General features: G+C 32.2%; 41 protein-coding genes and 1 pseudogene. 14 read left to right on the top strand and 28 right to left on the bottom strand.

Annotation, left to right across the window (positions count from 1 at the left end):
• Positions 1-35 precede the first annotated feature (35 nt).
• The 3 genes from B8T70_RS09320 to B8T70_RS09310 all read right to left on the bottom strand — a co-directional run bounded on the left by B8T70_RS09320 (position 36) and on the right by B8T70_RS09310 (position 1,763).
• Positions 36-419, bottom strand: coding sequence for an ankyrin repeat domain-containing protein (locus B8T70_RS09320; protein WP_035627414.1), 384 nt, complete (start codon positions 417-419; stop codon positions 36-38).
• A 357-nt stretch (positions 420-776) separates the two neighbouring features.
• Positions 777-1,154, bottom strand: coding sequence for an ankyrin repeat domain-containing protein (locus tag B8T70_RS09315; protein WP_086894682.1), 378 nt, complete (start codon positions 1,152-1,154; stop codon positions 777-779).
• A gap of 210 nt (positions 1,155-1,364) precedes the next feature.
• The gene (locus B8T70_RS09310; RefSeq protein WP_086894681.1) at positions 1,365-1,763 is read right to left on the bottom strand and encodes an ankyrin repeat domain-containing protein; all 399 of its coding nucleotides are present in this window, start codon (positions 1,761-1,763) and stop codon (positions 1,365-1,367) included.
• 297 nt (positions 1,764-2,060) lie between these two features.
• On the opposite strand from B8T70_RS09310, the gene B8T70_RS09305 reads away from it, so the two are divergent.
• Positions 2,061-2,528, top strand: coding sequence for a DUF1801 domain-containing protein (locus B8T70_RS09305; protein ID WP_086894680.1), 468 nt, complete (start codon positions 2,061-2,063; stop codon positions 2,526-2,528).
• A 25-nt stretch (positions 2,529-2,553) separates the two neighbouring features.
• The gene (locus B8T70_RS09300) at positions 2,554-3,099 is read left to right on the top strand and encodes an SRPBCC family protein (protein ID WP_086894684.1); all 546 of its coding nucleotides are present in this window, start codon (positions 2,554-2,556) and stop codon (positions 3,097-3,099) included.
• A gap of 64 nt (positions 3,100-3,163) precedes the next feature.
• On the opposite strand, the gene B8T70_RS09295 is transcribed toward B8T70_RS09300, so the two are convergent.
• The 4 genes from B8T70_RS09295 to B8T70_RS09280 form a co-directional block, all read right to left on the bottom strand.
• A complete protein-coding gene (locus B8T70_RS09295; RefSeq protein WP_086894679.1) occupies positions 3,164-4,114 on the bottom strand; it encodes a phosphoribosylaminoimidazolesuccinocarboxamide synthase in 951 nt (316 codons plus the stop codon).
• Positions 4,115-4,265: 151 nt separating this feature from the next.
• Positions 4,266-6,617 (bottom strand): prolyl oligopeptidase family serine peptidase, encoded by a 2,352-nt coding sequence (locus tag B8T70_RS09290; protein WP_086894678.1) that lies wholly within the window; start codon positions 6,615-6,617, stop codon positions 4,266-4,268.
• Between the two features lie 382 nt (positions 6,618-6,999).
• The gene (locus B8T70_RS09285) at positions 7,000-7,833 is read right to left on the bottom strand and encodes a Cof-type HAD-IIB family hydrolase (RefSeq protein ID WP_086894677.1); all 834 of its coding nucleotides are present in this window, start codon (positions 7,831-7,833) and stop codon (positions 7,000-7,002) included.
• Positions 7,834-8,079: 246 nt separating this feature from the next.
• Positions 8,080-9,030 (bottom strand): PhoH family protein, encoded by a 951-nt coding sequence (locus tag B8T70_RS09280; RefSeq protein ID WP_035627373.1) that lies wholly within the window; start codon positions 9,028-9,030, stop codon positions 8,080-8,082.
• A 315-nt stretch (positions 9,031-9,345) separates the two neighbouring features.
• Between B8T70_RS09280 and B8T70_RS09275 the strand changes: the two genes are divergently transcribed.
• The 5 genes from B8T70_RS09275 to dnaN all read left to right on the top strand — a co-directional run bounded on the left by B8T70_RS09275 (position 9,346) and on the right by dnaN (position 14,502).
• Positions 9,346-10,176 carry an S-adenosyl-l-methionine hydroxide adenosyltransferase family protein gene (locus B8T70_RS09275; protein ID WP_039114921.1) on the top strand — a complete coding sequence of 277 codons (831 nt, stop codon included), beginning with the start codon at positions 9,346-9,348 and terminating at the stop codon, positions 10,174-10,176.
• Positions 10,177-10,320: 144 nt separating this feature from the next.
• Positions 10,321-10,617: a putative quinol monooxygenase gene (locus B8T70_RS09270; protein WP_039114923.1), complete on the top strand. Its 297-nt coding sequence runs from the start codon at positions 10,321-10,323 to the stop codon at positions 10,615-10,617.
• 247 nt (positions 10,618-10,864) lie between these two features.
• On the top strand, positions 10,865-11,590 hold the full coding sequence (gldF, locus tag B8T70_RS09265; protein ID WP_039114924.1) for a gliding motility-associated ABC transporter permease subunit GldF: 726 nt from the start codon (positions 10,865-10,867) through the stop codon (positions 11,588-11,590).
• The gene (gldG, locus tag B8T70_RS09260) at positions 11,590-13,275 is read left to right on the top strand and encodes a gliding motility-associated ABC transporter substrate-binding protein GldG (protein WP_086894676.1); all 1,686 of its coding nucleotides are present in this window, start codon (positions 11,590-11,592) and stop codon (positions 13,273-13,275) included. The genes gldF and gldG overlap by 1 nt, the downstream gene beginning before the upstream one ends.
• 108 nt (positions 13,276-13,383) lie before the next feature.
• Entirely contained in the window at positions 13,384-14,502 is a 1,119-nt protein-coding gene (gene dnaN, locus B8T70_RS09255; RefSeq protein WP_039114927.1) for a DNA polymerase III subunit beta, read from the top strand.
• 407 nt (positions 14,503-14,909) lie between these two features.
• On the opposite strand, the gene B8T70_RS09250 is transcribed toward dnaN, so the two are convergent.
• Positions 14,910-16,682, bottom strand: a complete 1,773-nt coding sequence (locus tag B8T70_RS09250) for a DNA mismatch repair protein (protein WP_086894675.1) — start codon at positions 16,680-16,682, stop codon at positions 14,910-14,912.
• Positions 16,683-16,892: 210 nt separating this feature from the next.
• A complete protein-coding gene (locus tag B8T70_RS09245) occupies positions 16,893-17,726 on the bottom strand; it encodes a universal stress protein (RefSeq protein WP_086894674.1) in 834 nt (277 codons plus the stop codon).
• A gap of 307 nt (positions 17,727-18,033) precedes the next feature.
• Between B8T70_RS09245 and mnmE the strand changes: the two genes are divergently transcribed.
• From mnmE to B8T70_RS09230, 3 genes are all read left to right on the top strand, one after another.
• Entirely contained in the window at positions 18,034-19,434 is a 1,401-nt protein-coding gene (mnmE, locus tag B8T70_RS09240) for a tRNA uridine-5-carboxymethylaminomethyl(34) synthesis GTPase MnmE (RefSeq protein WP_086894673.1), read from the top strand.
• A 243-nt stretch (positions 19,435-19,677) separates the two neighbouring features.
• Entirely contained in the window at positions 19,678-20,238 is a 561-nt protein-coding gene (locus tag B8T70_RS09235) for a helix-turn-helix domain-containing protein (RefSeq protein ID WP_240474754.1), read from the top strand.
• Positions 20,225-21,367, top strand: a complete 1,143-nt coding sequence (locus B8T70_RS09230; RefSeq protein WP_039115157.1) for a site-specific integrase — start codon at positions 20,225-20,227, stop codon at positions 21,365-21,367. Before B8T70_RS09235 ends, B8T70_RS09230 begins: the two co-directional genes overlap by 14 nt.
• A gap of 68 nt (positions 21,368-21,435) precedes the next feature.
• Here the strand turns inward: B8T70_RS09230 and B8T70_RS09225 are convergent, their stop codons facing one another.
• The 16 genes from B8T70_RS09225 to B8T70_RS09150 all read right to left on the bottom strand — a co-directional run bounded on the left by B8T70_RS09225 (position 21,436) and on the right by B8T70_RS09150 (position 34,250).
• A complete protein-coding gene (locus B8T70_RS09225) occupies positions 21,436-21,777 on the bottom strand; it encodes a helix-turn-helix domain-containing protein (protein ID WP_039114935.1) in 342 nt (113 codons plus the stop codon).
• A gap of 20 nt (positions 21,778-21,797) precedes the next feature.
• Positions 21,798-22,103 carry a hypothetical protein gene (locus B8T70_RS09220; RefSeq protein WP_039114937.1) on the bottom strand — a complete coding sequence of 102 codons (306 nt, stop codon included), beginning with the start codon at positions 22,101-22,103 and terminating at the stop codon, positions 21,798-21,800.
• Positions 22,104-22,117: 14 nt separating this feature from the next.
• On the bottom strand, positions 22,118-23,173 hold the full coding sequence (locus B8T70_RS09215; RefSeq protein WP_039114938.1) for a hypothetical protein: 1,056 nt from the start codon (positions 23,171-23,173) through the stop codon (positions 22,118-22,120).
• A 2-nt stretch (positions 23,174-23,175) separates the two neighbouring features.
• Positions 23,176-23,976, bottom strand: a complete 801-nt coding sequence (locus B8T70_RS09210) for a hypothetical protein (protein WP_039114940.1) — start codon at positions 23,974-23,976, stop codon at positions 23,176-23,178.
• Positions 23,977-24,002: 26 nt separating this feature from the next.
• Positions 24,003-24,848: a conjugative transposon protein TraN gene (gene traN, locus B8T70_RS09205; RefSeq protein WP_039115161.1), complete on the bottom strand. Its 846-nt coding sequence runs from the start codon at positions 24,846-24,848 to the stop codon at positions 24,003-24,005.
• 17 nt (positions 24,849-24,865) lie between these two features.
• Complete coding sequence (traM, locus tag B8T70_RS09200) at positions 24,866-26,143, bottom strand: conjugative transposon protein TraM (RefSeq protein WP_039114942.1); 1,278 nt, start codon at positions 26,141-26,143, stop codon at positions 24,866-24,868.
• A 10-nt stretch (positions 26,144-26,153) separates the two neighbouring features.
• Complete coding sequence (locus B8T70_RS09195) at positions 26,154-26,609, bottom strand: hypothetical protein (protein WP_039114944.1); 456 nt, start codon at positions 26,607-26,609, stop codon at positions 26,154-26,156.
• 13 nt (positions 26,610-26,622) lie between these two features.
• Positions 26,623-27,231, bottom strand: a complete 609-nt coding sequence (gene traK, locus B8T70_RS09190) for a conjugative transposon protein TraK (RefSeq protein ID WP_240474755.1) — start codon at positions 27,229-27,231, stop codon at positions 26,623-26,625.
• Positions 27,232-27,261: 30 nt separating this feature from the next.
• Positions 27,262-28,458, bottom strand: a complete 1,197-nt coding sequence (traJ, locus tag B8T70_RS09185; RefSeq protein WP_086894672.1) for a conjugative transposon protein TraJ — start codon at positions 28,456-28,458, stop codon at positions 27,262-27,264.
• Positions 28,459-28,474: 16 nt separating this feature from the next.
• Complete coding sequence (locus B8T70_RS09180; protein ID WP_086894671.1) at positions 28,475-29,104, bottom strand: hypothetical protein; 630 nt, start codon at positions 29,102-29,104, stop codon at positions 28,475-28,477.
• Positions 29,101-29,730, bottom strand: coding sequence for a hypothetical protein (locus B8T70_RS09175; RefSeq protein WP_086894670.1), 630 nt, complete (start codon positions 29,728-29,730; stop codon positions 29,101-29,103). Before B8T70_RS09175 ends, B8T70_RS09180 begins: the two co-directional genes overlap by 4 nt.
• Positions 29,731-29,744: 14 nt before the next feature.
• Positions 29,745-30,434 (bottom strand): conjugal transfer protein TraI, encoded by a 690-nt coding sequence (locus B8T70_RS09170; protein WP_039114953.1) that lies wholly within the window; start codon positions 30,432-30,434, stop codon positions 29,745-29,747.
• Positions 30,435-30,446: 12 nt separating this feature from the next.
• Positions 30,447-32,915 (bottom strand): TraG family conjugative transposon ATPase, encoded by a 2,469-nt coding sequence (locus B8T70_RS09165; protein ID WP_086894669.1) that lies wholly within the window; start codon positions 32,913-32,915, stop codon positions 30,447-30,449.
• 43 nt (positions 32,916-32,958) lie between these two features.
• Positions 32,959-33,276, bottom strand: a complete 318-nt coding sequence (locus B8T70_RS09160) for a DUF4133 domain-containing protein (RefSeq protein WP_086894668.1) — start codon at positions 33,274-33,276, stop codon at positions 32,959-32,961.
• Positions 33,277-33,288: 12 nt separating this feature from the next.
• A complete protein-coding gene (locus B8T70_RS09155) occupies positions 33,289-33,633 on the bottom strand; it encodes a DUF4134 domain-containing protein (RefSeq protein WP_086894667.1) in 345 nt (114 codons plus the stop codon).
• 137 nt (positions 33,634-33,770) lie between these two features.
• Positions 33,771-34,250 (bottom strand): hypothetical protein, encoded by a 480-nt coding sequence (locus B8T70_RS09150; RefSeq protein WP_039114961.1) that lies wholly within the window; start codon positions 34,248-34,250, stop codon positions 33,771-33,773.
• Positions 34,251-34,673: 423 nt separating this feature from the next.
• Here B8T70_RS09150 and B8T70_RS09140 point away from each other — a divergent pair, with 423 nt between their 5' ends.
• Complete coding sequence (locus B8T70_RS09140) at positions 34,674-35,846, top strand: hypothetical protein (protein WP_165763200.1); 1,173 nt, start codon at positions 34,674-34,676, stop codon at positions 35,844-35,846.
• Between the two features lie 91 nt (positions 35,847-35,937).
• Here B8T70_RS09140 and B8T70_RS09135 read toward each other — a convergent pair whose 3' ends face one another.
• The 3 genes from B8T70_RS09135 to B8T70_RS09125 all read right to left on the bottom strand — a co-directional run bounded on the left by B8T70_RS09135 (position 35,938) and on the right by B8T70_RS09125 (position 38,425).
• Entirely contained in the window at positions 35,938-36,618 is a 681-nt protein-coding gene (locus B8T70_RS09135) for a hypothetical protein (RefSeq protein WP_039114965.1), read from the bottom strand.
• Between the two features lie 104 nt (positions 36,619-36,722).
• On the bottom strand, positions 36,723-37,592 hold the full coding sequence (locus tag B8T70_RS09130) for an AraC family transcriptional regulator (protein WP_086894665.1): 870 nt from the start codon (positions 37,590-37,592) through the stop codon (positions 36,723-36,725).
• 119 nt (positions 37,593-37,711) lie between these two features.
• On the bottom strand, positions 37,712-38,425 hold the full coding sequence (locus B8T70_RS09125) for a hypothetical protein (RefSeq protein ID WP_039114968.1): 714 nt from the start codon (positions 38,423-38,425) through the stop codon (positions 37,712-37,714).
• 344 nt (positions 38,426-38,769) lie between these two features.
• Between B8T70_RS09125 and B8T70_RS09120 the strand changes: the two genes are divergently transcribed.
• The 3 genes and pseudogenes from B8T70_RS09120 to B8T70_RS09095 all read left to right on the top strand — a co-directional run.
• Positions 38,770-40,449 (top strand): AraC family transcriptional regulator, encoded by a 1,680-nt coding sequence (locus B8T70_RS09120; RefSeq protein ID WP_039115162.1) that lies wholly within the window; start codon positions 38,770-38,772, stop codon positions 40,447-40,449.
• Between the two features lie 71 nt (positions 40,450-40,520).
• Positions 40,521-40,697, top strand: coding sequence for a histone H1 (locus tag B8T70_RS09115; RefSeq protein ID WP_039114970.1), 177 nt, complete (start codon positions 40,521-40,523; stop codon positions 40,695-40,697).
• Between the two features lie 2,218 nt (positions 40,698-42,915).
• Positions 42,916-43,919 (top strand): annotated as a pseudogene (locus tag B8T70_RS09095) (hypothetical protein); the annotation flags it as partial.

Genomic DNA, 43,919 nt, shown 5'->3' with positions numbered 1-43,919 from the left:
ATTAATAAAACTAAACAACAGTTAATGTTATTATGTTATGCGTGTTTTAAAATTGCTACAGCATCTTTAGCATTAGATAGTTCTGCATATTTTAAAGCTGTATACCCTTTTTCATCTTTAGCATCAACATTAGCTCCTTTTTCGATTAAAATTTTTAAAATTTCAACTTTATTGTAACGGGCTGCTGTCATTAACGGAGACATTCCATCTGCCGTTTCATTTACATTTGCACCGTATTCTATAAACTTTTTAACAGTTTCAATGTCACCTTTGCTTATAGCAACATTTAATGGTGTAGAATCGTAAGTTGAAACGATAATTTTGTCATTAGCAAATGAATGCTGAACTGAATTTGAAGCTAAAGAAACATTAACAAAAGCTACTAAAGCTACTCCTAAATAAACGATTGACTTTTTCATGATGATTGATTTTTTGATTGATTGTGATTGATAATTAATTTTGATTGATGATTTTAAATGCTTTGTAATTCTTATACAAATATATATTTATTTTTGGTATTATGCTTTGCAAGGTACTTTGTTTTAACTAACAATTAACATTCTCTTAAAATTAGAACCTCAACTTTAAATTATTGTTTTTAAAAAGAACCTACTTATTATAAAGACGCATAAACAAACTAAATGTTACACAATTATTTAAAAAAAATAAATATCTAAATATCAATACCTTAAAACAAACAAATTAAAAAGAAGAATTTAAAGAAACCTGCTACCTAAACTCGGGCTTAAAGGTTTTACTTACTAAAACGTATAAGGCTAATATTGCTTTAAAAAGGCTACTGCATCTACTGCTTTAGAGACTTCTGCAAATCTTAAAGCATTATATCCATTTTCGGCAGTGGTATAAGGATTAGCTCCTTTTTCAAGTAAAAGTTTAATAATTTCAACTTTATTATAACGAGCTGCTGTCATTAGCGGAGTTAATCCTCCCGATACTTTATTTACATTAGCTCCGTATTCTATAAGTCTTTTAACGGTTTCAATATCTCCCTTACAAATTGCAATATTTAAAGGACTAACATCATAATTGATATGTGTAGCACTTGTAAATATTTTGTAGTTAGAGCTTGAAGCTTGTACACCATTGGTTAAAGCTATTAAAGCTACTCCTAAATAAACGATTGATTTTTTCATGATGATTGATTTGATTGATGATTTTAGAATTCTTCCAAATTCTAAGATAAATACTAATTATTAAGACATCCAAAAAATCTAAATGTTACAGAACTAAATAGTTTTTTTGTATTTATTTTTTTAATGAATTAATAAAAATCTAAATCCTTTCTAAACAAAAAAGACCGCAAATTTAAATTTGGGTCTTTTATAGTAGGCTTCCAATAACAGTTATTTTTTTATGATAGTTTTTAAAAAAGCAGCAGCATCTTTTGCTTTAGAAACTTCTGCATATTTTAAAGCTGTGTAGCCATTCTCATTTTCCGTATCAAGTTCAGCTCCTTTAGATACAAGAAATTTCATAATTTCAACTCGATTATAACGAGCTGCGGCCATTAATGGAGACATTTTGTCTATTACTTTATTTACATCAGCACCATATTCAATGAATTTCTTCACAGTATCGATATCACCCTTGCTAATAGCAACATTAAGAGGGCTTCTATCATATCCCTGAACGATATGTTTCTCATTACTGAATACTTTGATAGTTGAACTGGTGCTTGATGCTGACGCTAAATTTGCAAAAGCGACTAAAGCAACTCCTAAATAAACGATTGACTTTTTCATGATTGATTGATTGATTGATTGATTGATTGATTGATTGATTGATTGATTGATTGATTGATTGATTGATTATTATTCTCTTCAGTAAAATATACAGTTAATAAATGATACACAAATAAGCAAAATGTTACACTACTTAGATAAATTGCATAAAAACTTATCTCATATATTAGTAAGACGACAAAAAGAGTCAAAAGGTTGCATTATATTTAAAAACAAATAAAACTTACTGATTTTATTTTATAACCAATTAAAATTCAGAATACTAAAATTTATTTAACTTTACATTAAAAACTTAAAATGCAATCATCAGCAACAACAATAGAAGAATATTTAACATCACTTCCTGAAGAAAGAAAAGCTACTTTTCTTAAACTTCGAGAAACTATACTTAATAATCTTCCTAAAGGTTTTACTGAAGAATTGAGCTACGGAATGTTAGGCTATCTTGTACCACATTCTATTTATCCTGCAGGTTATCATTGCAATCCAAAATTGCCTTTGCCATTTATAAACATTGCATCTCAAAAAAACTTTGTGGCATTATACCATATGGGAATTTATGCAAAACCAGAATTACTAGAATGGTTTGTTTCAGAATATCCTAAATATAGCAAACAAAAATTGGACATGGGAAAAAGCTGCATTCGGTTTAAAAAAATGGATGATATCCCATTTGAACTAATAGCGCAACTAGTACAAAAAATGTCTGTAGAAGATTGGATTAATTGTTATGAATCAGAGTTTAAGTATAAACAATCAAAATAATTATAAACCACTTAATTTTAAATTTATGAAAGTTATAAAAAAAATTCTTCTCGCAATTTTAAGTATTGTAATACTAGCATTAATAGTCGCTCTATTTTTACCAAATGAATATCATGTAGAAAGAGAAGTCACTATAAATAAACCAAAAGAAAGTATCTTTAATTATGTGAAATATTTAAAAAATCAAGATAATTTTAGTGTTTGGGCCAAGTTAGATCCTGCAATGAAGAAGACATTTACCGGAACCGATGGTACCGTTGGCGCAATAGCTGGTTGGGAAAGCAAGGATAAAAACGTAGGTAAAGGAGAACAAGAAATAAAAAAAATTATTCCAGGTGAACGATTGGAATTTGAACTTCGTTTTAAAATTCCATTTGAATCTACCGATATGGCTTATATGACAACTGAAGCCATTTCTCCAACACAAACTAAAGTGAAATGGGGATTTGATGGTAGATCACCATATCCTATGAATTTAATGTTAGCATTTATGAATATGGATCAAATGCTTGGAGAACAACTCGAAACTGGCCTTCAAAATTTAAAAGTAATTCAAGAAGGCAAACAGTAGCGCAAAAAATAACCCCGCAACTTTAAATTGCGGGGTTTCTTTTAATCTATTTTAAAGTAAAATATTATTTACTCAAATAAGCTATTACGTTTTTCTCAATACGTTCGTCAATATTATTAATATCGGCTTTAACGAATTTTTCTCCAAGAATGTTTTCATATAATTCGATATAACGCTCAGATACAGATTCGATATAAGCATCAGTCATATCAGGAATTTGTTGTCCTTCTTGTCCTTGAAACCCATTTTCGATTAACCAACGACGAACAAACTCTTTAGATAATTGTTTTTGTTCTTCGTCTTTATCTTGTCTTTCCTGATATCCTTCTGCATAAAAATAACGAGAAGAATCTGGAGTATGAATTTCGTCTATTAAAACAATTACACCATCTTTAGTTTTTCCAAACTCATATTTAGTATCCACTAAGATTAATCCGCGACTTGCAGCAATCTCAGTTCCTCTCTGGAATAAGGCTTTTGTATATTTTTCTAAAACCAAATAATCTTCTTCAGAAACAATTCCTTTAGCCAAAATATCTTCGCGAGAAATATCTTCGTCATGCGATCCATTATCAGCTTTTGTAGTTGGTGTAATAATAGGCTCCGGAAATTTATCATTTTCCTTTAAACCTTCCGCCATTGTTACCCCACATATTTGTCTTTTCCCCGCAGCATATTCACGAGCAGCATGACCAGAAACATAACCACGAATAACCATTTCTACTTTAAATGGGTCACATAAATGACCTACAGCTACGTTTGGATCTGGTGTTGCAATTAACCAATTAGGAACAATATCTTGAGTAAGTTCCATAAATTTAGTCGCAATCTGGTTTAAGATTTGTCCCTTATAAGGAATCCCTTTTGGCAAAACTACATCAAAAGCCGAAAGCCTGTCTGTAGCAACCATAACCAAAAGTTCATCGTTGATATTATAAACTTCTCTAACTTTTCCGCGATAAACCGATTTCTGATTTGGAAAATTAAAATTAGTAGTTGTAATTGTATTGCTCATTATTATTTGTTGTGTTGTGTTGTTTCGTGTTTTATGAATGCAAATTTAAAACTATTTAAAAGAGCAAGCAAGAAAGTATTCAGTTTTCAGTCACAGTTTACATACTGCAACTGAATACTGGAACTGCGACTGAATAACTAGAACTCTAAACTTATTTTTTTAAAAGTGTTGTATTAAATAAATTCAAGATTCTATCGTATTCATCAATCCAGGAATAGGTTTCTTTAAATCCATGTGCTTCTACAGGAAATGACGAAAGACTCCAATTCTTTTTACCTAATTCCATAAAACGTTGAGACATACGTACAATATCTTTATATTCTACATTATCATCAACCATACCATGAAGCATCAATAAATTTCCTTTTAAGTTATCTGCAAAATAAATCGGTGAGCTTTTTTTGTAAGCATCAGGATCAGTTTCAGGAAAATTAAGGATATTACCTGTATAACCATGATTGTAATGAGCCCAATCGGTAACAGATCGCAATGCAGCTCCCGAAGCAAATTCTCCCGGAGTTGTAAGCATTCCCATCAAAGTGATAAAACCTCCATAAGAACCACCATATATTCCAACTCTATTCGCATCGATTCCGTAATTATCAACTAGATATTTCTTTCCATCTATTTGATCAGATAAATCTTTTCCACCCATAAAACGGTATATCCCAGTTCTTACATCACGACCATAACCATCACTACCTCTATAATCAATATCCAAAACAGTATAACCCAAATCCGTCAGCATATTATGAAACATATATTCTCTGTGGTAGTTGCTCCAATAGTTGTGTGCATTTTGCAAATACCCCGCTCCATGAACAAATAACACAGCTGCTTTATTAGACTTCTCTGCTTTTGGAGTATATATTCTCGCATAAACAGTGGTACCATCTTGCGCCTTAAACGTAATTACCTCAGGTTCTCTCCAAGGGTATTTTTTAAACTCCTCAGTAGTCGAAGACGTTATTTGTTGTAATGTTGTATTCCTCTTATTCTCGGCAATGTATAAATCCCAAGGCTTATTTTTATAAGAATAACGTACTAATAATGTTTTTTCATCTGGAGATAAACTTACTTCATGAGCACCATCTTTAGTTAAAATCGGTTCAAGCACACCATTGGCAGCAGCCAGTTTATAGAAGTTTCTATTACCTGGATGAGTTGTGTTTGTCGTTAAATAAAAAGTCTTTTTATCTTTTGATAAACTCACATCTCTTACTTCCCAATTACCATTAGTAAGTTGTGTTTTCTTTTTAGTTTTTAAATTATAAGTATATAAATGAGAATATCCTGTAACTTCTGATTGAAAGTAAATAGTTTCATTATCCGAAAGGAATCCCAAAGTTCCCGAATCGAAAGCATAAGAAGGAATTCCAGGTCCACCAATCCAAGCTTCGTCATGCTGGTGCTCTATTTCCTGAAAAGTTCCTTTGTCTAAATCAAGACTAATTAGCCATCTGTCTTTATTATCCTGACTTCTTATTTCCGCTATAGCCAATGAACCACTGGCATTATAAACTGGAGCCTGAACAGTAATTAGCTTATCTGATTTTTCTTTGTTCTTAAGCTTTTCATACGAATCATAATATTTAGGAACATCCTGAATATGACTTAAAGTAGAAAAATTGACAAAATAAACCGAATCTTTAGCAACTGAATAAATTCCGAATTTGGTCTTTACAAAATTATCTACCGAAACTTTTTCTTTCGTTTCTGGCGATTGATTATAACCATCGGCTGTTATAAAAACTTCCATTGTTTCTTTTTTAACATCCAATTTTTCAATTAAACTAAATGTTGCAAAATTTCCATTTGGATTTACTTTAAGACTTTGTAATTCGTCTTTTTTTCCATAATAATATCCTTTAGGGAAATCAGATTTAACGCTATTCTTTTTAGCTTTATTCCATTCTTTCTTAGCTTCTTTGTCTCTAATAAATTGGAATAATTCTTTTTGTTGTGTTTTCAGAAAAGAATCTTTATTTGATTCCTTCTCAGCTTTGTCACCGCTATTAAAATTTGAGATTTGCACAATCGTACCTTCCTTGGTATTGTATTTAAACAAATTATCATTTTGCTGAAAAAACAAAATTCCAGCTTCAAAGCCTACTTCTAAATTAGAAATCGGATTCGATTGCTGGAATATTTTTTTTGAAATTCTATTATTTATAGAGTAAGAATATAAACCGCCATTATCGATGTAATAAACTATATCGGATGTTCCATTTCTTTTAAAATCCAATTGCGAAAAAGCTGCTTCTTTTGACTGAGCCAATGCAGGTTTGGTCATTCCTTTTTCCCAATAGTAAGTACTTAAACCTAAATCATTATTCGGATTCCAATCAAAGTAAATCTTTTTTCCATCCAAGCTCCAATGCTGATTAGTCGGTTGGACACCTGTAAAAGAATCCCCTTTCATGATTTCTTCAAGCTTCAGGCTTTGACTTTTCCCAGATATTGAAAAAGCTAAGAAAGCAAGTACAAAGATATTTTTAGTCATTTTTATGTTATTTGATTAACACAAAAATACACTTTGAAAGCAATTAAAAAAATCTTTCTAATTTGTAATAAAAAAATTAACCGCAAAGTTCGCAAAGAGTTACGCAAAGGTTAGAAATCCTTTTAATCTTTATAATCTGTGGCTAAAAAATAACCGCAGAGATCGCAAAGAGTTACGCAGAGGTCGCAATGATTAAAAATCCGTCCCGACGCTTCGGGATCGTGTTTTCGCTTTAGCAAATCCGTCTCATCCACGTTCCATTATAGACAATCTTAACGAGCTACTCGCGGAGATTCTTCCTGGTCAGAAAGACAATATTGCGGATAAAACTTAGACTATTAACCGTAAAGCAGACAAAATGGATTTCCTCTATATTTATATTTTAAATCGTAACCGAAACTTTACCCAAAACATTCTCCGTTAAATATTTTGCTACACCATCTTCTCTATTTGTTTCAATAACTTCAATATGTGGTAACTCATTTTTTAAATTCTGAGGGGCATTACCCATAATCAAAGCTTTTCCTGTAGAAGATAACATTTTTAAATCGTTAAAACCGTCACCAAAAGAAATAGCCTCATCAAAAGTAGCATTCTCTAATTCTAAAACTTTAGCAATTGCTACACTTTTATCTACAGATTTATCCATAAACTCAAGACAGTTAGGTAAACTAAAAGCATGATGCAAAACATCAGAATTTTTACTTAAAATAACATCTTTTAATGCAACCAATTTTTCATGGTTATCATGTGTGAAAAATATTTTTATGGCTTCATAGTCTTCTAACTTTGAATAATCGACTAATTCTGGGTGATAAACTAAATCAGCCTGAAAAGCATTCAGTTTTTCGCTCATTCTATTAGTAAGCCAAACGTTTTCTTTAAATAAAACTGTTGTAATTTCTGGGTCAATATCTACACTTAAAGCCGATTTTACAACATCGCTTGCAATATCAAAAGCGAAAAGTTCTTTCTTTTCTGGCGAATGTATACGTGCTCCATTAGAACTTACCAGATAAACAGGAATCCCTAAGGTATCAATAATTCCCATTGCATCTAGATGATGGCGCCCTGTAGCAACTATAATAAGATATTTTTGGTTGTAAAGTTCTTGAAAAACTGATTTTGTATAAGGAGAAACTTTATGGTCTGGATTAAGTAATGTACCATCTAAATCGGTAATGATTACTTTTATTTTTTTAGATTCTGAATTCATATTGAGTATCAAATATTTATTATTTACAAATTTATCGCTTTGTAAAATGGGAAGCAAAGAAAACCGATAAATACGGAAGAAATAAGTTAAACTTTACTATTTCCTTAACATAAATTAACTAAGTCATTCAAAAAAAATATTCGTTTTATGCATTTCTATAAAGAGATGTATAAAACGAATATCATTAAATATCAAAACACATTTTACGATTTACATTTGACATTTTTCAAGAACCATTCCATGGGGTTAATCGTTGTTTTCGATTTGTTTGTAAGCATCAATTACTTTTTTTACCAATCGATGGCGTACAATATCTTTATCATCAAGATAGATAATACCAATGCCTTCTACATCTTTAAGAACCAATATAGCTTCTTTAAGTCCAGAAATAGTTCGGCGTGGTAAATCGACCTGACCAGGATCTCCTGTAATCATGAATTTAGCATTTTTCCCCATACGGGTCAGGAACATTTTCATTTGAGAATGTGTTGTGTTTTGTGCTTCATCCAAAATTACAAATGCATTATCTAGTGTACGCCCACGCATAAAAGCAAGTGGAGCAATCTGGATAATTCCTTTTAAAATGTAATCCTCTAGTTTTTCATTTGGCAACATATCGCGCAAAGCATCATAAAGAGGTTGCATGTATGGATCTAGTTTTTCTTTCATATCGCCAGGTAAAAATCCGAGGTTCTCCCCTGCTTCTACTGCTGGTCGTGTAAGTATGATCCTTTTTACTTCTTTATCTTTAAGTGCTTTAACAGCCATTGCAACACCCGTATACGTTTTTCCTGTTCCAGCTGGTCCAACAGCAAATACCATATCATTTTTTTTAATGGTATCGACCAATAATTGTTGGTTAGGCGTCATGGCCTTGATAATTTTACCAGCAACTCCATGAACTAATATTTTGTCATGATCGTATGCCTTTTTTTCATCCTGACCATCGCTCATAATCACACGTTCAATTACATTATCATCAATGTTGTTGTATCGGGTAAAATGAAGCATCAATCTTTGAAATCTTTTCTCGAATTCATCTAAGACTTCTTTTTCGCCAAACGCCTTTAAAGTCGTCCCTCTCGCTACTATTTTAAGCTTTGGGTAGTACTTTTTAATTATTTCAAGATGAGTGTCTTGAGCGCCCCAAAAGTCTTTTGGAGCGATGTCTATTAGCTCGATTATTCTTTCGTTCAAATGAGGTAGTTTTAAATTAAAATTAATTTTTTATAAATCAAATGGCTGTCGGGTTCTTTTTTAGTTTTCAGTCCCAGTGTTCAGTTTCAGTTACCATTTATATTTTCAACGAAATCTCACTTCTTTAAAAAAATGCTATTTCGTTTATAAACTGAATACTGTAACTGTAAACTGAGACTACTATAATTTTACTTATTTTTAAAATACAATTTATCTTTTCTTTCCTTCCATTTTGCGTTTACTATTATTAGCTTTGCATTTCTCAAATTTAATGAAAATTAGATTTAAATACTATCAATAGTTATAAACAAAATGATGTCAATAATTACCCTTACTACCGATTACGGCTTAAAAGACCACTTTGTAGGCGCGCTGAAAGGGAAAATATTATCCGAATATTCCGAAGCTACAATTGTAGACATTTCACATGACATCGATCCATTTAATACAACCGAAGCAAGTTATATTATTGGTGCATCTTATTTTAGTTTCCCTAAAGGAACTGTACACCTTATTGGTGTCGATATAGAGCGCAATAAAGAGAACCAACATATAGCAATGCAATGGAACGATCATTACTTTATTTGCGCCGATAATGGTATATTAAGTATGCTTACGCAAAAGATTGTTCCGCAAAAAATAGTTTTCATTAATATACACGACCGATTACCAGGTGATGCCAGCGATCTGGATGTTTTTATAAAAGTTGCCTGTCATATCGCCAAAGGTGGTTTGCTAAATGTTATTGGAAAAGAAACACAAAGCATCAAGCAAATAACCGAACTACAGTCGATAGTAGGAAACGATGGAAATTCGCTAAAAGGATATGTATCCTATATTGACCATTTTGGTAACGTAGTAACCAATATTTCCAAAAGGCAATTTCTGGAAGTCGCACGAGGACGTCCTTATGAGATTGTGATGAAACCCAAAAGCATCAAAACTATTTTACCAAATTACTCGGCAATAGCCAGTTCCGAAAAATATCCTATCAAAACTTATGAAGGAGAAAAACTAGCTATTTTTAACGAAGCAGGTTTTCTAGAAATTGCTATTTTCAGAAGTAATCCATCAAAAGTTGGCTCAGCAAATAGTTTACTAGGTCTTAATTATCGTGATACAATTTTAATTCAGTTTAAGAATTAACCAACAAAATTTAGAGTTTAATCCCAATAACTTTTATATTCTTAGAAATAGTTTCTCATAACAAGAAAAATATTAATAGAAAGAATAATCTATTTTGGTATTTTTGCTCGCATATAAGCCATTTCTCAATCTAAAATTATAAAAATGTTTGTTAGAATAGTAAAAATGAGTTTTCACGAAGAGAAAATTCCTGCTTTCATGGAAAATTTTAATAGTGTAAAAGACAAAATACGAAATGCTCCCGGAAATCGTTTTTTAGAATTGTATCAAGACAAAGACAATAAAAATATATTTTTCACATATAGTTATTGGGAAACCGAAGCCGACTTGGAAAATTACAGACAATCGGAACTTTTTAATACGGTTTGGACATTTACCAAAGCCTTATTCAATGCAAAACCCGAAGCCTGGAGTGTAGACAAATTAGTTTCATTGGTTTAAGAATGGATAACATTAAAATAAAAAATTTGAACCATTAAGAGATTAAGGAAAATGAAGAGTTTATGAGTTTTTATGCCACAGATTATCAAGATTAAAAGATTTCATCCCGAAGCATTAGGATTGCGACCTTTGCGAAATCTTTGCGGCCTTTGCGGTTAATTTTTCTACCACAGATTAGAAAACTTTAAACATTAAACTTTTAAACAAAATATAACGAATACCCGAATAAACAAATTAACGTTAAAATATGAAATCAATCGTTTTACGAGAAATAAAATCCTTTTTTGGATCTCCCATTGGCTATTTGGTCATTGCAATCTTCCTGATTAGTAATGGCTTATTTTTATGGGTTTTTCAAGGAGAATACAACATCCTTAATACTGGTTTTGCCGACCTTACTCCATTCTTTACTTTGGCACCATGGATTTTAACATTCCTGATTCCGGCAGTAACCATGCGTAGTTTTTCTGATGAGAAAAAACAAGGCACAATCGAATTATTACTTACAAAACCATTGAGCATTTGGCAAATTGTAAACGGAAAATTTATTGGTTCATTACTTTTAATCATAATGGCTATTATTCCAACATTTATATATGTAAAAGTAGTTTCTAGTTTAGGATTACCAGAAGGAAACATAGATATGGGAAGTACAATTGGTTCGTATTTTGGATTATTATTCCTGATTGCAGCTTATACCGCTATCGGAATTTTTACTTCTACATTATCCGAAAATCAAATCGTAGCTTTTATTATAGCAGTATTTTTATGCTTCTTCTTTTATTTTGGTTTCGAAGGTCTATCGACTATAGTTCCTGGATTCATGAATGTGATTTCATCATTAGGAATGCAAAATCATTTTAAGAGTATGAGCCGAGGCGTTATCGATACACGCGATGTAATTTATTTTTTAAGTATAACGGTGCTTTTCCTTTCGTTTACTGTATATCAACTAAAATCTTTTAAATCGTAATGAAAATTTCTTCTCAAAAAAATATAAAAACGTTACTCATTACAGTTATAATTTTAATTGTCTTAAATATTGCGGGTACATTTGTATTTCACCGTTTTGATTTAACAAAAGACAAAAGATATACTTTATCACCTACTTCATTAAGTATTATCAAACAGGTTCATAATCCGTTGTCTATAAAAATTTATATGCAAGGCGATTTACCTGCCGAGTTTAAACGTTTGGAACAAGAAACTCAGCAATTATTAGAAGAGTTTCAGGCTTATAATAAAAATATTGTTTTTGAATTCGTTAATCCTCTGGAAAACGAAGACGAAAGCATGGATATGGTTAAAGAATTATATCGCAAAGGACTTACTCCTATAAACATAACTGTAGACGACAAAGGAAAACAATCGCAAGCAATGGTTTTTCCTTGGGCAATTGCAGTCTATAATAATAAAGAGGTAAATATCCCTTTATTAAAAAACCAAATGGGAGCTTCGACTACTCAAAAAGTAATTGGTTCTGTACAGCATTTGGAATATTCTATTGCCGATGCATTGAATAAAATTACCAAAGAGAAACAAAAAAAGGTTGCAATAATAAGAGGAAATGGCGAAATGAAAGAGATTTTCATGGCAAAATTCCTGATGCAAATTCGCGAAAGCTATCACATTGGTCCATTTACTTTAGATTCTGTTGCAAAAAATCCAATTGGAACTTTAGATGCTTTACAAAAATATGATTTGGCTATTATTGCTAAACCTACAGAAGCATTTACAGATGGCGAAAAACAAGTTCTTGATCAGTTTATCATAAACGGAGGAAAAACTTTGTGGCTTGTAGATCAGGTAAACGCCGAAATGGATAGTTTATACAATCAATCTGGAGCTACACTGGCTTACCCGAGAGATTTAAATCTTAATGACATGTTCTTTAAATACGGATTCAGAATTAACCCTGATTTGGTAAAAGACGAACAAGGAAGTCCAATTAAACTGGCTACGGGCGAACAAGGAAGCGCAACTCAATATCAGGATTTCATTTGGAAATTTGCTCCTCAAGTTAAACCTGAAAGCAGACATCCGATTGTAAAAAATCTAGGCGGGATAAAATTTGATTTTGCCAACCCAATTGATACCCTAAAAAATGGTATTAAAAAAACGGTTCTTTTGCAATCATCACCTTATTCTAAAAAAATTGGAACTCCTGCCGAAATCAATTTGAATATAGTAACCGAAGAAGCTTCGCCAAAAGATTATATAAACAAAGGAAATATCCCACTATCAGTTTTATTAGAAGGTGATTTCCATTCGATGTACGAAAATCGTGTTTTACCATTTGAACAAAAAACATTTCAAACAAAAGGAAAAGCAACCAAAATGATTGTAATTTCTGATGGAGATTTAGTGCGCAATCAGCTGGATAAAAATTTAACTCCTGTAGAATTAGGTTACGACCAACGTTCAGGAAATTTATACGACAACAAAGATTTCTTAATGAATTGTGTTAATTATTTACTAGACGACACAGGACTTATTAACATTAGAAGCAAGGATCTTAATTTACCATTATTAGACAAAGAAAAGGTTTATCAAGAGTATACCATTACGCAATTCATAACTATCGGACTACCAATTCTAATATTATTGGTCTTTGGGCTTGTATTTACTTTCCTTCGTAAAAGAAAATACAGCAAATAGATGTTAATAAAAAATTTGGGATACTAGGATTGTTTACGATATATTTGTAAAAATGTATTCTAGTCATTTTCCAAGCTAAAATATATACCAAAAAATAAAACAAAAGAGATGAAATTTATAGTATCGAGTTCGTACTTATTAAAGCAATTACAAGTTTTAGGTAGTGTAATCAATAGTAACAATACGTTACCTATTTTAGACAACTTTCTATTTGAATTAGACAATAATGAATTAACAGTTTCTTCATCGGATCTTGAAACGACGATGTCTGCAACTTTAGCGATTGATTCTACGAGCAAAGGAAGTGTTGCAATACCTGCAAAATTATTACTAGAAATTCTTAAAACATTTCCAGAACAACCTTTAACATTTACTGTTGAAGATAATAATACTGTAGAAATTAGTTCTAACTCAGGAAAATATGCATTGGCATATGCAGCTGGAGAAGAATTTCCTAAATCAGTAAACCTAGAAGAGCCTTCGGTTACTCTAGTTCCATCAGATGTTTTGGCTACAGCTATTAGCAAAACAATATTTGCTGCTGGTAATGACGATTTACGTCCGGTAATGTCTGGAGTATTCTTCCAGTTTTCGCCAGAAGGATTAATATTTGTTGCTACAGATGCTCACAAATTAGTAAAGTATGCTCGTACAGATGTAAAAGCATCACAAGTAGCTGATTTTATTATGCCAAAGAAACCTTTGAATATCTTAAAAAGTATCTTAGGAGCTTCTGACGCTGAAGTAAAAATCGAATACAACGATTCTAATGCTACTTTCTCATTCGATAACTACATTTTGATGTGTCGTTTAATCGATGGGAAATATCCAAACTACGAAGCAGTAATTCCAAAAGAGAATCCAAATAAGTTAATGATTGACCGTTCTTTATTTTTAAGTTCAGTACGTCGTGTGGCTATTTTCTCTAATAAAACTACACACCAAATTCGTTTGAAAATCGCTGGAGCAGAATTAAATGTTTCTGCCGAAGATATTGATTACTCAAACAAAGCCGAAGAAAGATTGACTTGTGATTACCAAGGTGATGACTTACAAATCGGATTCAACTCACGTTTCCTTACCGAAATGTTGACAAACTTACAATCAGATATGATTATGTTGGAAATGTCTTTACCAAACAGAGCAGGAATCCTAACTCCTGTAGATGGTTTAGAAGATGGAGAAACAGTAACCATGTTGGTTATGCCGGTAATGCTAAATAGTTAACATTTAATTATGTTTTTGTTATATTAGATTTTTGATATTCAAATATAATACTTATTATTGCATAACAATTACGCTATTAACCAACCATTTTTATACTTAAAAAACCGCAACTTCTTTTAGAAATTGCGGTTTTTTTATTTTGTTGAAGTTCCTTTCCTTCGTTAAGTATAGCTAAGAAAAATAAAGCTCCCCAAACAGTTCAACAAAGATTATGGAGTTACTCGTGGGAATTCCTCCTGCATCGGAAGGACAAGTTTCCGTAAAAAAAATGCGTTATTCGAGTCTGTTCAGGATAATAAAACAAATATAGTCTTTACTCTACATGTAGTCTTTACTCTATTATTTAATATCTTTTTTCTTAACTCTACTCTCTTGCATCTATCATCTTTCTTCTCCCATCTTTCCGCCTAAATCACACCCATTTTTTGCATCAAGAAAGTAGCGCTTTTATTTTTGCAGATACCTTCACGGAGTTTATAATCAAAATGTAGATCATTATTTTTTATCTCAACCTCAAAACATTGATTCGTTAAGATATCAGGATATTCATTTGTAGTTAAGCAAACTTCGATATCGTGAGTTGCAATTGCACCAATAGCTTTTTTTGCAATTACCTTTTTTACAACCTCGATAGTTCCGTTACGTTTATCATCGGAATTTGTCCCTCTTAAAATCTCATCTAAGAGCACAAAAGCAGGCTTATCCTCCAGTGCATCCATAATTTGTTTTAAACGCTTAATTTCGGCAAAAAAGTACGATTCACTATCAGACAAGGAATCTGATAGACGCATCGAAACCAAAACTGGCAACGGATGCATTGTAGCTTTATTTGCGCATACTACAGAACCTATTCCTCCCAAAACCATATTAATACCCAAGCTACGCAAAAAGGTGCTTTTTCCAGACATATTCGACCCCGTAAGAATCATAAACGATTCTGGGAAAAATTGCACTTCATTCCCTACTCTAGTTTCTGGATTTAATAATGGATGATTTAGATTAGAAAAACCAATTTTAAAATCTGTATTCAGTTCAGGAAACACAAAATCCTGATTGTTATGAGAAAAATTGGCTAAGCTATTTAGTATTTCAAATTCACCAATTACATTTAGCCATTCTTCCAGAACAGATGCGTGATTGGTTTTCCAATTTAAAAGATTTTTTAAAACATGAAGATTGAACAAAAAAGTACCATTAAACAACAAAGCAGATACAAAATTATTGATTGTATCCATGTTCGAAAACAACTCCGACAATTGTTTTAAATGAATACTTGCTTTAGCATTCTTGTAAATCAACTTATTTTGTAGCTTAATTAATTTATCTGATTTAAAAGTTTCGTTTTCAATCTCCTTAACCAATAAACCATATTGTTTAATAATTGTATCAATATTCTCGGCTTTGGCAATTTCAGTTTGAATTCTTTTAAAGAACATACCTAAAATTGTCGTGTTCAGAATAAATGTAAAAGTAATGTAAGATAAAAAAGTAACATTTGAAGTTACAAAATAAGCAATTAATAACGCTCCAAAAGTAGCTGGCAAAACATACATTAATATAGACATCATTTTTGAAATAGGAGCACTTTTACCATCCTTCCAATTTAGTAATGCCTGATAAGCTTCTTTAGTATCTCGTCCTAATACTGCAAGCGCTAAAAACTTCTGACGCCAATCTAGCTTAGATTCAAGTTCATGTATCGCATCTTGGTTTTTGGTAATTTCGTCATTAGTTAAATTATGTAATAACTGATTTGCTAATGTTTTCTTTCCAACAAAAGTTCCAGTTCTATTAAGACTCTGAAATAAAGAATGTTCTCCAAAAATATCTAAATCATAAGCATATGGATGATGAAAATCGATAAACTCTTGTCCGTTCTCAAAAGGAAGTTTTTCTCTTTTTAGGAAAGTAATTTCATTTTTATTAATCTTTAAAAGCGTTTCTGTAAGTTTCTTTTTAAAAGACAACTTCGCATGAATACGCATTAAAACAATAAAACCAATGAATAATAAAGCTGCAGAAACAAGATATACTGTAGTATCTGTTTTGATATAATAATAACCTAAAACCAAACAGAAAACAATACTCAAAAGTCGTAATAAACTAATGCTATTGTATTTTTTATTAATTGCACTTAAAGCATCTGAATAACTGCTAACATTCTTTTTATATTCTTCCATTGATTTAAAGTAATTATCCCTTTTTTAGAAATTATATTGAAATACAAATATAAGTTTACAGTGACGAAATAACTACTTTAAACACTAGGAAATAATTAATAATTTCTCATCACAATGAAAGCTTTGTACTTATTTATGCAAAGTAGCAGAGACGCAAAGAAAATAATTTCCTTTGCGTCTCTGCTATAGAATTTAGAAATCAACTCAAAACTATTGCTCGTGCATAATCAAAACCGGAATCGCTATATCCTTTGTCAATTTCTTAGTAAAACTAGGATGAAATAAACTTTCGAAAAAACTACGTTTATAAGCAATCATCGCTAAAACATCAATGTCTTTATATAAAACAAAATCCAGAATCGTTTCTTTAACCTCTTCACATGGAAGTACCAAAAACTGAATAGGCTCATCTTTGAAGTCAGCTTCCCATTCTTTAATCGTAGCATCAGACACATCAGTATTCTGAGTTCTTACATAAAGACATTTAACTTTGGCATTCATTTTTTTGGCTATGGTCAAAACTTTATGAAGTTCTTTTTTATCTTTCTCGCGGTAACGTGTAGTAAATCCGATAGTTTTTACTTTCTTAAATTCAGACTCTCCAGGAACACATAAAATAGGCACTTCTACCCCAGATATTACAGCATCGGTATTGGTACCTAAGAAAAAGTTTTCCCAGCCCGAAATACCAGAAGTTCCCATTACCACAAAGTCTATATTATCCTCTTTAATCGCTTTTTTCATGTTGTAAACCAAATCACCATCCATCAAGCGGTGATTCATTACAATATCATCCAGATTACGCCCTTCGGCAATTTCGCGAAGTTTTGGAATCTGATCTTTAAACATTTCGAATTTAGACAACTCTAATGAATTATATATTATTGCAAAATTTTCTGGAAAAAACTGACTGTCGTAAACCGGAATCTCAAAAGTGTGCAACAAAACGAGTTCTCCTTTAACTTGTTTTGCAAATTCTAAAGCATGTACAAAAGCATTTGTAGCTACTTCAGAAAAATCGGTGGGGAATAATATTCTTTTCATCGTACAGTTGGATTATATGTTAGTTTCTCAAATTTAACCATAAAACAGCCTCGTCGATATGACAATTATCAGTTATTTAACATTTTATAATTTCTTAATATAAGTGTTCAGTTGCAGTGCTCAGTCTCAGTTGAAGCTCTCATCTTACCTCTCACTATTCAACTTTCACCGCTTTACAAGCTTTGTGCAAACGTTAACACTCTTTGCGGTTAATTTAAAAAACCAAGTATAATATTCTATATAGAAGAATCCATTTTACACAATCCTTCTCTTCGGAACTTCTAGCCTTTTTTTATACCTTTGCAGCATGATAAATCAAGATTCTATAGTAGCTCTCGCAACACCTTCGGGAGCTGGAGCAATTGCCATAATCCGTATTTCGGGTAGTGATGCCATTACAATTGGTAGCGGTGTTTTTCAATCTATTAAAAATAAAGATTTAACTAAACAAAAAACACATACTTTACATTTAGGTCATATCGTAGATGGTTCGAAAACCCTTGACGAAGTTTTGGTTTCTGTATTTAAAGGACCAAATTCCTATACAGGCGAAAATACTATCGAAATATCATGTCACGGATCTACTTATATCCAACAACAAATAATTCAACTATTACTTCGTAAAGGTTGTCGAATGGCAGATCCTGGAGAGTTTACACTTCGTGCATTCTTAAACGGAAAACTAGACTTATCTCAAGCCGAAGCTGTAGCCGATTTAATCACATCTGACAATGAAGCATCACATCAAATCGCAATGCAACAAATGCGCGGTGGTTTCAGTAACGAAATAGCCAAACTACGTGAGGAATTATTAAATTTTGCTTCGCTTATAGAACTAGAATTAGACTTTGCCGAAGAAGATGTAGAATTTGCTGACAGAACCCAATTTCATGAATTACTAAATCGTATCGAGTTTGTATTAAAACGTTTAATCGACTCTTTTGCCGTTGGAAATGTAATTAAAAACGGAATTCCCGTTGCTATTGTTGGTGAACCAAATGTTGGAAAATCGACTTTATTAAATGCTTTACTAAACGAAGAACGCGCCATAGTTTCAGAAATTGCTGGAACAACTCGTGATACTATCGAAGATGAACTAGTTATTGGCGGAATCGGTTTCCGTTTTATTGATACAGCAGGAATTCGTGAAACTGTTGATTATGTAGAAAGTATCGGAATCAAGAAAACCTTCGAGAAAATAGAACAAGCACAAGTTGTTCTTTATTTATTTGATAGCTTAAAATTTAAAGCTCAAAGTTCTGAGTACATCATCGAAATAGAAAAAGTAAAAAACAAATATCCTTTAAAGCCTCTACTTGTTGTAATTAACAAAGTAGATTTACTTACTAAAGAAGAAATTCAAAACATTCATAATCAACTTCAACCGCTAAACGTTACACTTGAAACTATCTCGGCAAAAGAAAATATAGGTGTAGATGAATTAAAAAATCGCTTGCTTTCTTTTGTAAATACTGGAGCATTACGAAATAACGAAACTATTGTAACCAACACCAGACATTACGATTCGTTACTTAAAGCACTAGACGAAATACAAAAAGTAAAATACGGTCTCGAAACCAATCTCTCTAGCGACCTAATGGCTTTAGATATTCGTGAAGCTTTATACCAATTTGGGCTGATTACTGGTCAAGTATCAAATGATGAATTGCTTGGAAATATCTTTGCTAATTTTTGCATTGGAAAATAGATAGACAAAATAACGCAAAACAACAACAAACAAACGAGTTAAAGTATTGATAACCAATATTTTAACTCGTTTTTATTTTTCCTTTCTTTTAGTTGTTATGTTTTATTTTGCTTAAATTTGTACCCCATTTGTACCTCAAAAAACGAGGTACAAAAAAATATTTTTTTTTGGCCAAATGATGGCACATAGAGACACACATAGTCACAGTGGGACACTTAAAGTCACATTTATATGAGTTCAAAAATGAAGATTACAAGAGTCTGTCAATTCTGCCAAAATGAGTTTACAGCACAGACAACAAAGACAAAATTCTGTTCGCTTAAATGCAGTTCAAAGGCTTACAAATCAAGGACTAGGCAGTCAAAAATTGCAGAAAGCAACAGACAGACGGAAATTGCCAAAAATCCAAATATTGAAGTAATTAAGACCAAAGATTATATCGATGTTTATCAGGCCAGTAATTTGCTCGGCATCAGCAGAAGGACTATTTACAGGCTCATCGAGCGCGGCGAACTTGATATTGCCAAATTTGGATCTAGAACTGTTATCAGAAGATGCGATCTGGATAGCTTCTTCTCTATACCCCTGGATCAGTCCATACTTCGTCCTGTCCAGGAATTTCCTGGATTAGAAAATTGCTATACTATAACACAGATACAGCAAAAATTTGGTATATCACCAGGAGCTCTTTATATGCTAATCCAAAGGCAAGGAATAGCTAAGTACGCAGTAGGTAAATTTAATTATGTAGCAAAAAAGGATATCGATATTATATTTAATGCAAGAGAAAATGAAAAAGAGTAATGTAACATTGAGACAAAAAGCGATATCAAACGGAAGAGTATCACTTTATTTGGATTTTTATCCACCGATATTAAATACCGAAACAAACCAGTACATCAGACGGGAATTTCTAAAATTGTATCTTTATGACAAACCTAAAAACCAGATTCAGAAAATTTCTAATATAGAAAACCAGCATACTGCGGAATTAATCAAAATAAGGAGGCTAAATGAATTACGTAAAGAAGATGTGTACTCCCAGTTTGAAAAAGAGCAATTAGAATTACATAAAATTGGTCGTGGGTCATTCTTGAAATATTTCAAAAAATTGTCTGATAAAAAAGAGGGAAATAATTACCAGATTTGGAACTGTTCTATTATTCATTTCGAAGCCTTTCTTGAAGGTCGAGATATATCTTTTAAGGAAATTACTGTAACATTTATTGACGATTTTAAAGACTATCTCTTAAAAGCCAAGAGCCTAAGAAAAAATGGAAATACATTATCTAGAAATACAGCATTATCATATCATAATAAGATTAAAGCTACTCTAAAAAGAGCTTACAAAGAAGGAAAATTACGAACTGATATAAATGCTGGTATCGAATCTATTAAAGAACAGGAGTCTCAACGTAACTTTCTGACCCTAGAGGAGGCAAAAAAGCTCTTTACAACTTCTTGTTCCAAAGACATCGTATATAAAATTTCGAAGTTTTCTCTTTTAACTGGAAATAGATATTCAGATATAGCAAAGTTAGAATGGTCTGAAATAGAATACATTGAAAACGATGGTTATTATATCAGATTCAAACAGAAGAAAACCGAAGGTTTACAAACAATGCCCATATCAAATGAAGCATACGAAACATTCGGCGAAAGAGGAGAACCTAATAAAAAAGTGTTCCATGGACTAAAAAAATGGGACGTAGATCGAGTTTTACCTGTATGGTTAGCTCATGCAGGAATTACCAAACATTTTACTTTTCATTGTTTTCGCCACACTTATGCCACTTTGCAATTGGCTGCAGGGACAGACATCTTCACTGTATCAAAAATGCTAGGGCACAAAAATGTAAAAACAACGCAAATCTATTCGCATATAATCAATCAGAAAAAAAGAGATACTACTGAAAGAATTACACTAAAGTAAATAAACAAAAAGGCATCATTTAAAAATGATGCCTTTTAATAGTGTAAAATGAAAATCATATGTTCCGTTTATTTGGAAGATAATTTAGAATTGAATTTAGCCTCAACCTCATTTTGTATTTCTGCAATTGTTTTAATTCGTCCGGATTTAATCCAATCAAGTAATTCCTCACGATAAAAATAAAGTCGTTTACCTTGTTTATTTACTGGTATTTCATTTTTACAGACTTTAGTATAGATAGTGGCTACAGATAAACTTAGAAGTTTGGAAGCTCCTTCAATAGTCAGTAACTCTTCGTTCTTATCTTTATCACTACGCTTTTTGGCTTTAAGAAGCCTTTCAATTTTATCCATTTTTCGGTATAATTTTCCCATGATATTTGGCAAATCTTCAAATGTAAACTCTTCCATAATACCTAATTATTAAAAAATTATATAGCAATACAATCTTCAAGCAAAATAAAATAAACCTTGCTCCTCCTCTTTCTATTACGACTTGGCTCGTACCTAATATATCCATACTCGTTTAATTCACGCATACATTTGTGGTATGTGACCGGCCCTGTTATTTTTGCTATCCACATAATTTCATAGCGATACACTTCAATAGGATTAATATCCCCTTTACTTGTTCTATATTGCAACAATGCAGCATATATACCAATATGAGTGATACTAATTCTGTAATCTTTCTCTATTGCTTTAAAGAAATCACATAAAGGCTGTAGCGTTTTCATTATTTCCAAGTTTATCAATTTATGTGCATTCCATTTCGTTTGGAATGATTGTTTTGTGGTCTCTCATTCTCTTTTACTATTTGTTTTACAGTTTCTATAGTTTTATCATTCAAAGCCGTTGTCATCGATATTTTCTTCAACTGCCCATCATAAATATTTACCGATTTAAACTGAGGATTTGCTTCAATATAAAATTGATGTTCATTCCCGTTTTTAAGTAAGGTTACGCACTGCCTGTTCCCTTCTCTTAAAGCATCTTGTAATTTATATGTATTCGTTTTGTTTGACAATTCCTTTAATGGTAGTTGCTGTATCGATTTTTCTAGATTATAATCATAATCATGACGAAATTCTTTGATGCGATGATTGTGGTTCGCATCTTTATCATTTAAATTTAATTGAATCCAAGAGCTGCCTTTTTGAACTGCGCGTCCTGCTAATAAATTATATGCCTGTGTTGGATTAATAGAATTTTCTTCCTGTATTTTGAAATACTGACTCCTGTTTTCTTCGGGATATGATTCATTTTGCAAAGTAGTTTTAAAACCTTCAAATTGATACTGTCCGCTCTGGTCTTTTGCAAAAGATAATTCATGATGCAGACGTTCCTTTTCATTAACATAATAGGAAACCGGAATAGTAAATTGCTCCTGACCCTCTTTTATTTGCTGATCGATTTGATTTGACAAATCTTTAAAACCAATACGCTGCACCTGATCGTGCAGCGATTGGTAGTTCTTTTGCTCTTCTTTTTCATTTCTACGTACTGCGATTTGATCTATAAGTGGTGCAACGACCAGTTTACGAACAAGTCGTACTAATTGATTAGGATAAAGTTGCTTTAATATCTTATTCTTCTCCTGCTTGAGCATCTGCAAAGCAAAACGTTCGTCAATATTTCTAGTTCCTTTATACTTTGTTCCAATGCGTTCGTAATGATGTAGTTTTTCTTTAACCAGCGATCTATTATTGGAAAGACTGAAATTAAACAGTTTACTAAAACGCTCCTCCCTGGAACGCCATTGCTTTAATTCCATCTCAACTCTGTTAACGGGAACTTGTTCATTCATGATCACATGGATTGGCTTTTCCTTTTCCTCTTAGCTTCCTTTGGCGCTTCAGGTCCATCTTCGTCAGCACTTTGGATTTGTTTTTTGGCGCCTCTTTTTTCAGATACCTGCTCTGTTTCGGATTGCTTTTCTTCTTTGGAATGACGGTTATCAATACGCTGCATATTGTTATCATACACATTGATAGTTTTGAATTGTGGACTGGCTTCAATGTACTGTTTGATTTCATTACCCTCTTTCAGAAAAGTAGCAGATTGCAGGTTTCCCTTTTTCAAAGAATCCATTAAGTCTTCTTTGTACTTAGGATTTTCCAATTCCTTAATTGGATGTTTGGCTAATGTTGCTTCCAAATCGTAACCATAATTTTGATGGTATTGATTTAGTTTAAAATTACCATTGGTGTCGTCAGTTTGTTTAAAATCAATTTGCACCCACGCATTGTATAGTTCTCCTTCTTTATTGGTTAAATCCTTATTTACTGATCTTCCTTCCATAAGATTAAAAGCTTCTTTCATGGTAATGTTGCTGCCTTTATTAATATAAAAGGTTTGTTCCAAAACTTCTTTAGAGTTTTCTTTTTGCAATTCTACTTTATAAGAGTTAAAGAAATACATATCACTTTGTTCCGATTTTTTAAAATTCAAGGTAGCCATAACAGTATCCTCACCATATTTAGCAATATGATTCAAAGTAAAACTAGGTTCTTCCTTCTGCAATTTTTCTTTTAATTCATTCTCCAGTGTTTCACCGAAACCGGTGTACTTAATCTGGTCTTTTAAGTATTCAAAATTTTTCTCGTTCATGACTCAATTTTTTAAATGATTACTAATTATAATTTAGGAAGTACAGTAACCTGTACCAGCTTTGTGTTCTTAACATGCAATTCCACATGCCTACCCCCATTTTGTTCCATGAGTTGTATCGCTAAGTATTTTTTCTCCGGAATGGTGAATTTTGGAAGTGCAAATACAAAAGTGTTTTCTGCTTCACCTTCAATTTTAACTACATTGTTCAATACATAGATTGGTGTAATTTCAATCTCCTGTGAAGCTGTTCGTTTTACTTTTTTGCTATCTCGAATAAAAAAACGAAGTTGGTTGATATCATAATCGACTTTGGAATTGTTTGTTACTTTTATTCTGTAGTACATTACGGCATCACGAATAAAAATTCCGTTGAGTACAAAATCTATATCATAGTTGCTTTCTTTTTCTCCTCGCAGTTTTTTCTTGTCGTAAAAAGCCAATTTGGAATATTCTTGGACATCTTGTTCGTTTCTAATGTCATCAGAGAAATAAACTTCCTGCACTGCATTTTTTGGTTTGTTTATACTGAGATTCAATTGTGGGGACTCTTCATTATAACTCAATACGAAAGAATACAATTTTTCATCAGCTGTGACCACAGTAAGATTGGTTTGAAAAAATCCTTTTTGAGCTGCTTTAATTTGAAGTATATTCTCAACACCTTTTGCTTTTTGTACCAGTATATCTTGACTTCCCTTGTCTACGCTTTTAATAGCAAAAGGAAATACAATATTGGTCGTTTTGGAGTATGCTATCAGTAAAGAATCGGACTCAATTTTAGATAGATTATTTCTACTTGTCTTTTGTGCAAATACACCAATGCTCATAAATAATAGATACCCTATCATTAATAAATTAAAATTTTTCATCTGTTTCATTTTAGTTTTTAATTGGAATCTTTTTGTTTCTCATCACGAAGTAACACTTGATAGCCAGCCTTTACAATCACTTTGACCATCTTTATTTTCTTACTCAGCAGACTTTTAGCTGCTTCAATTCCGGCTCCAGCTGCCTGTGAACCCCAAGAGTCATCAAGACTTGCAACGCCTAAAGTTTGCATGGAACGGTCAGCAGATGCTTTGGCGACATCACGGTTAATGGCTCCTGGAATATAAATCCCAATAAGACCGTCCAAGTCGTAAACAGACAAATCAACTGGAAATAAGGAGTTGTCGTATCTAATACTGTTTATTTTAATAGTTAGTCTTTCTCCTTTTAAGGAAGCTACTCCATACATGAAGTTGTTTTTTGGGATTTTAACGCCACTTATAAAAATGTCATTCAGAAGTCGCAATTTCACTGTGGCTCCGTTTACAATGGTTTGTGTTTCGTGAATAACAGCCTCCGCAGCATTTTGTACGTGATCATTAATTGTTAGTTCATCTATAGAGTAAAATCTATTATATCTAGATTCAGAGATAGTTGATGATTCATTTTGCAAAGAGGTAACGGGAATTTCTTGTGCTCTAGTGTAAATAGAGAATACTTGACCACGCTGAGCTTCAGACGCCTTTTTAAGTTTATCTTGTACCCTATCAGGATGCTGAATATCCAAAATGCTTTCCAACATTCCTCCGAGTTGTTGCAATTCCGCATCTGGATTATCCTGCCCATCACTCATAGATTGCATCATTTGTTCCAGCCTGTCTACATCATTGGAATGAATTGAAGGTTCTGTTGATTTTACGTATTTCGCATAATCCTTCTTTTGAACTGGTACTGATACAGGTGCGTTTATTGCTTTTTGAAGCGCTTCCAATTTCTGATGTATTTTTTCTTCGTTTGGATCTAGATGCACTGATGTATTTAAACCCGTTCGTCTTTTTCTTAGAGTAATAGCTCTACTATCTTGGATAGAATCAATCTGGAAAGGTTGACTTAAATAGTTAGGATCTTTCTTGATAAGCTCATCTAGCTTAGTTGAATCAAGAGTTGCCAGATCATAGTAATTCATCTTATCTAGCGCAAGTCCTTCTTTAAGGTTTGCATTGGGTAGTTTTATATTAAAACCTTTTTGTTGTGGCATTGCTACATTAGCGGCATCCATTTTTCCGCCACCCAATGCCCAAAATATAGCAGTTAAAAATGGTAAAACTAATACTGGCAATACCAGTAGCGTCTTACGTTGCTTTAGTACTTTTAATGATTTTTCTTTTTGTTCCATGATATCTATTTTAAAAGTTTGAATTATAATAGTTTTCTAGTATCGCTAAACTGTCCAAAAGTCCTGGATGGTATTGTACAATACTGTCATACATTTTTTTTCCTGTTGGACTGCGGCCAAGACTATCTAAATACCTACGGAATTCTATAATTCTTTCAAATTCAGCTTTATTCCTAATTATTCCATTTAATGGGATGGTCTCTTTCTCTAAGGGAATTGAATTGTTTGGTTTCATAATTGGAATTACAGTAATATTTTTAGTAGTATTATTTGAAAAACTAGTTACAATCAAATAGATGCTACAACTACCAGTACATATTATAAAACTGAACAGAATTACAATCCAGTTTAATCGTGAAAAATGTGATGTCTTTTGCTCTAACCAATGTGCACACATATTTTGCATTCGTAGATTCATCTCATCAAACTTTTGCCATAGGCTGTTCCTTTTATCAGAGAATTTCATAATCAGTAGTTTATTATTTTCTGTTTTCAGTACTTAAATCCCGATTCTCAATCGTATTCCAACGCTCGATCAAAAAGCCATGCGGGTTATTATCACTTCGCGATACATTACGAAGATTACCTTCAGTAATCAGACTTCGATAAGCAATGCTGGTAGTACGTATAATGTTTTGGGTAGCATAACATCGAAATTTATAGGGATATTTATTGATGTCTATTGTTATACTATCAACTTTTATCGTTTGACTGACATTGCCTGATATGATACCTGAGTAATAACCATTCTCTTTTAAATCATCATAGATTCGTTTTGCACTCTCGTCAGCCAGATAAAGCGCCTTGGTAACATTACTTTTGATTACTTTATCATCGGGGTCAAGAGTAAAAAAGAATTGATGGAATGTCTTTACATGGTCCCGTGCTTCGATGGGTATGTTGTCTTTCCGGTCAGAAGCATAAGCTTCCAATGCTTTGCCATTAGCCAATATGTAAACCTTATTTTGCATTTGTGACACTAGGCTGAAACTCTTGTAAAGCGAAAAACAACTAATTAAAATACAACCAATAATTACCAGCATCGTAAAACCTCGAACATGTCGAAAGGCAGTGTCAATATTTTTCATTTTACTAAACATGATACTTTTATTTAGAGATTAGGAATTGCCTTTTAATTTATTCCCCATGTAGCTTTCCTTATCTTTAAAATAAGGAGATGTATTACCAGAACTTGACATACTTTGGGATATTCGTCCAGCGGCATTGCCCATTGCATCTGCTGCCATACCAGCTCCTTGGGAAACTGTACCAATCGCGGAACTAGTAGAGTTACTAAAGATGCTAGTTACTTTTTGTCCCAATGCACCACCACCGCCTGCATGAACAATATAGTTAGCAATAGAGGGAACGGTAAAATAGCCCACAATCCCAATAATCATAAATACTAAATAAGCAGCATCGGTACTGCTAAAAAAAGTATCCCCCTCTTCATTGACTTGCCCAATATCGATTTTTATCATATTCTCTTGAATCTTACCTATAATACTGCCGAATATATTGGCGACAGGAAGCCATAAATAAATATTGATATAGCGCGCCAACCAAACTGTAAGAGTATGTTGGAAACCATCGAAAACTGATATTCCAAAAACCAACGGACCTAGAATAGACAGTACCACCAATTGAAACGTTCGTAGTGTATCGATGCAAAGCGAAGCAGCTTCAAATAATACCCGAAGTACTTCGCTCATCCATTCTTTAACAGAATGTTTGAAATTATAAGAAGCTTTAGACATGGCAAATTTGACATCATTTCCAATACCACTAAGCATTCCTTCTTTTGTAGGATCCTCAGTAGGATGAGTATATTTGTACCATTCTGCTCGATTGCCTTCTCCTGTTGAACCCACATACATTTTCCAGGGATCAGTTCCCTTGAGTGCTTCTTCTTTTTCTTTGAGTAATCGTTCAATAGCTTTGTTTGATCCTTCCACCATTGCAGCAGTTGCCGTTACAGTAGGTTTCATCACTCCATTAATCATATACAATACCGAAGGGAAAATCATTATACAAAATCCAATCACAAAAGGACGAAAGAGCGGATAAAAGTCTATAGGTTCTGCGCTGGCTATATGTCTCCAAACTCTAGAGGAGATATACCAAATAGCGGCAAAACCAGCAAGTCCTTGTCCTACTCCCAGTAGGTTATTGCATAAAGGCATCATCTCATCATACAACTTATCTAATACGCTATGCAGGCTGTTCATATCGTCTGCGATTCCCTGTGCCTGGCTAACAAAAGGCAACAAAAAACCTAGCGAAACAAATAATGCTCCCTTATTTATCTTTATCATAACAATGAATATTTAGTTATTTATTATACATGCTGCGCATTGTATTTACATCATTACGCTCCTTAGCACGTTGCAAAGCCAGTACTAAAGTATTGTTATTGAAGTTTCTGAGAAACATAAGCTTGTCCTGCATATCTGCATATATTTTGTCAATGGATGCTAATCGTTCGTCATCTGACATTCGCATTTTATTAGCAGTAATGACCGAGGTTAGTTCATCGAGATTCCTAAGGCTTTGTTTGAATAAGTTATCATATACTCTTTCTAAGTAAGCAATTTCCTCAGCATTGAAATTTTCACTGTCTCTAAAGCGACCAAAGGCGGACTTATATTCTTTTACCAACTGCATCTGATAATTGACTATATCGCCAATACGCCTGTAATTTCTGACTGTGGGGCTGACTTGCATAAGCGCATCAAGAAATGTTTCATGCAGACTGAAATTACCTTTGGATAAATCTTTAACTGTATTGTAACCACCGCTGAGCATTTCATACCCCTTCTTCATATCCTTAAGAATCTGCTTGAATTGGCTCAACTTTTCTATGTTTAAAATCAATTGCTGGATCTCCTGTTTTTGAGCTGCGATTTTGGAAGGGAGCAGTAAAACAATACATACAATTCCTATAATCAGTATTTTTTTCATGGTGAAATAGTTTTAAAACCGCCTATTGAGCGGCTGGTTTTCACATCTTTCAATTCCATTGCCTTTGATATAGCCATCAGTTTAGTTTGATTACCGAAGCTTTCGCAAAAGGTATAGCTATCAAGCATGTTCTGGTAAACTATATCAATTCGTTTGATCCGCTCGTCATCTTTCAACTCTAATTTTCCGTCTAAAACAATTGTCAATAGTTCATCCATATTAGTATCACAATTTTCAATCAACCTCTCAAATACTCTTTTGATATAATCAACTTCATCTCCGTGAAATAAATCATCCTGCTGGATTTGCTCGTACAAGCTTTTGTAACTTTTTATGATTTTTATCTGAAGTGCTATAATTTCAGTAACCCTTGTATACTTTTTTATCTTTGGGCTGACCTGCTTGAGTGAAGTGAGATAATCACGATGAAGATTAAATTCTCCACGTTTGAAATCGTTTATAGTACTTAGTCCTTTTTGCGCTACCAAATAGCCTTTCTTAGCATATCCGATATACATTTGAAGGGCTGCGATTTGCTGTAGAAGCATCTTTTGTTGCTTTGCCTGTGCGTGAAGATTTCCATTTATGAATCCCACGAAGGCTAACAGTAAAAATATTTTTTTCATGGTTTTTTGATTTATTACGGAATTCCGTAAAATTTCTTGAGCGATTTGACATCATGCTGTGTTTTGGCTCTTTGAAGACTGAGCATTATATTCTGTCTATTAAAGAGCGTCAGGTCATCATAATTGGCATCGATTTGATCAGCTGCAGCATTAATTATTTCTATTCTCTTGGCATCACTCATCTGGGTAGTAAAAGAATCAAGGACTAAAAATATTTGGTCTATATTTTTTAGACTTTCATTCAATATCCCAGAATATACGCTGTGCATGTAATCCAATTCGCTTGCATTAAAATGAGCATCCCTTTGAAATAGGTTCCACGCCCTTTCATATTCATCAACCAACCGAACCTGTTTTTTGCTAACATCTTTGATGCGTTGGTAATAGGTAATAATTGATTTGACTTTTGCTAATTCCTCATAATAATCCTTGTAAAGATCCTTTTGTTTTTGTGTCCAATCAGAAATCTCATCCAACTTCAATTTGGATAAAATATTCTCTATTTTTTTCTGGGCATTCTGTAACCAGATTGTTTTGTTCTGTAGTTTCTGTATTCTAAGATCTATAGCCTTAATTACCTTTTTCGCAACTGCTTTAACCATCTCTAAAATTGGTATTGCTGCAACCTTTTCTCCTGGATATGCAGGAACACTTACCAGTAAAAAGCACAACAGGCAAATTGTAATTTTCTTTTTTGCTTTCATAATCAATCTAATTTAATTTCCATTTCTCAAATCAATAGCAAGTGCAGCAATACCTTTTCTGATATCACCATCAAATTTCTTGGCATAAGCCTGCGCTTTTACTTTTTCAGTTTCTTCGGTGGTATAGGCTAAATACTCTTCCAGAGATACCTCTGTGCGATATACTTTTGATTGCATTCCTCCGAGTGAGATAAACACTTCCTTATACTTTTTATCAGGGTCATTGGCTTTATTTACCGAGAGAACGAGTGCTTTTTCTTTTTCAGTAAGTCCAAGCAGTTCTTGTATTTGCTCAAATTTGTTTTGATATTTACTCTGATCCAATAGTATCTTACAATCACTGTTATTGATAATGGCTTGTTTGACTACTGGTGAGGAAATAATATCTTCTACTTCCTGAGTGACTACAATGGCTTCGCCATAGAATTTACGCACGGTCTTGAATAGGTATTTAATGTATTCCGCCATCCCTTCTTTAGCTATAGCTTTCCATGCTTCCTCAATAAGTATCATTTTTCGAATCCCTTTTAGTTTACGCATCTTACTAATGAATACTTCCATAATGATGATGGTTACCACAGGAAAGAGTATTGGATGGTCTTTGATATTATCGAGTTCAAAGACAATAAATCGTTCTTTTAATAGATCCAGGTTTTCGGTGGCATTGAGCAAATAATCAAATTCACCTCCTTTATAGTAAGGACGAAGCACATACAGGAAATTGTTCACGTCGAAATCCTTTTCCTTCACCTTATCACCTTCCAATATGCCTACAAAATCCTTTTTTAGAAATTCGTAAAAGCTATCAAAACAAGGAAACAAATCAGAATTACTTTCTAGCTTTTCATAGTACAATTGCAACGCATTGGACAGTGCTACATATTCACTTCGATTGAAAGTTTCGTTATCCTTTTTCCATAAAGCCAATAACAATGTTTTAATACTTTCTTTTTTCTCGGTATCTAGTGTATCTCCCTCACTGATATAAAATGGATTGAATCGAATTGGGTTCTTTTCATCATATGTGAAATAATATCCGCCCACCATATCGCATAATCCTTTGTAGCTGTGTCCCACATCAACAAGTACAACATGTGTTCCTTGCTCATAGTAGCTCCTAACCATATGGTTCGTAAAAAAAGACTTTCCGCTTCCTGATGGTCCTAATATAAATTTGTTTCTATTAGTACAAATTCCCAACTTAACAGGTTCGTCACTGATATCCACATGAACAGGTTTTCCCGTCAAACGATCTCCTAGTCTAATACCTATTGGACTAAGAGAAGAACGATAGCCAGTCTCTAGATTCAAAAAACAAGTCGCTTGTTCAGTGAACGTGTCGAAGGTGTCGTTCATAGGAAAGTCTGCTGCATTTCCAGGAATACCTGCCCAAAATATTTGCGCCGCTCCCACGGTTTCTTGCTTAGCAGTGGCATCCATCTGTGCCAGTGCTGAAGAAACTTTATTCTTCAAGTCTTTTAGTTCTTCTTTTTTGTCTGTCCAAATCATTACGTTAAAATGGGCTTTGACAGGTAAACGCTGCTGACTAATAGCTTCATTAAGAAAATCATTGGTAGCATCACGCGCAATAAGGTTCTCTCTGCTATAAGCTGATAAGGATTGCAACCGTAGTCTTTTGCTCTCTAATTTTTGCAAGGTTTTCTGAAAATCCTCTATAAAAATATACTGGTTATAAATATGATTACAGGATAACAATTGTCCAAGTGTTGAAGCAAATCCGATACTAAACTTGGTTTTGTCAGTGGAGTATCGATCATAATTAATTCGAGAACCACATAGAGCAGGCAGGTCAGCGGCATCGCCTAAAGTATAGATTTGGCAATGTTTATCACCCACCTGCAAACCATCATTGAAAGCAATATCCTTATAAACAAATGAGTTTGCTGCATCAGAAAGGAAACAATACTTTTCTATAATCCCAATTTTTCTGCTGTGGCTTCGTAGATCGTCATTACCCAGACGAGTTAGTTTGACAAAACCACTGTCTTCCAATATGCGTTTAAATTGTCCGGTGCTATCTATAAATTCCTGACGTAATTGTGATTTTAATGTTTCTACTGGAACGATAGAGGTTCTTAGTAAATTAGAAAATAAAGAACTGGATGTTTTCCTTCCTGCTGGTTTCTTGGTCAGGAAAATATAACACGAATGATCCAGAAATGGACGCTCATTAAAAAAACGATCACTGCTTCGGGTCAGGAAACTAGAATCTTCACTTGTGAAATCCGGCTCAAACTTACTGTCTATAAACCAATCCTGTTTGTGGAACACACTAAACTTGGGAAGCAACTTTATGGCTTTGAGCCATGCCTGATGGAATGCCTCATATTCCTGATCCGACAACGTAAATATCTCAGGTAATTCTGCTTTGAATACGACTGTCACATCTCCTTGTTTAGAAAGAATGCAATCGTGTTCTACATCCATAATCGGTAAAATATCATCTATCATCTTTTCCATCTTCTTCTTTTTTACCTACCAGTCCTTTACTTTGAAATAAATCTCATTTTCGCATCATAAATATCTTTCTACTCTGAGATTTTACAGCTTTAGGAATCTGTCGTTTCGCTAAGGCTTTCATCATTCCATGTTCTCCGTATTTATGGCTCATCTTATATATTTTCAAAACCCATAATGTTCCCGAAATACTAATTATTCCTATACAAATAAAGGATGGCAAACCTGCTATGTACAATATGGCAAACAGTATCATCAAAGCAATGACTCCCCCACCCAGATACCAGATGTATTGCGCTTTTAACCCCTTAAATTCTATACTTTGGTTAATTCCCTTGTTTATTTGATAGACACTATTTGACATGATGCAATACGATTAAATTCCAAAGAACGATTTGATTACCGTTGCTACTACTACTAGAAACACGCAGCTTCCAAACCATGCGGCTGCCACTTTACCAGTATCAGGATCTCCTGCATTCCACTTTTGATACACCTTCACCGCTCCTATAAGCCCTAATATTGCTCCAACGGCGTACATGAGTTCAGTTCCTGCATCAAAATAACTTCGTACTTGTTGGTTGGCTTCATTGATTCCTGCAAGTCCATCCTGGGCGTAAACTTCATAGCTAATTACCATAAAGATTTGCACTAGAAGCGTACAGAAAACAGATGTTTTTTGCCCAATAAACTTTCTCAAATTCCAGTTCCATTTTTTCATCTCTCATTATTTTTGAAGTTTAAAAATTCTGATAAAACGGAGGAGATTGCCGTTGTCACAACTCCACTTTCATGTCACATAAGCCATACCGCACCGGGACGGACAAGGGTATTTCCTCCGCTATGTTGTTTAATTTTTCAATTCCATAACTCTTCAACTTCTGCCTGAGTAATAGCCATAGCATCTAGTGTTTGGCATTCTGTTACAATAAATTCACTCACAGAAGAGCGAAACGCAGAATCTTTTACAGCAGGATATTGCTTAAAAAATAATTGGATGTAGTCCAATACTTCTTGTTTGGCTAGTTTTCTTTTTCTAGCATCTGTGATAAAGTTTTTTAACTGTTCTACAAGAGTATCAACGATCTGAAACGTAGCGTCAAATTCACCAAATGAAGATTGGTCTAAATTTCTTTCAGGTGGATCCTGATAATTTAATTCCGATTGGAAGTCTCCGTAATTTGGATCTCCTAATCTGCGGAATTGAAGTTTCCGCTTTCCAGATATCATTTCTTTGAGGTCATCAAAATAAAATCGAAATCCAACAAATAAATACCAACTTACCAATAGCAGCATAACTACAACTATGTAATTACCCCATGAAATGTTTGTAAACATACCTTCTTCATTTTATCGTTCTACATTAGTTTCTCACAATCCCAGTAGATGGAATAATTCCAAATCTGGGACTTCATCATTACAGGGCAAAGAAACAATAGACAACCAACTGCTACAAGTCCAGCTTTTTGTTGTACCCCAGTTGTACCCCGCTGTACCCTCAACAAAATCAAGAAAAAAAATGCAGAAAAATGTAGAAAAAAATAAAATAGCTCTATAAGAGGACGCTGAAAGTAATCTCTTTTAGATAAAAACACATTTAAAGGAGAAATGAAAAATATCCGTTAGTAGCTCGGCAATATAGCAAAACTATGTATTTATTTCTTGTAGAGATTCTTAGTCCCTTCTTAATACTTAATTATTTAAAGAATTGATATTTAAAATGTATTCTTTATATTTGAGAGTAATTCCTTAAAACAAAACATGGATAAAAAATTAAACCACTTCTTCATAAAGTCTATTGTTGTACTATTATTTATCCACTTGGGCTATTTTTTATACGGTTATTTTAAGTTTGGAGGAATTCAAAGTATCGATATTTATACCGAATTTTATAGGTTTAAGTTTTATGACGATGTATCTATTTCTCACTTCTTTATAAGCGGATTGTTTTTACTTTTCTTCCTAATATTTTTACTGAAAAATCATACGAAACAAAATTATTCTTTTGGTAATTTGCTTAAAATTGGTGGTGTGTTACTATTGATTTCTTTTTTGAGTTTTTCTTTTTTTGTAAGCTATAGTTTTGGATTAAATGCAAAACTAAAATCCGAATTGTCTGAAACAAAATTGAACAAAGACAAAACTCTATTGAATGTCTTAAATCCGTTTTTGTATAATTATACTTCTTACAGTTCAGAGAAATTATTCAATCCGGTCAACATATTATATCCCAAACCCTATCCAGTTATTGAAGTTGTAGATAGCACTTTGGTTTCGGATCAATATTTTAGTGTTGCATATAAATACTATAGTATTGATACTTTGAAAGTACTGACCACAGATTTAAATAAAGTTTCTGCAGCAACTAATACTATTTTGGATAGTTTTGGTTTTGGTAAAAAAGAACTTCTAGAGCGAATAATTAAAAAGAATGTCATAAAAGATAGTACCCAAATTATCTATAAAGGCAGAGAAGTTGACCCGAGATATGATGGCGATATTTGCATATTTATAGAAAATAATTCTTTATACATGCCTGTAAAAGGAATTCCGATAGAGAAACAGCAATATGATGCTGCAGTAAAACGATATAAGCTGATTTATAAATACAAACAAGATTCGCTAGTATCTAATTTTCAGAAGTTGGATACATTACTTAAAAAGTATAAGATTGAGACTCATATCGTTCCTAAAAAGCTTGTCAAAGATATTTACTATTATAAAGATCATAATAATGAACTACTTAACGGTATCAATAATAACTTTGACAGAAAGGCTTTAGAAGAAAAATTTACGACTTTAGAACGATTATTTTATGAACCAAATTATCTTCATCCATCAATTATTGCATTTTTTTTTATCGTTGTTTTAGCGGCTTGGTTCATTGGTTTTTTAATATATATTTTGGTTAATTATAAAAGGAGAACCATCTAAAAAAATATCAAATTTATTTTTCAATCAGTCCAGTTTTAAAAATGGAAAATAAAGTGGCATTTTTTTTATATTTTATATTATCTGTATATAGCTAATATTCTTTAATCTGTTTAATCATTCGTTCCAATGTTTCAATTGCTATCTCCTTATCTCTTTCTTCGGCTACGTATGCTTTGCTTCGCATCGCATCATAAGAAAGATTTACTTTATTTGGAGTGGACAGAAATGGAACAATTGTTTTAAATAAATGATTCATTGATTTTGAAATAAGAATTTTCAATTCATCAGATGCCCTGAGTATTAACGCCGTCTGATCTGTTGAAAGTTTACATAAAACTTTATTAGAAGGGGTATTCATTTTAGTGGGGCCATCGTACTTCCTTTTAATAATTTCAAAGTTGCTATCTAAATAGTTTGCAAATCTTGATTCTATAAAAGTTATTAATTCATCTAAACAAGAAATTAAGCTTGCTGTAACTTCTTTCAGATTGTCTCTATGCAATTCATTACTATTATTTATTTCTGTGATTTTATCCAAAAGAAATAATAATGATGAATAATAATTTCCAACTAGAATCTTAATTTGTTTCTCGTTAGTAAGCGAAAAAACCTGCACAGTAAATTGTGACTGAATCAAAAATGTTTGCTGGGTCGCTTTCTTAATAATCGCTCGTGATTGAATTTGAGTAATCATAGTAAGATCCGTTTTATTAGGATTAAGGGTTGATGTAACCGTTAAATCCATCCATTCTAAAAGATAGGCTTGAGTCATTTTTTTTACTTTTACTTAGTAAATATTTCTCTCGACTTGTAATCGACAGTACTCTAAATCAATACTTATAGAACATTCTTAACCCAGTCAAATCATATTTATATTCAATGGGGATTTAATTGTGACCGATATTCGGAGGGTGACAGGGAAGTGTGTCTTTTAAAAAATGTACTAAAAGAAGAATAATTGTTGAATTCTAATTCATCCGCGATATTGAAAATCGTTATTTGTGAATTTTTCAATAATATTTTTGCTTCAATAAGCAATCCTTCACAGATGAGATCTTTAGCCGTTTTGTCCGTAATTTGTTTTACTATTTTATTTAAATATCCTGGGGTAATACAAAGGGCATCTGCAAAAAACTGCACACTGTGTCTTTCTTTGCTATGTAATACAATATAATTTATAAATTGCGCTACAAGTAGTTCTTTCCGAGTCATACCAAGCGCTCCATTATCACGGTACTTACTATAAATGATTTTAATCTCACACAAAAACTGATTAAAAGAGTGTTTCATTAACTCATTATTATAAATGGAATAGGTTATGTTTCTGTTTTTAAGATCTACTAGTTTAAAAAGCTGTAGGACTAGTTTAAAATCGGTAGTGTTAAGTGTAATTCCAGGATAATTTTTACTATTAAAAGAAGAGGAGAAAGAAGCTCGTTCCGTAATCATGATGCATACTTGTAATAGTTCGTTTCTGTCTATTATATTACAAAACGTATTCTTAGGTATGTAAACTAAATCATGTGCACTCAGTAGTTGAAGTTTATTATTTAGTTGAAGTTTTAAATTTCCTGACCGAATTAAAAGCAAGGTGAAATTTGATGTTTTGAAAGATCTGTTTATCTCCCAAGCATCATACCCCTTGACAAAAGAAACAAACAGTCCTTTCTTATCGAATTCAAAACTATTATTGATAAAATCTTTAATCATATGTGATAAGTCTAAATGATATAATAAAATCCTCATTGAAATTATATTCTATAACCAATACAATAATCATATGTCCGTTCTACGATAAACAATTATCTCATAATAAAGGATGTATTATAATGAGATAATAGTTTTGTGCTTTGTGTTCTGGATTATTAATTAATAACTAGGTTATTTTGTGCAAGACCAATAACAAGTGCCATAATCACAGGAGACAACGAAGGATCAAGTGCACCTATTATACCACCTATATGATTGCCATATGAGCTATCCCAATCTCTGTCTTTTTTCTTTTCATAGTATATCGAATATCTTGCAATGGATGCTGTAGTTAGCATAACTCTTTTGTCTACATTGTTTAATAAATGATTCGATATAATCTCACTTTCATAGGTAGTTATAGATTCATAGATATCGTCGTATGGATTACTTTGTATCATTGCCAAGGAATTCAAGAATATTTTGATCTTTGTTTTAGCTTGAGGGGATAGCACTGAATTCTCTATAATAGTATCCCCATTATTTAGTGGATCACTAAGAATTGTATTAATGATGTTAATTGAAGTTGGCGCACTACAATCCTGAACGATATTAAAGGTATTTGAAAGTCCTATTGATTGTATTTGCACCATGATATCCTCAATTGTTATGCTACCAGAGTTTGCTGCTAAATATATTTCCAGAACCTCATTATGGAGCCTCCCAATACTATCATACGGATTTGCATCATTCTCAGGCCCTTGCAAAATCATTTTTGGCTTTTTAAAATTGACTTTTTTATTAGTTGACAAATCATCTACATTCCCATCGTTAGTACAGGAAATAGCAATAAACGGAAAGATTAAAATTAATAATACTGTATTTTTCATAATTCGTGGTGTGTTAGATATTACCAAACAATTTTAGATTGTCTAATTCATTGCACCCGGGTAAGCAGAACTTTATTTGGTACGATACCAAACTTTTTGCTTTTGAATTCGAAGCAAATCTATAAGCAGAAATTAACTCTTACAAGAGATTACTTAGCGAATTCCATTACTTACACTATGGATTTCCACGAAATCCATACATTATTTCTCACAAACAATACACTATTAATCAATTATTTACATTATTTTTAAAGTCTAAACATCACAATTAATCTCATGATATCTTAATGGGCAATCAAGGAGATTTTTTTCACAAATTAACTTTGCTTATCCCACTATCTATTATGGCTATTACATATATAATCCTATTACTATTTTGGGCAACTCAAGTAGTTGTTGCCCAGAAAAAAAACACTCCTATTCCCGATTCCCTGCTAAACAAAGAATATGTTTATCTGGACGAGCAGATTGATATTTTTAAAAGAAACCCCTCAAAAGCCGCAGTATATATTCATTCTTATTTGGCTAAAGCCAAAACAGAAAAGAATTGGAAGGAGATTGTCTTGGGATATAAAAACTATTTTTTGCTAAAATCTGATGAAAAATATAAATTAGCTTATGCCGATAGTATGATTTATGCAGCCAAGAAATCAAAAGATAATGTACTTATTGGCTCAGCATATCTCTCCAAAGGAATAGTCTATTATAGAGAAAAAGAACATAGTGCCGCCTTAGACAATTACATCATGGCGAATAATTTTATAGCAAAGACTAGCGATACTTACTTGTTTTACAAAGTAAAATACAACATGGCTCTTATTAAATATTATCTAGGTTCATATGATGAAGCTATAGTGTTACTACAGAAATGTGTAGATTATTTTAAGAATAATGATGACCAAGGATATCTTAATTCGCTCCATTCCTTGGGACTAGTAAATAATAGATTGGGGAATTATGGATTATGCAGTGAGATAAATAGTATTGGACTAAAGGAAGGAAAGAAACGTAATGATAGAGAAGCAGAACCTTATTTTATCCACTCAGAAGGTATTAATCAATATGGCAAAAAAAATTATGCCCTAGCAATACAAACTATTCAAAGCGGACTCATTGGTATTCGAAAGAACAAAGATTTTTCTAATGAAAGTGTAGGGAATTATTATATAGGAAAAAGCTATTGGGAATTGCGCAAAACAGATCAGGCGCTGCATTATTTCCGTAAAGTAGATAAGAGCTTTGATGACGAGGGTTACATTCGCCCCGATCTTCGAGAAATGTATGAAGTACTCATAGACTATTATGCTGGAAAGAAAAGTCCAAAAGAAGAGTTATACTATATCAATAAGTTGCTTAAAGTAGATAGTATTTCCAACGGTACCTATAAATACCTAACAGGAAAAATACATAAGGAATATGATACGAAAAAACTGCTTGCAGAAAAGAAGAAACTCGAAAGCTCTTTTAATCGAAGAAAATCTACTGAAATAATTTTTATTTGTGTTATTGGTCTTCTTATTCTTTCCTCTTCTTATTTAACATATAGAAACATCCGAAATAAAAAAAATTTTAGAAAAAAATTTGCTGAACTAATGTTTAAAAGCAAAAACAGTAAAGATGATGTAAGACTAAAAAAGATATCTGCAGGCACATTAAATATAAACCCTGATACTGTAGCTGGAATACTAAAACAATTAGAGAAATTTGAACAAGAGAAGAAATTCTTGGAACAAGATTTGACATTGGTAAAACTTGCAGCAGCTTTTGACTCTAACACCAAGTATCTGTCTCAAATCATTTACCATTATAGAGGTAAAAAGTTTGTAGAATATATCAATGACCTGAAAATTGACTATCTAGTAGAACTCCTAAAAACAAACAGAATTGTACGAAAGTTTAGTAATGCAGCATTGGCTGAAGAAGCCGGTTTTAGCTCAACACAACGCTTTACAAATGCCTTTCAGCAAAGAGTTGAAATCTCTCCTACTTTTTTTATAAAAGAATTAGAAAAGCAACAATTGTAAAATTAATTGCACATGATTTATGTATTAAGAAGAAAAAGAATATTTTTGGGCTCTTAAATTAAAAACATATCATGAAAGATCTAGTATCAAAAATCAATGCAGAATTCGAAACTTTTAAAGCTGAATCTGAATCATTAATCGAAAAAGGTGTGAAAGCTGCTGGACCAAGAGCTCGTAAATCAACTTTAGAAATTGAAAAACTATTAAAAGAGTTTAGAAAAGTTTCTGTGGAAGAATCTAAGAAATAAGTATCTAATGAGTTTTCCTAGGGAAAGTCGATTATTAATCTAAAATTAGTTATATCGGAACAGAATTATTTTTGTTCCGATTTTCATATCGCCCTAATAGAAACCAATTAATTGACATTGTTATTGCTAAACTTGGAATAATAAATAAAAAAATATTTACATCCACAAAATCTGATTTGAGTCCTCCTATATTAAACAAATATAGATATAATAAAAAGTATGAAATCAACAATGAAACTATATACGATTTATATATTTTTTGTTTAAAAAAACGATAATAGAATACTAACATCAAAATAATTGGAAAAATGAAGAAGCTGGGAAAATGATCTAAATATCCCATTAAACCTAGCAAAGGAGAGAAAGCTAGAGTATCCAAAGACTCTTTATAAAAGAAACTTCTTTTCATCGCAAGATTTGAAAGACACACAAAAATAAAATAGTAAACCAATATATGTGAAATCCATAATTTCGCTGTTTTGTTAATTGATGGTTCATTTTTTTTCATAATCAATATTTCTTATCGTCTTTCTACACTACTCTTTTATAGATGCATTTACTTTTTAATGATTGGCAATTATTCCTTTTTTTGATTTTCATACTTTTCAAATAAAAACCAAGTAACAGACAAAGCCACAATTAAACTTGGAACAATGAAAAATAAATTATTGACCTTATGAACTTTGATTCTTGAATTTATTATTGCCGTAAAATATAAGTTCGGACTATGCATATCCAAAAAAATGTAATGCGAAAAATGTGAAAATAATATAGCGATTAAGTATGATTTATAAAATTGATTAAAATAAATGTATTTATATAGTACAAGCATTATGGTAATAGGCAATAGAAAAAACAATGGAAACATGTAAAAGAAACCTAATACTCCTGCGATTGGGTATGCTAATAATACTAATATTGACCATATTGTGAAGTTGTTTCCACATGAATAATAATTTTGTATGGAAAAATGAATAATTGCATATACATAATAATATAGTAATATATGGATAAACCATATTCGAAAAGTACCTGATTTATTTTTTTTCATATTAATTGTCTCTAATTATTTTTTTATACTACTTTTTTAAATAATCATTTACCACATCCTAGTTGCCTTAAAAAAATGGTAATCAATTATTTTTTTTAGATTTTCATACCGCCCAAATAAAAAACAATTAACATACAAAGCCATTACTAAACTTGGTATTGCAAAAAAAAAAGAACATTAATTTCTGGAGCTTCTAATTCTGATAATAATCTAGTAGAAAAATAGTGTTTATGCTCATTTCTACTCCATAATAAAAGATATAATGATAGATGTGAAATTAACAATGAAACCAAATAGGATTTGTGTATTTTTCGTTTAAAACCATAATCATAAAGTAGCAACATTAAAATAATTGGAAAAACAAGAAAAAAAGGTAAACCATCAAAAAAACTAATAAGACCTATAATTGTTGATCGTAAAGACATTATCAAAGCTTCTTTTTCAGAAAAACTCCATTCCATATAATATTACTAACAAGATTATATGTGTTTAAATATGTAAAATAATAAATGGATATGTGAGAAATCTACAATTTAGCTGTTGTGTTAATAAGTGGCTCATTTTTTTGTATAATCTTTTTATTACTTTTAATATTCTTATTTTCAGTAACTTACATTTTTAGCGTGAGTTGTTGTTAAAAAGAAACTTTAATAAGATTTCGTTAAAGAAAACTAAAATACCACTTTAAGGTTCTTTAACATTAAAAAAGCTTTTGTTTATCAATAGTATTAAAGTAGTATAAATGGTTTAAACATCACTTCACCAATTTATAATGATTTTATAAAATATATTGAAAAAACATAAAAGCCTAAAATATATATTGTTGATTAATATTTAGACAAGTAAAGTGTTGTAATTTACATTGTCTTTAATCATCACTCAAAATTGATACTCAGACAAGTAAAGTGTTGTAATTTATATTGTCTTTAGTCATCACCCAAAATTAATACTTAGATTAATTAAACGCCAAAATGGATTCCCTATGGAATATCTGTAGACAATCTGTATTTAGAATTTAGAGAACCTACATATTCTGAATATTATATTTTTTTGAAGAATACCACCTATTACTTTATCTAAAATTTCAAGTTCTTATATTTTTAGAGATAGTCTCTCTATTTCTAGTTTAAATTCAAAATAGATTATTAACCCCCAATAATGAATCTTATGAAGAATAAATTACTCCCCTTGCTTTTTGTCTTAGGTAGTTATTCGGCTTACTCACAGGTAGGTATCGGAACACCATTGCCAAATGCTTCTTCACAGTTAGAAGTTGTTGCTAGTGACAAAGGTATTTTAATCCCAAGAATTAATTTAACAAGTTCTACGGATGCTACCACAATTACAAATGGTAATCAAAACAGTTTATTAGTATTTAATACAGCAAATGTTGCAGACATTAAAGCCGGATACTACTATTGGTATGATAACAAATGGAATAGAATAGTTATTTCTAATGAAGTTGCACCAAGTACAGGAACTGTTATTTATAACCCAACAACTCAGCAATTTACTTATGTTGATGCGTCTGGAGTAACACAAACAGTTGACTTTACTCAAGTAGTAAAATCAAGTGAAACATTAACCACACTTACAAAAGATGCTGCTAATGATGGTAAATATGTTTATAAGAGTGAAGATGCTACAACCACTACAATAGATGTTGTAGGAGATGTAATTAATAATGCTTCAAGTATTGTAAACAATCCAATTTTTACGACCGAACTCGCAAATGTTATCAAGACAGATGAAACATTAACCACATTAACAAAAGATGCTGCTAATGATGGTAAATATCTTTATACGAGTGAAAATGCTACAGGAACTACAATAGATGTTGTGGGTGATGTAATTACAAATTCTTCTACAATTTTAAATAACCCTGCTTTTAAAACCGAAATAACAAATGTTATTAAAGACGAGGAAACAATTACCACGCTTGTTAATAACGGAGGAGGTTCTTATACCTATAATAATGAAGTAGGAACGCCTGTAAATATTGATGTTGTTGGTGATGTAACAACAAACTTTAGTACCATTGCCAATAATCCTGCAGTAACTACGATTATAGAAAATATTGCAACAAAAACAGTAGGTGCAGTAACTTTTGATTCTACAACAAATCAGTTTAGTTATACCGATGCCGCAGGTAATCCGCAAGTGGTGGATAT

This window comes from Flavobacterium sp. AJR, from assembly GCF_002156885.1.
Lineage (GTDB): Bacteria > Bacteroidota > Bacteroidia > Flavobacteriales > Flavobacteriaceae > Flavobacterium.
This window is presented reverse-complemented; position numbering and strand designations above follow the sequence as displayed.

Coding starts and splice junctions, on each gene's coding strand:
- B8T70_RS09320 (WP_035627414.1), bottom strand. CDS start 419: ATGAAAAAGTCAATCGTTTATTTAGGAGTAGCTTTAGTAGCTTTTGTT.
- B8T70_RS09315 (WP_086894682.1), bottom strand. CDS start 1,154: ATGAAAAAATCAATCGTTTATTTAGGAGTAGCTTTAATAGCTTTAACC.
- B8T70_RS09310 (WP_086894681.1), bottom strand. CDS start 1,763: ATGAAAAAGTCAATCGTTTATTTAGGAGTTGCTTTAGTCGCTTTTGCA.
- B8T70_RS09305 (WP_086894680.1), top strand. CDS start 2,061: ATGCAATCATCAGCAACAACAATAGAAGAATATTTAACATCACTTCCT.
- B8T70_RS09300 (WP_086894684.1), top strand. CDS start 2,554: ATGAAAGTTATAAAAAAAATTCTTCTCGCAATTTTAAGTATTGTAATA.
- B8T70_RS09295 (WP_086894679.1), bottom strand. CDS start 4,114: ATGAGCAATACAATTACAACTACTAATTTTAATTTTCCAAATCAGAAA.
- B8T70_RS09290 (WP_086894678.1), bottom strand. CDS start 6,617: ATGACTAAAAATATCTTTGTACTTGCTTTCTTAGCTTTTTCAATATCT.
- B8T70_RS09285 (WP_086894677.1), bottom strand. CDS start 7,833: ATGAATTCAGAATCTAAAAAAATAAAAGTAATCATTACCGATTTAGAT.
- B8T70_RS09275 (WP_039114921.1), top strand. CDS start 9,346: ATGTCAATAATTACCCTTACTACCGATTACGGCTTAAAAGACCACTTT.
- B8T70_RS09270 (WP_039114923.1), top strand. CDS start 10,321: ATGTTTGTTAGAATAGTAAAAATGAGTTTTCACGAAGAGAAAATTCCT.
- gldF (WP_039114924.1), top strand. CDS start 10,865: ATGAAATCAATCGTTTTACGAGAAATAAAATCCTTTTTTGGATCTCCC.
- gldG (WP_086894676.1), top strand. CDS start 11,590: ATGAAAATTTCTTCTCAAAAAAATATAAAAACGTTACTCATTACAGTT.
- dnaN (WP_039114927.1), top strand. CDS start 13,384: ATGAAATTTATAGTATCGAGTTCGTACTTATTAAAGCAATTACAAGTT.
- B8T70_RS09250 (WP_086894675.1), bottom strand. CDS start 16,682: ATGGAAGAATATAAAAAGAATGTTAGCAGTTATTCAGATGCTTTAAGT.
- B8T70_RS09245 (WP_086894674.1), bottom strand. CDS start 17,726: ATGAAAAGAATATTATTCCCCACCGATTTTTCTGAAGTAGCTACAAAT.
- mnmE (WP_086894673.1), top strand. CDS start 18,034: ATGATAAATCAAGATTCTATAGTAGCTCTCGCAACACCTTCGGGAGCT.
- B8T70_RS09235 (WP_240474754.1), top strand. CDS start 19,678: ATGAAGATTACAAGAGTCTGTCAATTCTGCCAAAATGAGTTTACAGCA.
- B8T70_RS09230 (WP_039115157.1), top strand. CDS start 20,225: ATGAAAAAGAGTAATGTAACATTGAGACAAAAAGCGATATCAAACGGA.
- B8T70_RS09225 (WP_039114935.1), bottom strand. CDS start 21,777: ATGGAAGAGTTTACATTTGAAGATTTGCCAAATATCATGGGAAAATTA.
- B8T70_RS09220 (WP_039114937.1), bottom strand. CDS start 22,103: ATGAAAACGCTACAGCCTTTATGTGATTTCTTTAAAGCAATAGAGAAA.
- B8T70_RS09215 (WP_039114938.1), bottom strand. CDS start 23,173: ATGAATGAACAAGTTCCCGTTAACAGAGTTGAGATGGAATTAAAGCAA.
- B8T70_RS09210 (WP_039114940.1), bottom strand. CDS start 23,976: ATGAACGAGAAAAATTTTGAATACTTAAAAGACCAGATTAAGTACACC.
- traN (WP_039115161.1), bottom strand. CDS start 24,848: ATGAAAAATTTTAATTTATTAATGATAGGGTATCTATTATTTATGAGC.
- traM (WP_039114942.1), bottom strand. CDS start 26,143: ATGGAACAAAAAGAAAAATCATTAAAAGTACTAAAGCAACGTAAGACG.
- B8T70_RS09195 (WP_039114944.1), bottom strand. CDS start 26,609: ATGAAATTCTCTGATAAAAGGAACAGCCTATGGCAAAAGTTTGATGAG.
- traK (WP_240474755.1), bottom strand. CDS start 27,231: ATGAAAAATATTGACACTGCCTTTCGACATGTTCGAGGTTTTACGATG.
- traJ (WP_086894672.1), bottom strand. CDS start 28,458: ATGATAAAGATAAATAAGGGAGCATTATTTGTTTCGCTAGGTTTTTTG.
- B8T70_RS09180 (WP_086894671.1), bottom strand. CDS start 29,104: ATGAAAAAAATACTGATTATAGGAATTGTATGTATTGTTTTACTGCTC.
- B8T70_RS09175 (WP_086894670.1), bottom strand. CDS start 29,730: ATGAAAAAAATATTTTTACTGTTAGCCTTCGTGGGATTCATAAATGGA.
- B8T70_RS09170 (WP_039114953.1), bottom strand. CDS start 30,434: ATGAAAGCAAAAAAGAAAATTACAATTTGCCTGTTGTGCTTTTTACTG.
- B8T70_RS09165 (WP_086894669.1), bottom strand. CDS start 32,915: ATGGAAAAGATGATAGATGATATTTTACCGATTATGGATGTAGAACAC.
- B8T70_RS09160 (WP_086894668.1), bottom strand. CDS start 33,276: ATGTCAAATAGTGTCTATCAAATAAACAAGGGAATTAACCAAAGTATA.
- B8T70_RS09155 (WP_086894667.1), bottom strand. CDS start 33,633: ATGAAAAAATGGAACTGGAATTTGAGAAAGTTTATTGGGCAAAAAACA.
- B8T70_RS09150 (WP_039114961.1), bottom strand. CDS start 34,250: ATGTTTACAAACATTTCATGGGGTAATTACATAGTTGTAGTTATGCTG.
- B8T70_RS09140 (WP_165763200.1), top strand. CDS start 34,674: ATGGATAAAAAATTAAACCACTTCTTCATAAAGTCTATTGTTGTACTA.
- B8T70_RS09135 (WP_039114965.1), bottom strand. CDS start 36,618: ATGACTCAAGCCTATCTTTTAGAATGGATGGATTTAACGGTTACATCA.
- B8T70_RS09130 (WP_086894665.1), bottom strand. CDS start 37,592: ATGAGGATTTTATTATATCATTTAGACTTATCACATATGATTAAAGAT.
- B8T70_RS09125 (WP_039114968.1), bottom strand. CDS start 38,425: ATGAAAAATACAGTATTATTAATTTTAATCTTTCCGTTTATTGCTATT.
- B8T70_RS09120 (WP_039115162.1), top strand. CDS start 38,770: ATGGCTATTACATATATAATCCTATTACTATTTTGGGCAACTCAAGTA.
- B8T70_RS09115 (WP_039114970.1), top strand. CDS start 40,521: ATGAAAGATCTAGTATCAAAAATCAATGCAGAATTCGAAACTTTTAAA.